At 27.3% G+C, this 54344-nt stretch carries 53 protein-coding genes, 1 tRNA gene and 2 pseudogenes; 25 read left to right on the top strand and 31 right to left on the bottom strand.

Annotated elements, in window-relative coordinates:
• Positions 1–105: 105 nt before the first annotated feature.
• Both BUA62_RS04715 and BUA62_RS11825 read right to left on the bottom strand, forming a co-directional pair.
• A complete protein-coding gene (locus tag BUA62_RS04715; RefSeq protein ID WP_159429495.1) occupies positions 106–390 on the bottom strand; it encodes a YkvA family protein in 285 nt (94 codons plus the stop codon).
• Between the two features lie 100 nt (positions 391–490).
• Entirely contained in the window at positions 491–625 is a 135-nt protein-coding gene (locus tag BUA62_RS11825) for a hypothetical protein (RefSeq protein ID WP_268776004.1), read from the bottom strand.
• A gap of 194 nt (positions 626–819) precedes the next feature.
• On the opposite strand from BUA62_RS11825, the gene BUA62_RS04710 reads away from it, so the two are divergent.
• The 7 genes from BUA62_RS04710 (at position 820) to BUA62_RS04680 (ending at position 7215) form a co-directional block, all read left to right on the top strand.
• Positions 820–2412, top strand: a complete 1593-nt coding sequence (locus tag BUA62_RS04710) for a bifunctional aspartate carbamoyltransferase catalytic subunit/aspartate carbamoyltransferase regulatory subunit (RefSeq protein WP_072863965.1) — start codon at positions 820–822, stop codon at positions 2410–2412.
• Between the two features lie 8 nt (positions 2413–2420).
• Positions 2421–3614, top strand: coding sequence for a dihydroorotase (locus BUA62_RS04705; RefSeq protein WP_072863963.1), 1194 nt, complete (start codon positions 2421–2423; stop codon positions 3612–3614).
• A complete protein-coding gene (locus tag BUA62_RS04700) occupies positions 3611–4315 on the top strand; it encodes an iron-sulfur cluster-binding protein (RefSeq protein WP_072863961.1) in 705 nt (234 codons plus the stop codon). Before BUA62_RS04705 ends, BUA62_RS04700 begins: the two co-directional genes overlap by 4 nt.
• Positions 4309–5208: a dihydroorotate dehydrogenase gene (locus BUA62_RS04695; RefSeq protein ID WP_072863959.1), complete on the top strand. Its 900-nt coding sequence runs from the start codon at positions 4309–4311 to the stop codon at positions 5206–5208. The genes BUA62_RS04700 and BUA62_RS04695 overlap by 7 nt, the downstream gene beginning before the upstream one ends.
• A complete protein-coding gene (gene pyrF / locus BUA62_RS04690; RefSeq protein WP_072863957.1) occupies positions 5201–5956 on the top strand; it encodes an orotidine-5'-phosphate decarboxylase in 756 nt (251 codons plus the stop codon). The genes BUA62_RS04695 and pyrF overlap by 8 nt, the downstream gene beginning before the upstream one ends.
• A 1-nt stretch (position 5957) precedes the next feature.
• Positions 5958–6518, top strand: coding sequence for an orotate phosphoribosyltransferase (gene pyrE, locus BUA62_RS04685; RefSeq protein WP_072863955.1), 561 nt, complete (start codon positions 5958–5960; stop codon positions 6516–6518).
• A 358-nt stretch (positions 6519–6876) separates the two neighbouring features.
• Positions 6877–7215 carry a chorismate mutase gene (locus BUA62_RS04680; RefSeq protein WP_072863952.1) on the top strand — a complete coding sequence of 113 codons (339 nt, stop codon included), beginning with the start codon at positions 6877–6879 and terminating at the stop codon, positions 7213–7215.
• Position 7216: 1 nt separating this feature from the next.
• Here BUA62_RS04680 and BUA62_RS04675 read toward each other — a convergent pair whose 3' ends face one another.
• The 6 genes from BUA62_RS04675 to BUA62_RS04650 form a co-directional block, all read right to left on the bottom strand.
• Entirely contained in the window at positions 7217–8200 is a 984-nt protein-coding gene (locus tag BUA62_RS04675) for a LacI family DNA-binding transcriptional regulator (RefSeq protein WP_084670701.1), read from the bottom strand.
• 47 nt (positions 8201–8247) lie between these two features.
• The gene (locus tag BUA62_RS04670; protein WP_407656626.1) at positions 8248–9084 is read right to left on the bottom strand and encodes a D-ribose ABC transporter substrate-binding protein; all 837 of its coding nucleotides are present in this window, start codon (positions 9082–9084) and stop codon (positions 8248–8250) included.
• 47 nt (positions 9085–9131) lie between these two features.
• Positions 9132–10058 carry an ABC transporter permease gene (locus BUA62_RS04665; protein WP_072863946.1) on the bottom strand — a complete coding sequence of 309 codons (927 nt, stop codon included), beginning with the start codon at positions 10056–10058 and terminating at the stop codon, positions 9132–9134.
• On the bottom strand, positions 10058–11536 hold the full coding sequence (locus tag BUA62_RS04660; protein WP_072863944.1) for a sugar ABC transporter ATP-binding protein: 1479 nt from the start codon (positions 11534–11536) through the stop codon (positions 10058–10060). Before BUA62_RS04660 ends, BUA62_RS04665 begins: the two co-directional genes overlap by 1 nt.
• A complete protein-coding gene (rbsD, locus tag BUA62_RS04655; RefSeq protein WP_072863941.1) occupies positions 11536–11916 on the bottom strand; it encodes a D-ribose pyranase in 381 nt (126 codons plus the stop codon). The genes BUA62_RS04660 and rbsD overlap by 1 nt, the downstream gene beginning before the upstream one ends.
• Positions 11917–12083: 167 nt before the next feature.
• Positions 12084–13025, bottom strand: a complete 942-nt coding sequence (locus tag BUA62_RS04650; protein WP_072863940.1) for a PD-(D/E)XK nuclease family protein — start codon at positions 13023–13025, stop codon at positions 12084–12086.
• A gap of 122 nt (positions 13026–13147) precedes the next feature.
• Here BUA62_RS04650 and BUA62_RS04645 point away from each other — a divergent pair, with 122 nt between their 5' ends.
• The 10 genes from BUA62_RS04645 (at position 13148) to BUA62_RS04600 (ending at position 21953) form a co-directional block, all read left to right on the top strand.
• Positions 13148–15106: an IGHMBP2 family helicase gene (locus BUA62_RS04645; protein WP_072863938.1), complete on the top strand. Its 1959-nt coding sequence runs from the start codon at positions 13148–13150 to the stop codon at positions 15104–15106.
• Positions 15107–15191: 85 nt separating this feature from the next.
• Entirely contained in the window at positions 15192–15548 is a 357-nt protein-coding gene (queD, locus tag BUA62_RS04640; RefSeq protein ID WP_072863936.1) for a 6-carboxytetrahydropterin synthase QueD, read from the top strand.
• 1 nt (position 15549) lies between these two features.
• The gene (folE2, locus tag BUA62_RS04635) at positions 15550–16296 is read left to right on the top strand and encodes a GTP cyclohydrolase FolE2 (protein ID WP_072863934.1); all 747 of its coding nucleotides are present in this window, start codon (positions 15550–15552) and stop codon (positions 16294–16296) included.
• The gene (gene folP / locus BUA62_RS04630; RefSeq protein ID WP_143148327.1) at positions 16290–17486 is read left to right on the top strand and encodes a dihydropteroate synthase; all 1197 of its coding nucleotides are present in this window, start codon (positions 16290–16292) and stop codon (positions 17484–17486) included. Before folE2 ends, folP begins: the two co-directional genes overlap by 7 nt.
• A complete protein-coding gene (gene folK / locus BUA62_RS04625) occupies positions 17480–17962 on the top strand; it encodes a 2-amino-4-hydroxy-6-hydroxymethyldihydropteridine diphosphokinase (protein ID WP_072863932.1) in 483 nt (160 codons plus the stop codon). Before folP ends, folK begins: the two co-directional genes overlap by 7 nt.
• A 98-nt stretch (positions 17963–18060) precedes the next feature.
• A complete protein-coding gene (locus BUA62_RS04620) occupies positions 18061–18936 on the top strand; it encodes a metal ABC transporter substrate-binding protein (RefSeq protein ID WP_072863930.1) in 876 nt (291 codons plus the stop codon).
• A gap of 4 nt (positions 18937–18940) precedes the next feature.
• The gene (locus BUA62_RS04615) at positions 18941–19324 is read left to right on the top strand and encodes a Fur family transcriptional regulator (RefSeq protein WP_072863928.1); all 384 of its coding nucleotides are present in this window, start codon (positions 18941–18943) and stop codon (positions 19322–19324) included.
• Positions 19317–20057, top strand: a complete 741-nt coding sequence (locus tag BUA62_RS04610; RefSeq protein ID WP_072863926.1) for a metal ABC transporter ATP-binding protein — start codon at positions 19317–19319, stop codon at positions 20055–20057. Before BUA62_RS04615 ends, BUA62_RS04610 begins: the two co-directional genes overlap by 8 nt.
• Positions 20050–20871: a metal ABC transporter permease gene (locus tag BUA62_RS04605; protein ID WP_072863924.1), complete on the top strand. Its 822-nt coding sequence runs from the start codon at positions 20050–20052 to the stop codon at positions 20869–20871. Before BUA62_RS04610 ends, BUA62_RS04605 begins: the two co-directional genes overlap by 8 nt.
• 155 nt (positions 20872–21026) lie before the next feature.
• On the top strand, positions 21027–21953 hold the full coding sequence (locus BUA62_RS04600; protein WP_072863922.1) for a magnesium transporter CorA family protein: 927 nt from the start codon (positions 21027–21029) through the stop codon (positions 21951–21953).
• A gap of 33 nt (positions 21954–21986) precedes the next feature.
• Here BUA62_RS04600 and BUA62_RS04595 read toward each other — a convergent pair whose 3' ends face one another.
• The 8 genes from BUA62_RS04595 to BUA62_RS04560 form a co-directional block, all read right to left on the bottom strand.
• The gene (locus BUA62_RS04595; RefSeq protein ID WP_072863920.1) at positions 21987–23342 is read right to left on the bottom strand and encodes a GlmL-related ornithine degradation protein; all 1356 of its coding nucleotides are present in this window, start codon (positions 23340–23342) and stop codon (positions 21987–21989) included.
• Positions 23342–24487 (bottom strand): aspartate aminotransferase, encoded by a 1146-nt coding sequence (gene aspC / locus BUA62_RS04590; protein WP_200782327.1) that lies wholly within the window; start codon positions 24485–24487, stop codon positions 23342–23344. Before aspC ends, BUA62_RS04595 begins: the two co-directional genes overlap by 1 nt.
• Positions 24488–24652: 165 nt before the next feature.
• Positions 24653–25915 (bottom strand): UDP-N-acetylglucosamine 1-carboxyvinyltransferase, encoded by a 1263-nt coding sequence (gene murA / locus BUA62_RS04585; protein WP_072863979.1) that lies wholly within the window; start codon positions 25913–25915, stop codon positions 24653–24655.
• A 48-nt stretch (positions 25916–25963) separates the two neighbouring features.
• The gene (locus BUA62_RS04580; RefSeq protein WP_072863916.1) at positions 25964–26563 is read right to left on the bottom strand and encodes a diguanylate cyclase domain-containing protein; all 600 of its coding nucleotides are present in this window, start codon (positions 26561–26563) and stop codon (positions 25964–25966) included.
• A 20-nt stretch (positions 26564–26583) separates the two neighbouring features.
• On the bottom strand, positions 26584–27402 hold the full coding sequence (locus tag BUA62_RS04575; protein WP_072863914.1) for a hypothetical protein: 819 nt from the start codon (positions 27400–27402) through the stop codon (positions 26584–26586).
• A complete protein-coding gene (locus BUA62_RS04570; RefSeq protein WP_072863912.1) occupies positions 27362–28183 on the bottom strand; it encodes a Cof-type HAD-IIB family hydrolase in 822 nt (273 codons plus the stop codon). Before BUA62_RS04570 ends, BUA62_RS04575 begins: the two co-directional genes overlap by 41 nt.
• A 66-nt stretch (positions 28184–28249) precedes the next feature.
• A tRNA-Ala gene (locus BUA62_RS04565) sits at positions 28250–28325 on the bottom strand.
• A 49-nt stretch (positions 28326–28374) separates the two neighbouring features.
• Positions 28375–29487, bottom strand: coding sequence for a metallophosphoesterase family protein (locus BUA62_RS04560; RefSeq protein ID WP_072863910.1), 1113 nt, complete (start codon positions 29485–29487; stop codon positions 28375–28377).
• A 34-nt stretch (positions 29488–29521) separates the two neighbouring features.
• Between BUA62_RS04560 and BUA62_RS04555 the strand changes: the two genes are divergently transcribed.
• Genes BUA62_RS04555 through thrS form a run of 4 tightly spaced genes read left to right on the top strand, consistent with a single transcriptional unit; the run spans position 29522 to position 34954 of the window.
• On the top strand, positions 29522–31066 hold the full coding sequence (locus BUA62_RS04555; RefSeq protein ID WP_072863908.1) for an ABC transporter permease: 1545 nt from the start codon (positions 29522–29524) through the stop codon (positions 31064–31066).
• Between the two features lie 58 nt (positions 31067–31124).
• Positions 31125–32195, top strand: coding sequence for a peptide chain release factor 1 (prfA, locus tag BUA62_RS04550; protein WP_072863906.1), 1071 nt, complete (start codon positions 31125–31127; stop codon positions 32193–32195).
• Between the two features lie 15 nt (positions 32196–32210).
• Positions 32211–33008, top strand: coding sequence for a RidA family protein (locus tag BUA62_RS11675; RefSeq protein ID WP_200782325.1), 798 nt, complete (start codon positions 32211–32213; stop codon positions 33006–33008).
• A gap of 29 nt (positions 33009–33037) precedes the next feature.
• The gene (gene thrS, locus BUA62_RS04540; protein WP_072863975.1) at positions 33038–34954 is read left to right on the top strand and encodes a threonine--tRNA ligase; all 1917 of its coding nucleotides are present in this window, start codon (positions 33038–33040) and stop codon (positions 34952–34954) included.
• 40 nt (positions 34955–34994) lie between these two features.
• Here thrS and BUA62_RS11670 read toward each other — a convergent pair whose 3' ends face one another.
• The 10 genes and pseudogenes from BUA62_RS11670 to BUA62_RS11470 form a co-directional block, all read right to left on the bottom strand.
• Positions 34995–35168: a hypothetical protein gene (locus BUA62_RS11670; RefSeq protein WP_200782324.1), complete on the bottom strand. Its 174-nt coding sequence runs from the start codon at positions 35166–35168 to the stop codon at positions 34995–34997.
• An 87-nt stretch (positions 35169–35255) separates the two neighbouring features.
• The gene (locus BUA62_RS04535) at positions 35256–36518 is read right to left on the bottom strand and encodes an MFS transporter (protein ID WP_072863903.1); all 1263 of its coding nucleotides are present in this window, start codon (positions 36516–36518) and stop codon (positions 35256–35258) included.
• 514 nt (positions 36519–37032) lie between these two features.
• Positions 37033–37179: pseudogene (locus BUA62_RS04530) on the bottom strand (PD-(D/E)XK nuclease domain-containing protein); the annotation flags it as partial.
• 138 nt (positions 37180–37317) lie between these two features.
• Complete coding sequence (locus tag BUA62_RS04525) at positions 37318–37521, bottom strand: hypothetical protein (RefSeq protein WP_072863901.1); 204 nt, start codon at positions 37519–37521, stop codon at positions 37318–37320.
• Positions 37522–38094: 573 nt separating this feature from the next.
• A complete protein-coding gene (locus BUA62_RS04520) occupies positions 38095–39303 on the bottom strand; it encodes an ATP-binding protein (RefSeq protein ID WP_072863899.1) in 1209 nt (402 codons plus the stop codon).
• Positions 39304–39701: 398 nt separating this feature from the next.
• A complete protein-coding gene (gene gcvPB, locus BUA62_RS04515; RefSeq protein WP_072863897.1) occupies positions 39702–41129 on the bottom strand; it encodes an aminomethyl-transferring glycine dehydrogenase subunit GcvPB in 1428 nt (475 codons plus the stop codon).
• The gene (gcvPA, locus tag BUA62_RS04510) at positions 41113–42471 is read right to left on the bottom strand and encodes an aminomethyl-transferring glycine dehydrogenase subunit GcvPA (RefSeq protein ID WP_072863895.1); all 1359 of its coding nucleotides are present in this window, start codon (positions 42469–42471) and stop codon (positions 41113–41115) included. The genes gcvPB and gcvPA overlap by 17 nt, the downstream gene beginning before the upstream one ends.
• Before the next feature lie 52 nt (positions 42472–42523).
• The gene (gcvH, locus tag BUA62_RS04505; protein WP_407656619.1) at positions 42524–42889 is read right to left on the bottom strand and encodes a glycine cleavage system protein GcvH; all 366 of its coding nucleotides are present in this window, start codon (positions 42887–42889) and stop codon (positions 42524–42526) included.
• An 11-nt stretch (positions 42890–42900) separates the two neighbouring features.
• On the bottom strand, positions 42901–44007 hold the full coding sequence (gene gcvT, locus BUA62_RS04500; protein ID WP_072863891.1) for a glycine cleavage system aminomethyltransferase GcvT: 1107 nt from the start codon (positions 44005–44007) through the stop codon (positions 42901–42903).
• Positions 44007–44222, bottom strand: a complete 216-nt coding sequence (locus BUA62_RS11470; RefSeq protein WP_072863890.1) for a putative signal transducing protein — start codon at positions 44220–44222, stop codon at positions 44007–44009. Before BUA62_RS11470 ends, gcvT begins: the two co-directional genes overlap by 1 nt.
• 172 nt (positions 44223–44394) lie before the next feature.
• On the opposite strand from BUA62_RS11470, the gene pfkA reads away from it, so the two are divergent.
• Both pfkA and pyk read left to right on the top strand, forming a co-directional pair.
• A complete protein-coding gene (gene pfkA, locus BUA62_RS04490; protein WP_072863973.1) occupies positions 44395–45354 on the top strand; it encodes a 6-phosphofructokinase in 960 nt (319 codons plus the stop codon).
• A gap of 11 nt (positions 45355–45365) precedes the next feature.
• On the top strand, positions 45366–46784 hold the full coding sequence (gene pyk, locus BUA62_RS04485; protein ID WP_072863888.1) for a pyruvate kinase: 1419 nt from the start codon (positions 45366–45368) through the stop codon (positions 46782–46784).
• Positions 46785–46821: 37 nt separating this feature from the next.
• On the opposite strand, the gene BUA62_RS04480 is transcribed toward pyk, so the two are convergent.
• From BUA62_RS04480 to BUA62_RS04460, 5 genes and pseudogenes are all read right to left on the bottom strand, one after another.
• Positions 46822–47028 (bottom strand): heavy-metal-associated domain-containing protein, encoded by a 207-nt coding sequence (locus BUA62_RS04480; RefSeq protein ID WP_072863886.1) that lies wholly within the window; start codon positions 47026–47028, stop codon positions 46822–46824.
• Positions 47025–49181, bottom strand: a complete 2157-nt coding sequence (locus BUA62_RS04475; RefSeq protein ID WP_084670696.1) for a heavy metal translocating P-type ATPase — start codon at positions 49179–49181, stop codon at positions 47025–47027. Before BUA62_RS04475 ends, BUA62_RS04480 begins: the two co-directional genes overlap by 4 nt.
• 10 nt (positions 49182–49191) lie before the next feature.
• Positions 49192–49545: a carboxymuconolactone decarboxylase family protein gene (locus BUA62_RS04470; RefSeq protein WP_072863884.1), complete on the bottom strand. Its 354-nt coding sequence runs from the start codon at positions 49543–49545 to the stop codon at positions 49192–49194.
• Between the two features lie 359 nt (positions 49546–49904).
• Positions 49905–51737 (bottom strand): alpha-amylase, encoded by a 1833-nt coding sequence (locus tag BUA62_RS04465; protein WP_234970283.1) that lies wholly within the window; start codon positions 51735–51737, stop codon positions 49905–49907.
• Positions 51738–51949: 212 nt separating this feature from the next.
• A pseudogene (locus BUA62_RS04460) lies at positions 51950–52117 on the bottom strand (hypothetical protein); the annotation flags it as partial.
• Positions 52118–52594: 477 nt separating this feature from the next.
• Here BUA62_RS04460 and BUA62_RS04455 point away from each other — a divergent pair.
• Entirely contained in the window at positions 52595–54034 is a 1440-nt protein-coding gene (locus tag BUA62_RS04455; protein ID WP_072863882.1) for an AMP-binding protein, read from the top strand.
• A 109-nt stretch (positions 54035–54143) separates the two neighbouring features.
• A partial coding sequence (locus BUA62_RS04450; protein ID WP_143148322.1) for a hypothetical protein occupies positions 54144–54344 on the top strand: 201 nt, incomplete at its 3' end.

Here is a 54344-nt window from a genome sequence, read left to right as displayed (position 1 = left end):
AGTCGGTAGAGCACTGGACTGAAAATCCAGGTGTCGACAGTTCGATTCTGTCCCTGGCCACCACGAAAAATCCCCGATTCTTTCGGGGATTTTTTTGTTTTATTATTATTTATTATATTTTCCTTTTAAAATTTTTGAAATCAATTTAGATATATTTTTAGAATTTAATTTTTCATAATTACTTTTTAAAAATTCTATTATTTCAGAAATATTATTTAATGTTTTTATATCTCCTTTCCAATAAGCATATATTTTTTCTTTAGGTAATTCATTTAATATTATGTTTAAAAAATACAAACCTATATATAGGTCGTCTATATATCCAATAGGGCCAAGCAATGCTTCTGGAATTATGTCTAATGGCAGTATAATATAAGATAAAATTAACATGATTTTTCCTTTATATGTTATATCAATTTCATTATCTTTCATTAAATTTATAAACAAATAAAACAAGTTTGGTAATAAAAGCAAATATTCTTTAAATTTATTATCCTTTCCATCCTTTTTTGTCCATTGAATTATTTTTTTTTAATTTTATATAAAATTTTTCTTTTTCTTCGATATTTGAGTTTTCTATATTTTCTTTAATAAACTTACTTTCATCAAATTTATATTCTTCCATTTTTCTCACCTTTTTTGTTTTTTATAATTATACTTTTTCTTTTTAAATTTGTCAAATATATCTAAATATACTAATGTACTGCAATTTCACTCTATATATTGTGTTGTTAAAAATATTGTTACTTTTTCTTAATTGATTTTCTTTTAATTTTTGTGTATGATTCTCGAGAATGAATTTTTTGGGAGGTGGGTAAATTGGAAAATTTAGTATCTACAAAAAATGATTTTTTAGGTCGTTCGCTTAGTGTTATTAACGATTTTAGTGTTGATGAACAATTATTTTTATACAATCATACTAAGCGTTTGAAATTGAAATGGTTAAACAAAGAAGATTTATCTGAATTTAAGATTAATAAAAATGTTAGTATTTATATTGTTTTTATTGAGCCAAGTACAAGAACTAAAGAATCCTTCATTAATGCTGCAAAATTCCACGAAAAAGCTAAAGTTACTATCTTCGATTCTAATCACTCCTCGTTTAACAAGAAAGAAAGTTATGTTGATACATTTAATATGCTTACTGGTTATAGCGACTACTCCATTTTTATTGTAAGATCTAAACTTGAAGGAACATGTAAACTACTTTCTGAATCTGTTGGAAAATTTGCTGTTAGAAACAACCTTCCTATTCCCTCTTTTATCAACGCTGGTGACGGTAAACACGAACACCCTACACAAGAACTCCTTGACGAATTTACTTTCCTTGAAAAAAATAATTTTGATAATTCTTTCATTCATATTGCTCTTGTTGGTGATTTATTACACGGCAGAACTGTTCATTCAAAGGTTAATGGTTTAAAAATTTTTAAAAATGTCAAGGTTGATCTTATAGCTCCTGAAGAAATATCTTTGCCTTCTTATTATGTTGAAAAAATGAAAAATAATGGATTTGAAGTTAGATTATTTAGTTCTATTGAAAATTATTTAAAACAAAAAGATATAGCAAAAATATGGTATTTCACACGACTTCAATTAGAAAGAATGGGTGAAGATATTTTAGAAAAAGAATTTATTTTAAGAAAAGCTGTCACCTTCAAAAAAGACTTCCTTCAATTACTTCCACAAGATATTAAATTCTATCATCCTCTTCCAAGGCACAAAATTTATCCTACTATTCCTACATTTTTAGACAATCTACCTTTAAACGGATGGGAGAAACAAGCTATTAATGGTTATTGGACAAGAATCATTTTATTATCAATGTTTGGTGGTGCTTTAAATGCTGATTTTGATATCAATAATCTAAAACATGAAGAAAAAAATGAATTTGTTATCAATGCACCTATAATCAATGGAACAAAAGGAGTACAAAAAGAAGGAAAAAGAGGAATTAAACCAATAGAAAATGGAACAGTTATAGATCATATTGCTAAAGGTAAAACTTCGGATGAAATTTATTCTACTATTATGAAAATAAGAAAAATAATGAAATTGTACGATATAGATAGTGCAGACGGAATTTTTAAATCAGAAGATGGGAATTTAAAAGGATACATAAGCTTACCTGATAGATATCTTTCAAAAAAGGAAATTAAAAAACTTTCTGCAATCTCCCCTAATATAACTGTAAATATTATTAAAAATTCAAGAGTTACTGAAAAGTATAGAATTAAACTCCCACCAAAAGTATATGGTTTTGAAGAACTAAGATGCAAAAATGAAAATTGTATTACCAATCCTATCCATGGTGAAAACGTTAAGGGTTCTTTTATTAAAAATGAATATGGACAGCTTGTATGTGAATATTGCGAAACACCTCATAATTATGATGAAATCTGGAATATTTAGGTGAGAATATGAGTATATTAATAAAAAACGCAAATGTCATTTCGCATTCTACAAAAGGTACATACAATGTATACATCAAAGATAATATTATATATGAGATTTCAAGAAATAAAAAAAAGGCAGATATTATTATTGACGCTAATGGATTAACATTAATTCCGGGAATTATCGATATGCACACACATTTAAGAGAACCTGGTTTTGAGTATAAAGAAGCAATAAAAACAGGGTTAAGCGCCGCTGTCCATGGCGGCGTTACTACAATAGGAGTTATGCCAAATACTAATCCAGCAATGGATAATTTAGAAATAATAAAATTTGTTGAAAATAAAGCAAAAAAAGTGAAATTAGGAAAGGTAATTCCTATTCCAACTATCACAAAAAAAAGAAAAGGCGAAGAGTTAAATAATTTAATGTTTTTTTTTAATAACGGTTATAGATTTTTCTCAGATGATGGAAATCCTGTATGGAATGATGAGTTAATGCTAAATGCACTGAATATTGTAAAAAAATTTAATGGAGTTATTATTAATCACTGTGAAGATAAACGTTTTTTAAATATTCCTCTTTTTGAATCACTTATGGTTGCAAGAGATATGGAAATATCAAAATTTACAAAAGGGCATGTTCATATCGCTCATATTTCAACGGGCAATAGTATTGATTTGATAAAATATGCAAAAATTAATAATTTAAATGTGAGTTGTGAGATTACATTTCATCACTTACTTTTAAACAATTATGAAAAAGACCCTTTTAAAAAAATTAATCCTCCATTACCTGATGTTGAAACACAAAGATATTTAATTGAAAATATTGATTATATAGATATGATAGTTAGCGATCATGCCCCTCATTCACTAGATGAAAAAAATAAATCTTTTGATGAAGCGTTAAATGGGATATCTGGATTGGATATATTTTTTCCGGCAATAGTTGAAATTCATAATAAGTATAGAATAGATTTAGATTATTTAATAGAAAAAATTACATACAATTCTGCAAAAGTTTTTTCATTAAAAAATATTGGGGACATTAAAGAAGGGTATAATGCTGATCTTGTTTTGGTTGATACTGAAAAAAAATGGAATGGAAAAATTTTTTCAAAAGGAAAAAATTTACCCTATAAAGATTTACAAGGAAGAGTTTTTTATACTATTGTTGATGGTGAAATTAAATATAGTGAGGTGAAGTTATTATGAAAGCTGTAGTGAAAAATATAGAAACCACAAAGAATTATATTTTATTAACTGTTGAAACGGAAAAGGAATTAAAAATAGAACCTGGTCAGTTCGTCATGTTAAAATTAAAACATTATGATTTTGGAAAACCTTTTTCCGTGACTTATCAAGAAGGAAAAATTATAAAATTTTTAATTGCAGTTGTAGGTGAAATGACAAAAGAAATGTTGAAATTGAAAACAAATGAGGAAATTGCTATTAGGGGTGCTTATGGAATTCCGTTTATAGAAAAAATTGATCAAAATAAAAAATATGTATTACTTGGTGGAGACTGTGGTTCAGCACCTTTAATTCATTTCTCAGAAAAATATCCACATCTTGTTAAAGAAAAAATATACGGATTTGCAACTTCAGAAATTAAGAAAATACTTAATGTAGAAGGGTTACATATAGATAAAGAAAGCAACATGAATTTATTAGAGAAAGCTAATACTATAAATATTAGTAGTGATGATGCTTTCTTAATATGTGGCAGTATGGATATGATTAAAACAGTAAAAAATTATTTTAAAAACAATAAAATTTATGCTTCGTTAGAAGCAAGAATGGCATGTGGTATTGGAATTTGTAAGGGTTGCCCCATAAAAACCACAGAAGGAATTAAAATGATATGTAAAGATGGTCCTATTTTCGATTTAAGTGAGGTGGAATTAGAATGGTAGAGGTATGTGGTGTTAAATTTAAAAATCCTATTATTATTGCATCTGGACCAGGTGGAAATGGTAAGGAGTTAGCAAAATATATTGATTTAAATAAACTTGGTGGATTCACTGCAAAAACTGTTACTCCTGATGAAAAAGAAGGAAATCCTCCACCAAGAATTGTTAATGTAAAATCCGGAATAATTAATTCTATAGGATTACAAAATCCGGGAATAGAGAAATTTATTAAAAATGATTTACCTTTTTTAGAAAATTTAGACACTAATGTTATTTTAAGTATTGGAGGAGATAAAAAATCTGATTATATAAAATTAATTGAAAGCCTTAATAATTCATCGGCTGCTTTTTTTGAATTAAATCTTTCATGTCCAAATGTAGGAAAAAATGGAATCCCGCTTGGAATTGATGAAATTGCAATTCTTGATCTGGTAAAAGAAGCAAAGAAAATATCGAAAAAACCTATTTTTATAAAACTTGGAGTTGAAACTTTTCTAGAAGATTTAGTTGAAGCTGCTGTAAAAGGTGGTGCAGACGGTGTAACTTTAATTAATTCACCAAAAGGTTTGAAAATAGATATAAATAAAAAGAAACCTATTTTAAAAAAGGGGGTTGGTGGTTTTAGCGGTCCTGCTATAAAACCCATTGCACTTGCAACAATATTCAGAATAAGAAAAAAATTTAAAAAATTGACTATTATTGGTATGGGTGGTGTATTTAGCTATGAAGATGCTATTGAGTTTATAATGGCTGGAGCTAATCTTGTTGGGGTTGGGTCAGGAGTTATGGCTGATCCTGAGATACCCATAAAAATTATTGATGACTTAGATAAATATTTTAAAAGAGTAAATTATGAAGATATTTTATCTTGCGCTGTGGAGGGTTTTTATGTTTGATAAATATATTGAAAGAAAAAATGATGTGAATTCAGTATTATTAGTAGGTCTTGATAGTGATATTAATAGAATTGATGGTGATATTTTAGATTTTAATAAAAAAATTATAGATGAAACTTTTGATCTTGTTTGTGGTTATAAGATAAATATTGCCTTTTATGAAAAATTGGGTCCAAAAGGATTAGAAATTCTTGAAAAAACTATAGAATATATTAAATATAATCCAGATATTCCTATTATATTAGATGCTAAAAGAGGAGATATTGGAAATACTGCAAAAGCTTATGCTGAATATTATTTTGAAAAATTAAAAATTGATTCTTTAACTATAAATCCGCTTATGGGAATAGACACTTTAGAACCATATTTGGAATATAATAATTCCCATGTGTTTGCTCTTGCTTTGACATCTAATAAAGGGGCTTATGATTTTGAAATTCCTGGAGAATTGTATTTGAAAATTGCAAAAAAAATGAATGAATTAAATAAAAAACATAGAAATAAAATAGGTATAGTTGTTGGTGCAACAAATGCTAAATTCATTAAAGAAATAACTGCTGTTACAGATAATATGCTATTTTTAATCCCTGGTATAGGTTCACAAGGTGGAAGCATTGAAGCGTTATTTAATAATCTCAATGGATATGATAATATTGTTATTAATGTTTCAAGAGCTATTATTTTTGATGAAAATCCTAGAAAAAAGGTTATAGAATTTAATAACGTTATTAACAAATGGAGGGAATGATATGGACATAGAAAATCTTTTAAAGAAAACTAAAGCTATTTTAAACGGTCATTTTTTATTATCTTCTGGTCTTCATTCTGATACTTATATCCAATGTGCTCAAGTATTAAAATATCCAAAATATGCTGAAATTTTAGGCAATTTGTTATCAGAAAAATTCAATGAAAAACCTGATTATATTGTTTCTCCTGCACTTGGTGGATTAATTATAGGATACGAGGTTGCAAGAGCATTTAATGTTCCTTTCTTATTTACAGAAAGAAATAAAGAAGGTAAAATGGAATTAAGAAGAAATTTTTATATTGAAGAAAATAAAAAAGTTATAATTATTGAAGATGTGATAACTACTGGAAAATCAACCCTGGAAGTGGTTGAATCTATTAAAGATTTTAAACCAAATATTTTAGGATTTGGTTGTATTGTTAATAGAAGCAAAAAAGAATTTTTAAATGAATATCCTATTAAATCATTAATTGAAATAAATGCTAAAACTTTTACATCTAATGAATGCCCTATGTGCAAAAACAATATAAAACTCGTAAAACCTGGAAGTAGAAAATAAAACAAACATCTAATTTTTAGTTTTATTCAAAAAAATTATTTACACAAACTTTTACACATTACCAATAAAAAAGCTCCCTATTAATTATGGGAGCTTTTTGAAATCATAGAAAGTATTCCCATATTGGTAATTTTTTCATTAGGTTACCTCCAAATTTTTCTCTTGACTTAATTATAGCATATATAAAGCATCTACAATCCATTCTCCTTCTGAAATTGAAAATGTTAAAATTGAAAAAATTAAAAATATAAATACCATTTGGATTTTTTTCATAAATATCCCTCCCATCATCATGATTTAATTCCTCTTATATGCTATAATATTACTATATAATAAATATTCATATTAGAGGTGGAATATGTTAGGCATTAGAGGGGCAACTTCAATAGAAAAAAATGAAATAGAACATATAAAAAAACGCTCTATTGAATTATATAATAAAATTTTGGAAAAAAATGATATTCAAAATATTGTTACAATACTTTGCTCTGTAACTCCGGATATAACCGCATATAATCCTATTACCGCTATCAGAGAAGAATTCAAATTAGATAAGCTTCCTTTAATGACTTTTCAGGAAGCTATGTTTGAAGGTTCAAAAAAAGGAATTATTAGATTTTTGATTCTATGCGAAAGCAAAACACAAAATTTTGTGTTCTTACATGATGCAAAAAGCTTGAGAGAAGATTTATATTAATTTATTTTGTAGATTCTCTTATTATTAATTCTGGTTTTAATACTATTCCTTTTATTTTCTTTTGTTTCCCATTAATTATTTTTAACATTAATTCAGCAGCTTTGTATCCCATTTCATAAATAGGTTGTTTTACTGTTGTTAATGATGGTTTATAATGTTTGCTAAAAAGAATATCATCAAATCCTGTTACACTAACATCTTCTGGGATTTTTATTTTTCTTTCTTGAAGAGAATCTATAATACCATATGCAATCAAATCATTACCTCCAATTATAACTTCAGGTAATGATTTTATATTTTTTCCAAACTTATATCCTGCTTCGTAAGAAAAGTTTGTATATATATGATTATATTTTTTTATCTTTTTTTCTTTCATGAATTCTAAAAATGTTTCATATCTTATTCTAGCACTAAATGTATTTTGATTCCCATTTACAAAGTAAAAACTTCTTTTTCCACTATTATATAAATAATTTAACAATTCTAGAATTCCTGATTTGTTGTCACATATTACATAAGATGCATTTATTCCTTCTAAAATTCTATCAAGAAATACTATTTTAATGCCTTTTTCTATCAACTTTTCTAATACTGGATTATATGAACCTGTACCAGTAAAGATTATGCCATCTATATGTTTAGATATAAATGTGTTTATTATTTTTGTTTCCATTTCTAAATCTTGATCAGAATTACTTAACAAAAGGGTATACCCTTCTTTTTTTAGGTAGTCCTCAACTCCTTTTACAATATTCGGAAAAAAAGGATTTGTTATATCAGGTATTACAAATCCTATTGTTTTTGTTTTACCTTTTCTTAAGCTTTGGGCTATTATGTTAGGCTTATAATTTAATTTTTTGATAGCCTGTTCAACTTTGATTTTTAATTCTTCATTGACATAAGAACTGTTATTAATCACTCTTGATACAGTTGAAATAGAAACACCTGCTTCTTTAGCAACATCTCGAATACTAGCTCTTTTCATGATATTACTCCTTTCAAGAAAAATGGGGGAATATCCCCCATTACATATTATTTTACCACAAGTTTTAAATTTACAGGTATATAAATTGTCTGTGTTTCTAAATATTCAACAGCTTTTTTTACTGCCAATTCGCCCATTAATGATGGTTGCTGTGCAACTGTTGCAGCCATTTCCCCATTTTTAACAGCATTTACTGCATCAGGAATTGCATCGAACCCTACAACAACTATTTTTCCTAATTTCCCTTCTGATTTAATTGCTTCTATTGCACCTAAAGCCATTTCATCATTTTGTGCAAAAACTGCATCAATTTCAGGATATGCCTGTAATAAATTTTCCATTACTGATAACCCTTCAGCTCTATTAAAGTTTGCTGTTTGTTTTGCTATAAGTTTTAAACCTGGATATTTCTTTAATTCAGTTTCAAACCCTAAGCCTCTATCTCTTGCTGCTGATGTTCCAGGAATTCCTACTAATTCTACTACGTTTCCTTTACCGTTTAAAAGATCTGCGATATATTTTGCGGCCATTGCTCCACCTGCAACATTATCAGATGCAATGTGTAAAATAACTTTTCCGCCATTTGCAGCTCTATCTACTGTAATTACTGGTATTCCTGCATTGTTTGCTTCTTCAACAGCTGCGACTATGGCATCACTATCAGTTGGGTTAATGATAATTAAATCAACTCTTTGTTGTACAAGGTCTTCGATATCATTTAATTGTTTATATGGTTTATCTTGTGCATCAACAACAACTATATCTACACCCTGGTTAACTGCTTCTTGTAATGCACCATTTCTTAGTTCAACAAAAAATGGGTTGTTCAATGTTGAAAGAGATAACCCAATCTTAATACTAAACACGGATAAAGATAAAATCATAATAAATACTACCAACCATACTGCTCTTTTCATAACTACACCCCCTATTAATCTTCCCTTTCCAACAAAACTGCAATAAGAATTACTATACCTTTTACAGCTTGTTGATAAAAGGGAGATACATTTAATAAATTAAGACCATTATTTATTATTCCCATTATTAATGCTCCAAATATAGTACCAACAACACTTCCTTTTCCACCTGATAAACTTGCACCACCTAATACTACAGCAGCAATAGCATCTAATTCGTATCCAGTACCAAATGTTGGTTGGGCGCTATTAAGTCTTGCTGTTAAAAGCATGGCACTTACAGCTGATAAAACACCACTAATCATATATATAATTATCTTGTATTTTACAACTTTAACACCACTAAGTTTTGCAGCAGTTTCATTTCCGCCAATTGCATACGTATACAACCCCAACTTAGTATTTGAAGATATGAACCATATTAAAGCGAATGTTCCTAGCATTATTAGTATTGGGTATGGCATTCCAAATAAATATCCTCTTCCTATAATTCTAAATGTTGATGGAAATCCTGTAATCGGCATTCCTTGAGTATATACTAATGTTAAACTTCTTCCTATGGCCATAGTAGCCAATGTAACAATAAATGGTTGAATCCTTCCTTTTGCTATAATAAAGCCATTAACAAATCCCATTAATGCACCTACAACTAATGCTATAACAATTCCCAAAAACACAGAACCTGTTTTTAAAACAGAAGCCATTATAACTGCAGATAATGCAAAAATAGAACCAACGGATAAATCTATACCACCAGAAATTATAACCATTGTCATTCCAAAAGCCATTACTGCCTGAATTGACACCTGTCTAAAAACATTAATTATATTAGATACTGTAAGAAACCTATCGCTTAGAATGGAGAACAAAATAGAAATGCCTATGAATCCTACAATAGCTGGATATTCTTTCATCTTCTTTAAAATAATTTTTTTATCCATCAAATATCAACTCCAGTAGCTAATTTTAAAATATTTTCTTGTGTTATTTCATCACCTTCCAATATTCCCATATTTTTGCCTCTGTGCATAACTAAAACTCTATCGCATAAACTTACTATCTCAGGTAATTCTGAAGATACAAAAATTACTCCATTGCCATTATTTGCTAATCTATTAACAATGTTATATACTTCAACTTTTGCACCAACATCTATCCCTCTTGTAGGTTCTACTAAAAACACAACCTTAGGATCTCTTTTTAAAACTTTTGAAATAACGACCTTTTGTTGATTCCCACCTGATAAGTTACCTGTTTTTTGCTTATATGATGTTGCTTTTATTGAGTATTTTTTTATCTCTTCTTCTGCTATTTTATTTGCATTCTTCCAAAAAAGAATACCGTATTTTTCTACTAATTTTATATTTTGTAGAATAATATTTCTTACAATATCTAAATCTAAAACTAAACCCATACTTTTTCTATCTTCTGGAACTAATGCTATACCATAATCTAAAGCCTTATTTGGGTCTTTTATTTTTTTAATCTCTCTATTATTTATAATTAATTCATCCCACTTTGCTGGCATATAACCATATATCCCTAAAGGAATTTCAGATTTTCCTGATCCTACTAAACCTGCAATTCCAAATATCTCACCTTTTTTTACTTCAAAAGAAACATTCTTCACCAATTTTCCTATATTTAAATTTTTTATAGAAAATACTACTTCATCTTTAGTTTCATTATATTTTGGGAACATCTCTTTTATATTTCTTCCAACCATCATATTAATCAAATCTTCTTGAGAAAAATCTTTTACCAATCCACTCCCAATATACTTACCATCTCTTAAAACAGTGACTTTATCTGCTATTTCAAATACTTCTTCTAATCTATGCGAGATAAATATAATACCTATCCCTTGATTTTTTAACTCTTTTACAATTCTAAATAAATTATGGGTTTCATGTTCTGTAATAGAGGCGGTCGGTTCATCCATTATAATTATTTTTGATTTTAGGGATAATGATTTAGCTATCGCCACTAATTGCTTTTCTGAGGTATTTAATTCTTTTACTAATGATTCTGCTTTAATATTAAAATTATTTTTTGACAATATTTCCTGTGCTTTTTTTATTAATTGCTTTTTATTTATCAATGATTTTTGAATATTTCCAACGTATATATTCTCTGCAACTGTTAAATCTTCAAACAAATTTAATTCTTGATGTATTGTAGCAATGCCATTATTTATAGCCTCAGAAGGAGATGAAAAATTTATTTCTTTTCCATTATAATAAATTTTACCCTCATCTGCTTTATAGACTCCACCTATTATTTTTATCAAGGTACTTTTTCCTGCACCATTTTCTCCTAACAATGCATGAACTTCTCCAAAATCAAGTTCAAGATTAACTTTATCTAAAGCAAGTACTCCTGGAAATCGTTTTGTTATATTTTGTAATTTCAATAACATTAAAATATCACTCCTGAAACAAAAATAGCATTAAAATAAGGTTTTACTTCACCTGTTCTAACAACTGCTTTACTATTATTAGCAATTTTTTTAAGTTCTTCGTGAGATACTATTTCAATATTTTTATTTATTTTTTTCATCATAGATATGAATTCTTCACTTGATTCCTTGGCAATTATAATTTTTTCAATTGATAATTCTTTTAATATGCTTTTTACAACTTCTTCCAAGCTAGGAATTCCTTTGTCAACTACTAAATCAATTTTTTTTACGTTATTAGAAATTGGAAAACCCATATCTACAACTGCAATTTTATCCGTATGACCCATAGATGCAACAATTGAAGATATTTCGGAATTAAAAATACCTGTTTTTTTCATTTTAATTCACTCCCTTCAGAAAACGTTTTCGAAAACGTTTTCTGAAATAAGAATAACATATTTTACATATTATTCAAAATATGATAAACAATAGTTATAAATAATTAAAGAAGATTATTTTCATTTATACAAAAAATTTTCGTTATAGCCAATAAAACATTTATTAATCAAATATTTGTATTTATGAAACTTTCACTGTATTCTGGGCAGATTTCTTTAAAATTGCACCATTTGCAGTTATATTTTGAAGTTTTTGCAGGAAAGAATGCTTCTGATTTGGGGATATTTTTTTCTTTATCATCTAAATATTCTTCCATGACGGTTATTTTTTCTTCTATAAATTTTTCTACTTCTAATAATTCATTTTTGCCATATTTCCTTTTTTCAAATGTTCCTTCATATAAATATTCGTTAATAAGTGTAATCTTATTTAAATCAATATTATAATTTTTATATGCATATAATGCATATAATTTTAATTGAAATTCATCATCAGATGATTTTTTACCAGTTTTCCAATCAATAATATATATTTCATTGTTTTTTTCATACATTAAATCTACTATAGAATATATTTTATAATCTCTTATGAAAAAAGAAGGATAATTTTTTTCTTTATCTATTTCGATAATTTTTATTCCATTTTGCAAGTCTTTTAATGTATTAGAATTAAAGTAATTGTTAAGTAAGACGTTTGTTTTTTCTTTTATTTCTTTTCCTAACTTATCTTCAAATAGATTTCTGTTTTTATAGTAAACTGAATAAAACATGGTATAATTTTTAGGATCTAATTCCCATTCTTTTCTCAATTTGTATGAAGAATATACAGCTTTATTAAATTCTTTTCCTATATAATTAATAGCACTTTTTATATCTTTTATTTTTAAAGCTGTTATATTATTTGCTATATATTTGTGTATTAATGCTCCTAAAAATTGTTCTATTGTCGTTAGTTTGGTTAGCCTATATGCTTTTCTTGACCTTTCTGAAGCAGTTCTTTCCCAACCACCCCACATTAAAAATTTCGAATAATAATAAGCTCTTGGACATTTCATTAATGTTTTATATTTAGAAAATGACCATGATTTTTCCGGATATTTAGAAATCATAATTTCTCCTTTCAATACATTTTATATTTTAAATTATATACTATCAAAAGTCAAAATTCAAGAGTTGATTATATTATGAAAATGCTGTAAAATAAAAAAAGAAAGAGAATGAGGAGGTTACTATGAATTTTTTAGAAATTTTATATGAGGCCATTGAATTAGAAAAAGAAGCTGAAATAAAAGCCATGATTAATGAAATAAAGCAATATGGAAAAAATAGGGAAAAGATCGGTCGAGCTATAAATAACTTAAATGGCAAATATATTGTAAAAGAAATGGGAAGGCTTCATTTAATTAAATTTGGAAGGAAAGAATCTTTTAAAACCGATATATCAGTTGGAGATATTGTTTTAGTAAGCAAAGGAAACCCATTAAAAAGCGAGTTAACCGGTTCTGTTACGGAAATTGGAAATAAATATATTATAATAGCATTTTCAAATAATCCTCCTATATGGGTTCAAAAATCAAAAAATATAAGAATAGATTTATATTTAAATGAAATTACTTTCAAAAGAATGCAAAATGCTATTTTAAAATTACATTACGCTGAAGGTAAATTAAAAATATTAAAATCCATTATTTTAGGAAATAAAAAGCCAAAAATACCTAAAAAAATGAATTTAACCTTTTTTGATACAGCATTAAATAATTCTCAAAAAGAAGCTGTCAAAAAAGCATCAGGAAGTGAAGATGTTTTTTTAATTCATGGTCCACCAGGTACAGGAAAAACCAGAACATTAACTGAAGTAATATTACAGGAAATAAAATTAGGTAAAAAAGTTTTGGCGACAGCAGACTCAAATACTGCAACAGACAATTTGTTGTTTAATCTTGTTAAATATTCTCATATTAAAGTGTGCAGACTGGGGCATCCGACACGAATAGATACAAAATTAAAACAACATTCATTATTTTATCTCGTTGAAAATCACCATGAATATAAAAAGATTAATGAAATTAGAGAAAAAGCTATGAAATTATCTGAAGAAAGAGATAATTATATTAAACCCACACCACAATTTAGACGAGGATTAACTGATTCTCAAATAGAAAAATATGCTTTAAAAGAAAGAGGAACCAGAGGGATATTTCCAAAAGCTATGAAATCAATGTATAACTGGATCAAATTAAATAACGAAGTACAAGAATTATATAATAAAGCAAGAAGATTGGAAAACGATTTAATAAAAAAAATTATTTCGGAAAGTGATGTTATAGTTAGCACAAATAGTTCCGCTGGAATCGAGGAATTAGAAGAAATTAAATTTGATACAATTGTTATTGATGAAGGATCGCAAGCAACAGAGCCTTCATGTTATATTCCAATAGTTCACGGTAAAAAAATCATTATGGGTGGAGATCATAAACAGTTGCCTCCAACAATATTAAATAATAAAGCAAAGAAAGTTTTATCAAGAACCTTATTTGAAAAATTAATAAATCTATATCCGGAAAATTCATCTATATTAACAATTCAATATAGAATGAATGAGGCTATAATGCAATTTTCTAATAATAAGTTTTATAATGGTATATTGAAAAGTCATAAAACGGTAAAAAATAAAACTTTAAATATAAAAGCAAATTATTTTGAATATCCTTATAATGAAATTTTAGATAAAACACCTATCGTATTTGTTGATACTTCTTTAGTTCCTGAAAAATTTGAAGTAATGAAAAAAGGATCAACTTCAAAGTATAACCCTTTTGAAGCTAAAATTATTATAAGAATTGCAAATATATTAAATAATGAAAAGATTGATTTTGGAGTTATTTCACCATATAACGATCAGGTAAAATTTTTAAAAGAGAAAATCGAAGGAACTGTAAATACTGTTGATGGATTTCAAGGCAAAGAAAAAGATGTAATAATCTTTTCATTAACGAGAAGCAATGAAGAAGGTTTAATTGGTTTTTTAACTGATGAAAGGAGATTAAATGTTGCTATAACAAGAGCAAAAAGAAAATTAATAATAATTGGAAATATCAAAACTATTGAAAAATATACATTATTCAAAGAGTTTATTGAATATATTAAAACAAATGGAAAAATTATCACATTAATTAATTTGGACCATTAAAGTTATAATTTTTGAAATGAAATTGAAAAAGTTAATTTGTGCTCTTGTGATATAATAATTTAAAAATGATGAAAAGAGGTGTATTATGTTAGTTAAAAGGGTTTTTAATTTTGCTGCTGCACATAATTTAATAAAATATCATGGAAAGTGTGAATCTTTACATGGACATAATTATAGATTAGAGGTTACTGTAAAAGGAACAACAAACGATGAGGGTATGGTTATTGATTTTTTGGAATTAAAAAAAATTGTGAAAGAAGAAGTTTTAAATATACTTGATCATTCATATCTCAATGATATTATAGAACAACCTACTGCAGAAAACATTTCTATGTGGATTTGGAATAAACTAGAAAAAAAATTAAAAAGAAAAAATTGCAATTTATATGAGATTGCTTTATATGAAACAGAAAATAATATTGTATACTACAGGGGTGAATGAATTGAAAGATGTTCAATCCGAATTAGATAGTAGAGGGATATATATCCATGGTGTTGGAATTTCTGATCTTGAATATCCTATAATTTTTAATGGTAATCATACAATTGGTAGTTTTACTATGCTTGTTGATTTAGATGAAAATGTTAGAGGAACCCATATGAGTAGATTTGTAGAAGTTTTAAATAAATATTATGATAATTTATCTGAAAAAAAATTATTAGATATGAGTGAAGAATTAAAAAATGTGTTAGAAGCAAAAAAAGCTTATATTAAAGTTTCTTTTCCTTATTTTTCTTTAAAAAAAGCTCCTATTACAAAATTAGAAAGTTATACTAAATGTGACGTTACTTACGAAGTTATTGATGATGAAATTAAATTATATTTAGCTATACCTATAATTACATTGTGCCCATGTTCGAAGGCTATTTCTAACTATGGTGCCCATAATCAAAGAGCTCTAGTTGAAATAGGATTAAAATTAAATGATGAAATCAAATTAGAAGAAATAGCTAAATATGTTGAAAAATCTTCTAGTGGTATGGTTTTTTCATTATTAAAAAGAGAAGATGAAAAATATGTCACTGAACATATGTATGATAATCCACACTTTGTTGAAGATGTCGTTAGAGATTTAAGTGTGTTTTTAGAAAATGATAATCGAATTGGAGGATATAAAATTAAAGTAATTAGTTATGAAAGTATACACAATCACAATGCTTTTTCTGAAAGAGAGGGAAAAGCATGGTAAGAATTAGAATGTTTGAGGATATTGATTTAGAAAAAGAGATTCATGTTGATCCTAACAGTATTCCAATATTTAAATCAAAAATGGAACATTATTATATTCTAATAGAAGAAATTGATGTCACAAGTGCAAATATCATCAAACAAGAAATGTTATCTCGTGGTGGAGATGTTGCTATTCATAAATATGCTATTAATCATAAAATTGATAAAACTAATATTCTTTTAATAGGAACAAAAAAACAATACGATTTATTAATAAAAAAATTATCTACAATGAATTATTGGGATATACCAAAGGTTAAAGAGTCTTTAGATAAGGTATTTAAAAATATAAAAAAAAGAAAGTGGGAGTATACAATAAATAATAACAGAAATCTTTCTCTTGGTGAAAATTCCAAAATTATGGGTATTTTAAATATAACTCCTGATTCTTTTCACGCTCCAAGTAGAATTAAAAGTGTTGAACAGGCTATTGAACAAGCTAAAAAAATGATCAAAGAAGGCGCTGAAATACTTGATATTGGTGCAGAATCTACAAGACCAGGTTCAGAAAGTGTTGAATTAAAAGAAGAAATAGAAAGAGTTATACCTGTAATAAAAGAATTAAGAAGTGAATTTAGTGATATTGTTTTAAGCGTTGATACTTATAAATCAGAAGTTGCTAAACTCGCTATTGAAAATGGCGCTGATATTATTAATGATATTTCTGGAATGCGCTTTGATAAAAATATGGTAAATGTTGTTGCTGAAGCTAAATTACCTATTGTTATTATGCATATTAAAGGCACACCAAAAAATATGCAAAAGAATCCATATTATGAAAATTGTATAAGTGAATTGATGGAATATTTTGAGGAAAGAATAGAATATGCCAATAAACATGGTATAGATCAAATTATTATTGATCCTGGTTTCGGTTTTGGAAAAAGAGTACAGGATAATCTTAATTTAAGTTTTAACATCTCTGAATTTAGGGCTTTAGGTTATCCTATATTGATGGGACATTCAAGAAAAAGTACAATTGGAAATATTCTAAACCTTCCTGATACTAAAGATAGATTAGAAGGAACTTTAGCTTTAACTTCTTATTATGCTTTAAAGAATATTGAGATAATAAGAGTTCATGATGTTCAAGAGAATTATAGGGTTGTAAAAACAATAGAAGCACTAAGGGGGTATAAAAAATATTAAGTGCAATTGCTTTAGGTTCTAATGTTGGAAATAAACTGAAAAATATTGAGAAAGCTATAGAATTATTGTCTAAAAAAACTAAAATCATAAAAGTTTCTGATATATATGAAACGGAACCATGGGGATTCAAAGATCAGGATATTTTCTTGAACGCCTGTGTGTTGATAGACACAGAACTAACGCCTGAAGAACTTTTAAAATTATGTAAAAATATAGAAAAAACTTTAAAAAGAAAACACAGATTCAAATGGGGTCCGAGAGAAATTGATCTTGATATTTTATATTATGAAGATATCATCTTAGAAAAAGAGAATTTAAATATACCTCATAAACATATGTTTGATAGAGATTTTGTCATCGTTCCTCTTAATGATATCTCACCTAATTGGAAACATCCTATTTTTAAAAAAACCGTTGAAGAAAGATTCAATGAAATAAATAAAGACACTATAAAAAAATATGAAATGGAGCTTTAAAGCTCCATTTTTCTTTTATTCATATACAATTAATATTATAATATTATAATTGCAAATGGTTTGCATTTGCAAATGATTTTTATTTGGAGGTGATGTTTATGAAAAAATACATGTTATTATTGTTTTTAATTATCGGTGTTATTAGTTATTCAATTAATATTTCTGTCTCTATCTATCCATATTACTTGATATTAAAAGATATTGTGGATGTTAATGATAACATTAATGTTATTGTTCCCGCAGGAAAAAGCCCTCACACTTATTCTATTTCCTCAAAAGATCTTATTAAAATTTATAAAAGCGACTTAATAATTTTCAATGGGTTAAATTCAGAAATATTTATAAAAAACATTATTTCTAACTTAAAAAATAAAAATATACCTTTTCTCTATATTTCCGAATTAATCCCGAAAAATGAATTAATATTGAATGACAATGATGAACATTATAATTCTGGCAACGATGAACGTGTTTATTACAACCCCCATATATGGCTAAATCCACATTTAACTTACACTTATATTATACCTGGTATTGTTAATGAACTAATCAAAATAAATCCTGAAAAAAAAGAGATTTATGAAACAAATGCTGAAATATTAAAAGATAAACTAAAATTTTTGGATGCATATTTATTAATAAAATCACACGAAATCGATGGAAGTATCATTACTTTTCATAATTCATTTCCTTATTTTACAAAGAGATACAATATTAATATTGCTGGTGTAATTGAGAATTCTCCCGGAGTTGAACCATCTATTTCTGAAATAAAAAGACTTTCTGATTTAGCTAAAAAGAATAAGGTTAAAGCTCTATTTTCAGAACCACAATTAAATAAAAAATTAGCGGAAAAGTTAGCTAAAATATTAAGAATTAATTTAGGCGAATTAGACCCTTTAGGATCAAATTATAATTCTATTGATGAGCTTTATTTGATGAATTTTTTAAATATATTAAATGCTGTAAGGTGATATTATGAAGTTAACGAAACCTCGAAGAGACATTTTAGATTTATATAAAAAGATAGATTATCCTTTAAACGCTGAAGAAATTTATAATCTTTTAAATAATGAATATGATTTATCTACTATATATAGAAATTTAAATCTTTTTGAAAAAGAAAATATTTTAAAATCTATTGTTTTTTCTGATAAGATAACTTATTATTATAAGCCTAAAGGACATTTTCACTTTATATATTGTACAAAATGCAAAAAGTTTGAACGTCTGGATTTATGTTTTGAAAAGCAATTTAAAGACTATATAGAAAATAATATTCAATTTGAAATAACAGATCACATTTTATATTTTGAAGGTATATGTAAGGATTGTCAAAGAGAAGGTGAAAAAAATGCGTGAAAAAATTATTTCAGTTAAAGATTTGAGCTATAATGTGGAAAATACTGAAATTTTAAAATTTATTAATTTTGATATTTATAAAAATGATTTTGTAGGAATAATAGGACCAAATGGTGCTGGAAAATCAACTTTAATAAAAATATTAGTTGGTGAAATAAAAAATTATATTGGCAGTGTGAATATCAATGGGAAAATAGGGTATGTTCCACAAAAAGACGAATTCGACAGAACATTCCCTATCAGAGCTTTTGAAGTCGCTTTAATGGGTATGTATAATGAAGTTGGTGTTTTTAAAAGGTATAAGAAAAAACATTATGAAAAGGTTAGAAATATTATGAAAATGCTTGATATTGAATATTTATATAATAGAAATGTAGGAAAGCTTTCAGGTGGAGAGTATCAAAGATTAAGTTTAGCCAGGGCATTAGTAAGTGATCCTGATATTTTAATATTGGATGAACCAGAAGCTGGTGTAGATAGTAATGCTCAAAAAATAATATATTCTATTTTGGAAGATCTTAATAAAAAAGGTATGACTATAATTTTAGTAAGTCATGATATTTCTATGGTTTTAAAAAAAGTTAATACTGTTATGTGCCTAAACAAAACTTTACATTGTCATAAAAACTCAATTGATATGACTTCAGATGACTTGAAAAAGATATATTCAGAAGAATTAGAATTACTCGTTCATATTGATAAGCCATTGAAAGTGGTGAGTAGAAATGATTGAATTATTTTCTTATGATTTTATAATATACGCAATTTTAGCTGCTATTTTATCCAGTTTTAGCGCTTCTATTCTGTCAAATTATATTGTTTTAAAAAAGATGGAATTCATTGGTGAGGGCGCTGCACATACTGCTTTTGGTGGTATTGCTTTAGCTGTGCTATTTGATTTTAACATTGATATTATTAGTATTATTACAGCTATCCTATTCGGAACAGCTATTTATTTCATAGGCAAAAAAGAAAAGATAAGTGAAAATAGTGTTATAGGCATGCTACTATCTTTTTCAATGGCTTTAGGTGTAATCTTTTTATATCTTAAACCTGGATATACACCAGAAATTTCAAGTTATTTGTTTGGCGATATCTTAATGGTTAATAGTCAAGATGTGAAAATACTTGGTATTGTATCTTTTATTATATTATTCCTTGTCATTGCGTTTAATAAAGAATTAAAATATTACGCATATAATTCAAGAATGGCAAAAAATTTCGGCGTACCTATAAATTTGATAAATTATATTTTCTTAATCATTGTCTCTATAGTGGTGGTAACTTCTGTCAAAATCATTGGTATTATTTTAGTTACTTCTTTACTTATTACACCTGGTGTAATAGCTAAATTATTTGCAAAGTCTTTAAATCAAATGATTGTTATTTCCAGTTTTATAGGTATATTATCTGGGTTTTTAGGAATTGTTATTGCATATTTTATCGATATTCCACCTGGCCCCTCTATTGTGGTTACACTATTTTCTTTGTTTCTAATTTCTTATTCAATTAACTATTTAAAAAACAAGACTTTTGTTAACAAATAAGATAAATTCCATTATAATTATGAAAAACTGAAAATAATTATGGTATAATTATTTTATATCAAACTAAAAGAGAGGTGAATTTTATGGATTATTTTAGTTGTAGCGAAGATCCTTTGTCTAGACCCCCATAAAATATATATAAAGGAGGAATTAATATGGTAAAATTTTATAGCAGAATTGAACACAGGTTAGTGGAGACAAAAAGCTTTTCTCAAGATGCATTAATTAAAGTTGTGAACCCTTCACAGGATGAAGTTCATATGTTATCAAGCTTGTTAAATTTTGATCCGGATTTTATCAGCGATTCGCTTGATGAAGATGAAAGAGCACGTATTGAAATTGATGAAGATACAATTTTATTAATTCTAAAAGTTCCCATGAGAAATGAAGAAAATGAAAAAATTCCTTACAAAACTGTTTCTTTGGGTATTATAATTGGCAAAAATTACATCTTATTATCAATGAGGCAGGAGATAGATTTTATTGATAAGATGATCGGAACAGGTCTTTTAAATCCACATAAAAAAAGTAAAATGATCTTTCAAATATTTTATAAAAATGCCAAATTATTTTTGGATTACTTAAAAGAAATAAATAAAACTATTGATTTAGTTGAGGAAGAATTACATAGATCCATGAAAAACTATGAACTTGAAACATTGATGTATCTTGAGAAAAGTTTAGTGTACTTCACCACATCATTAAGGTCAAATGAAATAATGATGGAAAAACTTTTAAAAGGAAAGATACTTCCATTATATGAAGATGATCAAGATTTATTAGAAGATACATTAATAGAAAATAGACAAGCTATTGAGGTTACTAATATATACAGTAATATTTTATCTGGAATGATGGATGCTTATGCATCAGTTATATCTAATAATTTAAATATTGTGATGAAAATTTTGACTGTTGTAACTATATTGCTTCAGGTACCTACTATTTTAACAAGTTTTTATGGAATGAATGTAAGACTTCCATTTCAGGAAAATCCTTTGGTTTATATAAATATAATTATTTCATCAATTATAATTATGTTTATGACGTTTTTATGGTTTAAAGGGAAAAAGTGGTTATAATAAAAGGATTCTCTAACGAGAATCCTTTTTTGTTTATTCGAAGAATTCCAAATCTTCTTTCAATATGTTCATTGCAATTTCTTTATCTATTGTTGAAATTACCCCAATTGGTGCAAAAATATAATTTTTATCATATCCGACCTTTTTAATATTCTTTGGTAATAATTCATCTGGATGTTTTCTATGTTGCCCATGAATAGATGTTAGTATTTTTTGATTAAATCTAGATCTCGTTAAAACCCCACCAGTTCCAAATATATATTTTATAGCTGTTAAATCCTTCCCTTGTGCTATTGTCTTTCTTCCTAATGGTGTATAAATATGTTTTTTCTTTCCTGCATGTCTTCTAATACCCTCAATAAAACAATATTCAGCAAGCTCTGACATAAACTTTTCATTTTCTTCTTTTTTAGGATATGGTGATATTTCTTTTACTAATTCGTCAAAACTAGAAAATTTCCCTCTCAAGATTTTTTCTCCTATTAATTCTATTACTGTATGCGCATTAACAAAAACACCCATATCTCCTTCAACTGTACGTTTAGCAATTGGTTCTGGACTTATCATAATACTTTGAATTTCAGGATCTCCTTCAGTCACAGAATCAACATCAGTAGTAGCACCACCAATATCAACTGTTAAAACATGTTCATACATTTCACTTAATAATTGTGTTGTTCTCATTACTGCAGCTGGCGTTGGAATTATTTTTTCATCAACGTATTCTTCTATTTTTTCCATTCCAGGTGCATGAATAATATGCTCAGAAAAAACTTCTTGTATAACTTTTCTTGCTGGTTCTACGTTTAATTGATCAACTTTTGGATATACATTTTCTGTTATATATAACTTTTTATTAGATAAAATTTCTTTAATTTCATCTACTACTGCAATATTACCAGCATATATTATTGGAACTTTTATAGGTAAATCTTTGAGCAATTCTGCATTGTGTAAGACTGTTTCTTCTTCTCCATAATCAACTCCACCTGCTAAAAAGATAAGATTAGGTTTTATTTCCAGAATTTTTTTTATATGCGATTTTCTCATTTTTCCAGCAGTAACGTATTTTATAACTCCACCTGCGCCTAACGCTGCTTCTCGAGAAGCTTTTACTGTCATATCATATACTAAGCCGTGAACAGTCATTTTAAGTCCACCTGCAGCAGAAGAAGTTGCAAGAAATTTATTCCATGATACTTTTTCACCTAATTTATTTTCTATTATTTTTAAAGCTTTTTCTATACCAATAGTTATATCTCCCTCATTAATTGTGGTATAGTATTCACCTTGAGCTAAAATTAAAGGCTTTTTAGAATCTATTTTATCAAAAGCTGTTACAATAGTAGTTGTACTACCTATTTCAGCCGTTAATAAATCTACTTTCATTATTTCACCTCATCTATATATTCAAATAATCTATTCAGCCCCTTTTCTAATGTTTCTATGGAATTAGCATATGATATTCTTATGAATCCTTTTGCTCCAAATCCACTACCAGGAATTACTGCTAATTTTTTTGTTTTTAATAATTGATTTGCAAAATTAAAATCATCATTATCATATTTGGAAATATTTATAAATAAATAAAATGCACCATGTGGATGTACATATTCAAGATCAACTTCTTTCATCTTTTCCATTACAAATTTTCTTCTTTCATTAAACTTGTCTATATAGTAATCAATATCAACATCAAAAGCTGCAAGTGCTCCATATTGTGCAGGAGTATTTATATTTGAAGATATATGACTTTGTATCTTTTTTATTTCTCTTGATATTTCGATAGGAGCTACAGAATAACCAACTCTCCAACCTGTCATTGACCATGTTTTTGAAAATGCATTTATAATTATTGTTTTTTCTCTTAATTCTGAAATTTGAGTTGGAGAATAAAATTCACCTTCAAATACTAATTTTTCATATACTTCATCACTAATTAAATATATATTTTTGTTCTTAATCAAATTGTATATTTCGAAAAATGTTTCTTCTGGATATACTGCACCTGTTGGATTATTTGGTGAATTTATTATAATTGCTTTTGTTTTTTCACTTAAATATGGTTCTATATCAACTGCTCGTGGAATAAAATTATTTTTAAATTTTAATGGAACATGTATGGGAATACCTCTTGCTAATTTTATTTGAGCTTCATAACTTACCCACGACGGGTCTAATACAATTACTTCATCACCAGGATTTAATAAAGCCAGTAATGTATTGTATAACGCTTGTTTTCCTCCATTTGAAACTACAATGTTTTCTGCAGTATATTCTGTTTTTCTCGATGAATTTATAAATTTAGCAATTTTTTTTCTTAATTCTAATACTCCAGCTGAGTTTGTATATTTTGTCTTTCCTTCAATCATAGCTTTATATGCATTTTCGATAATTTCTTTAGGGGTAATAAAATCTGGCTCACCTGCAGTTAACTTTACCACATCATAACCTGCTTTTTCCATTTCAATTGCTTTAGCATTTAATTCTAAAGTTATTGATGGTTGAATACTTTTAACAATCTTTGATATCAAGATTATCCCTCCAATTTATTTTAGTCAATCTTATTTTACTCTCTTATGAAAAAATTTTCAATATCGATTATGATTTATTTTTGTTAAAATTTAAACAAAAAAACAAAAAAGCTCTTTTTTACTTACTTAATAACAAAAAATGAGCAATATCAATTGCTCATTTCATTATTCACTATATTCAATTTTTAAATTCATTTTTTCAAGCTTTTCAAACAATTTTTCATAACCTCTAAAAATATGATCCACATTATTTATTATGGTTTCACCATCAGCAATTAAAGATGCAATTAAAAGAGCTGCCGATGCTCTTAAGTCTGTTGCTTCTAATGGTGCCCCAGATAGTTTAGTTACGCCAGTAATAATTGCTGTGTTACCTTCAACAAATATTTTAGCTCCCATACGATTAAGTTCATCAACATGGTTAAATCTCGTTTTAAAAACATTTTCTGTTATTGAAGATCTTCCTGGTATTAAACTCAAAAGGGCCATCAATTGTGGTTGTAAATCTGTTGGAAACCCAGGAAAAGTCGCTGTTTCAACATCAACTGGTGACAATTCTAGTCTTGAAATCCCTTCAATTGTTAAAGTGTTTTTTTCCATCTTATAATTTACACCCATTTTTTCAAATATATCTAACAATGAAAAAATATGATCTTCAATAACATTATTCAAAATTATTTTTTCACCTAAAACCGCGCCTAATATTGCATAAGTTCCTGCTTCTATTCTGTCTGGAATAATTTTGTATTCTGTTCCATACAACTTTTCCACACCATAAATTTTAATATTTGATGTACCATGCCCTTCTATCCTAGCTCCCATTGATATTAAAAAATTACACAAATCAACTATTTCAGGTTCTTGTGCACAATTGGTTATTATTGTTTCTGTATTTTCTAATAACACTGCTGTTGTTATAAGATGTTCTGTTGCACCAACACTAGGAAATGGTAGCGAAACATGTACTTTTTCCGGAGTTCTTGTGTATTTCGAGTGTGTAAAACCGTGTTCTATTTTTGATTCTATCCCTAATTTTTTTAAGCCTTCAAGATGAAAATTTACAGGTCTAACCCCTATAGAACAACCTCCAGGTAAGGCTACTTTTGCATATCCGTTTCTTATAGTTAATGGGCCCAAAACATTAAAAGATGCTCTCATCCTTCTTACTGGACCATATGGCAAAACAGAATTTATATTTGAATGCGCTTTTATAATCAAAGATGATTCTTCCCATGAAACTTTTTTACCTGCATTTTCTAATATTTCAATCATTGTATTCACATCAGCCAAATTAGGTATATTATGAAGAATTATTTCTTCATCAGTTAGTAATGTTGCAGCCAATATGGGTAAAGCTGAGTTTTTCGAACCTGATATAGTTATTTCACCATATGCTTTTTGAGGTCCTACAACCTTTATTTTACCCATAGTTTCAATCTCCAATCTATGTTCCATTTTTTATCCTCCAATCTTGAACTAATCAAAATATTTTAATATCTCCTCTGTAGATGTCAAATCTTTTGGCAAATAGAAAGAATAAAATTCTAACGTTTCTGGTGATTTTGTAAAATTTTTTAATTGATATTTTATTCTATCTGTTACTTTAAATAATACTTCTTCATCAATATCTGGTATTATTATTGAAAATACAGTCTTAGAGTATCTCATAACAAGATCTAAAGGTAATCTAACATTATTTCTTAAAATTCTTCCTATTTCCATCTCAGGTCCTTTATAATATTCACCTTTATAATTTAAATTCTCTAATTCTGGAATCTTTACAATTATTAAACCATAATTATTATTTTTTTCAAAAGCTGTTTCAAGAAGTAAAAAGAATATCTTATCAAAAAACTCTCTTGAATATACTCTTGTTGATGGATCTATGAATTTTCTCTCGACAAATCCCTCTACAAAATCACTATATGCATCTATCTCTTCTTTAGAAAAATTATTATACTCTTCTAATAAATTGTTTATATTTTCTAATTCTTCTTTAATATCTTTTATTTCTTTTCTCAATTTATCATTCTCTATTTCCAGTTCATTTACCTTTTTTTCATAATTTTTATTCATAATCTCCCCCCTTATCCATTTTACCAATTCCAATTTTTCTTTGCGGAATATATGGTTATATTTTTTTCTAAAAATTCATTAATCTTTTTTTCGATTTTTTTCGAAAAATATATTATGCTTTTTTCCTTACTATTTTTTGGTAGTTCTCTGTAATAAACTTTGTAATTATTTCCCAACCAACCTGTTATTATTATGGAATTTTCAAAAATATTTAATATTACATCTTCTAAATTATATTCGTTTGATAAATCCCAACTTAATTCTGGCATATATTCTTTATTTAAATATACTTTCTTTTCTATTTTATCATAAAACATATAATTTTGGTTATCGAAATCCGAAAAATAACTTATTTTACCTGCTTTATTATCCAAAGAATTTTTAACTTCTTGATTATAATCTTTTCCATAATAAATTATAGGAAAAATTCCGGCTGTTTCAAACCCTCTAATCATAGTATATAAAACCTGTGAAACTATAAAAGGAGAACTCGCTATATAATCTAAAAAATTTTCTGATCCTTTTTCTAATGCTTTTAGATTTCCAAAAATTATAAAATCATACCCTTTTTCTAATAAATAACTCCCTAATTCCTTACTGAACTCATATATAGTATCATATGAATTTAATGTACCTAAAATAAAATAATTTAATTCTTTATCTATTTCCATTAAATTCAACCAATAACCATTTAAAATCTCTTCGTTTAATGAATCTTCAAGAGATGTATTTATATAACCTATAAATTTTTCATTCTTATATACTGGAATTTTCATTGAAAATGAGATAATAAAGATATTAATAATGAGAAATATCAGACAATATTTTTTCAATAACAATGGCGACACCCTCTTCATCATTTGATGGTGCAATATTTTTTGCCTCACTTTTTACATGTTCACTTGCATTTTTCATAGCATATGAATTTTTTGATAATTTTAACATCGAAATATCATTTTCACTATCCCCAAAGATATAAGCTTTTGATAAATCGAAATCGTAAATTTCTGAAAGCTTTTTCAGTGCTATTCCTTTTGAAGAATCTTTATTTAAAAAATCGAGATATATATTAAAAGATCTTACAATGTTTAATTTATTATTATATTTAGATACCATATTTTTTTGGAAATCATCAAGTTTTTCTTTATTGGCAATTACTAATACTTTAGTAGGACTTTTTTTGTTTAAAATATATTCCTCTAAACTTTTTACTATTTTATATTCAACACCAGAATGTTTTGAATATCCTCTTATTTCTTCATTATCTTTTTCACCTATCAACTCATCATCTAAATAAATTTGAACATGTATATTTTCATTCTTTGCTTCTTTTATAATTTCTATTGCATCATTTTTAGGAATATCTGATTCGAAAATAACTTCCCCAGTGTGAGATATTACATAAGCGCCGTTATAGGAAATAATTGGTATTTTCTTTAAAAAAGGGAAATATTTTTCTATTATCATTTTTGTTGATTTGTACATTCTCCCACTTGCTATAATAATAAAATATCCTTTTTCAAAAATAGCTTTCATGGCATTTATTGTTCTTAATGTTACTTCTTGTTTTGAATTTAGTAATGTTCCATCTAAATCAAAAACAAATACTTTTTTCTCCATTATTTTCCCTCCATTAAATTATAGCATAAAAAATGAAAAAATGGGGAAGTAATTTCCCCATTTTTTTGGTGGAGTCGATGGGACTTGAACCCACGACCTCTACCGTGCCATGGTAGCGCGCTCCCAGCTGCGCCACGACCCCACAATTCATCTATTATTATATAACATACTTTGTTAAAAGTCAATATAATTTATTTTAATTCTATAAAATCTATGAGTTTGTCTATTGGTTTGACATTATACATACTATAATTTTTTGATTCTCCAACAGCTTTGACTATTATTTTTATACTTTTGTCATTAATTTCTACAATTACATATTCTAATGTTCCATATACAACTTTTTTTGTATTTGGAACAAATTCTTTTCTTGTACCTTTATCAAATGGTGCTCCACCGCCTCCTGTTGTAATATAAACTATTCCATTTTTTTCAAATCTTTCGTATCCATGAACATGACCATTAAAAACTAATTTAACATTATACTTTTCAAATATTGGTCTCCATTTTTCTTCTAATTTTGTATTCTGTTTTCTCCAGACTTGCGCAGAATTATTCCAAAATGGATAATGATAAAATACTATTATATTTTTATCTTTATTATTTTCAAGATCTTTTATTAACCATTTGGTTTGTTTTTCAAATAAATCAGAACTTATACTAATAATGGAATCTAACACAACAAAATGTGCATTTTTGTATGAAAAACTATACCATCTTTTATTGTATTCTCCTCCTCCTACTGGTAAGTCAAAGGCTTCATAATAAATTTTTGAATTTCTTTCATGATTTCCCAGTACAGGATAATAAAAAGCATTTAATCCTTTTATTACATTAAAGAAATTATTCCAATATCTTATTTCATTTCCGTTTTCAACCATATCTCCAACATTAAAAACAAATTCTGGATTTTCTTTAATAATCTTTTCAATTATCATTCTATGTAGTTTGTCATAATATCTTGTATCTCCATATACTATAAATCTTAATCTTTTTTTATCATCATTCTTTGTGTTAAAATATCCTTTATAATAATCATCGTTTGTTATTATTTCATATGTATATTTTGTATTTGGCCTTAATTTTTCTAGTTTTAAATGAACTAATCCGTTTTTTATTTTATCGTATTTCTTAATTAAAACATTTTCTTCATATAATTTTACTTGAATATTTTCATCTAATGTTTTAAAATTAATAGTAGCATATGTCTCACCTTGATTTGTTAAATATGGAGGCCATATAAATTTTGCAAATGCAAAAGTTGAAATTACAATAATTAAAATTAATAATATGTTTTTATTCATCTTTTCACCACCATTCTTTTTTTAGGAGGATCTTATGAAAAAAAATTTATATATTCTTATTATTATTTTTTCACTTTTATGGTTATTCCCAATAGGAAATTTAATAATTAATTTTTTTGACTTTGAAAATTTTTTATCAACTATAATGAAGAGCAGAACAATTAGAATTCTAAAATTTACTTTAATTCAATCTTCTTTATCTGTTTTTTTTTCTTTTTTTATAGGTATTTTTCCAGCTTTTTATGTTGCTAATAATAAAAATTTATTGAGTAAATTATTAGATGATTCTTTTTTTATACCATTCTTTTTTCCACCAATACCGACAATAATAGCTTTTTCCTTGCTATATGGGTCTAATGGTATTTTTTATCATCTTTTTAAAATAAATATTTTATATACCTTAACAGCTATTATTATGGCTCATTCTTTCTATAATTCACCTATTTTCGTAAAATATATATCAGATTCATTAAAATCTATTCCGAAAAATTTTGTTGAAAACGCTATTATAGATGGTGCAAATAAATCAACTATTTTTAATAAAATCATTTTACCTATTATTTTACCAGCTATATTAAAGGCTGCTTTTTTGGTATTTACTTATTCTTTTGTTAGTTTTGCCATTGTGCTTTCACTTGGAGGCATTAAATATTCAACATTTGAAGTAGCTATATTTACGACATTAAGAAGTTCTCTTGATTTTTCAAAAGCCCTTACGTATGCATTGATTCAATTTTTTGTTTTATTAACATTAAATTATATCATATCTATACCGAAAATTTATGAATTAAATGTTGAAGAAAATTATACGTATAAAAATAATATTTTTATTACTGTATTTTCTATATTTTATTTAATTTATGAATATTCTATAGTTTTAACAGGGACCTTATCAGGCTTTTTTGACTTTATTAATAAAAAATTCACCATTAAAGGGTTTTCGAATCTTTTTTCAAAGGATTTGAATTTATATTATCCAATTCTAAAAGCTTTTTACAATACATTTTTTATTTCATTTATTGTTAGTATTTTAGTAATATTTTTTACCTATATCATTTTAAGAAATATAAAAACTCATAAACAAATGTTATTTTCTAATATTTTTATTATTTCATCTTTAGGTATATCTTCAGCTTTTTTAGCTATGGGTCTCTTAAGTTTAAATATTAATTTTTCAATTTCTTATCCTATTCTTTTAGGTATTGGTTATTTAATTATAAGTGTTCCTCTCGCTTATACTTTTATGCAACAACGAATTTTATCTTTTGATTATTCAATAATCGAGGCATCAAAAATTGATGGAGCTAATACTGTAAAAACCTTTCTTTTTATAGAACTTCCAATATTAAAAAATACGTTGCTATCTGTTTTTTTACAGATTTTTGCTATTATTTTTGGAGAATTTACAATTTCATATACTATGCAATCTGTTGATTATTTCCCTTTAATATCTAATATTAATTACAAACTTTCAAATGCAAGGTATTATTTGGAAAGTCAAACTTTAGCTTCTATAACAATAGTATTTATTTTTATAATCTTTAATATTTCAATTTTTTTAAACAAAGAAAAACAATAATTTTTTGAAGTATATTGAAAATATGATATAATACAAAAAAAGAATAAGGAGTGTTTGTATGGATATATTATCTTTTAAAGATAAGGTTCTTGAAAAATTAAATGACGTAGAAAAAAAGTTATCAGATACAAATGTAACATCCGATCTTGAACAATTACAACATTTAGGAAAAGAACATAATAGACTTTCATCTTTAAAGGAATTATTTGAAAAATTAGAAAATGCTATTGAAGATAGAAAGGCTTTAGAAGAATTAAAACAAACTAATGAAATCGATGAAGAAGAATATAATATGATGATTGAAGAAACTGAAAAAAATATCAAAAAATATAATATTGAAGTTTTAAGCTTGTTAATCCCTGGTAGAGAGATTAATGAAAGAAATATTATTATGGAAATTAGAGCAGGAACTGGCGGAGAAGAAGCTGCGCTTTTTGCTTCTGATTTAATGAGGATGTATTTGCGATATGCAGAAAACAACGGCTGGAAACATGAAATTATTGAATTAAGTGATACCGGTATAGGTGGAACAAAAAATGCTGTTATAAAAATAAAAGGTAAAGGTGTTTTTGGAAGATTAAAATATGAGAGTGGAGTTCACAGAGTTCAAAGAATTCCTGTAACTGAATCTGGAGGAAGAATTCACACTTCAACTGCCACTGTAGCTGTCTTACCAGAAGCTACTGATGTTGACGTTAAGATAGATGATAAGGACTTAAGAATAGATACTTATCGTGCTGGTGGTGCAGGAGGGCAACATGTGAATAAAACAGAATCCGCTGTAAGAATTGTTCATATACCAACTGGAATTGTTGTAACCTGTCAAAATGAACGATCACAACATCAAAACAAAGAAGCTGCTATGTCAATTTTAAGAGCAAAATTATATGAAGAAGCTTTAAGAAAACAACAAGAGCAATTAACTTCGCAAAGAAGATCTCAAATCGGAACAGGTGAAAGAAGTGAGAAGATTAGAACATATAATTTCCCACAAAACAGAGTAACTGATCATAGAATAGGGTTTACATCATATAGGTTAAATTACATTTTAGAGGGAGATTTAGACGAAATAATTGATAAATTGATGGAATGGGATTTAACCAAAAAATTGGAAAATCTTAAAATTTAAAAAAGGGGGAATTTTATGAAGATTTATCTCGATATATTTTACAAACTTTCATGGATGTTAACTGTTATTACAGGATTTTCATCAGTAATATCTGCTTCAAGAGTTAATGGATTTTTCCTTTTTTTCTTTACTCTAACAACTTTAACCCTATTATTTGGAACATATTTGTTTTCTAAAGAAAAAGACGGGCTAAAAATATTCGCACATTATTTTAGTATCGTAATAATATCAATGGCGTTTTTAATATCTATCTCTTTGATAAAGTTGAATATATATGTATTTATTTTATATTTTATAGGTTATAATCTAATGTTATCTTTTATTTTAAATAATTATTTTAAATATTTTGAAGATAAAAATAACTTTTCAAAACTATTTAGAACTCTAAATTTAAATTATTTTGACTTTTTTGATACACAAATACATATAAAACTTTTTAATAATAAAAAAGGGATAACACCTGATGGCGTTTCTGCTGTAGGACCTTATTCTCCTGCTCTTTTAAAGGACAATGAATTATATGTATCAGGACAAATCCCTATAAATTTTGAAACGAATGAAATCCCTGAATCTTTTGTAGAACAATCAAAACAAGCTATGGAAAATCTTAAAGATGTTTTAAATGCTGCAGGCTTTACATTTAAAGATGTTGTTCAAGTAAGTGTTTTCATAACTGATATGTCTAAATTCGGTGAATTTAACGCTATTTATGAAACATATTTTAAAAAACCTTATCCTTCAAGATATGTTGTTGAAGTTTCAAAACTTCCTAAAGGAGTAGATGTTGAAATTGCATGTATTGCAAAAAAATAATAACACAAGAGAGGTGATTATATATGGATATGATTAAGATTATACTTCCTGATGGTTCAGAAAATGAATATGAAAAAGGAATTTCTGCTGCTGATATTGCAAAAAAAATTTCTGAAGGCTTATACAGAAAAGCTTTAGGTGCACTTGTTAATGGTGAGTTATATGATTTAACCAGACCTATTGAAAAAGACTCTACTGTAAAAATAATTACTGATAGAGATTCAGAAGCTCCAGTTATATTCAGACATACTATTGCTCATATTATGGCTCAAGCAGTTTTAAGGCTATATGGTAAAGATGTAAAGTTAGCTATAGGTCCTGTTATAGAAAATGGGTTTTATTATGATTTTGATTTAGAAGAAAAGATTTCTGAAGATGATTTGCCAAAAATAGAAGCGGAAATGAAAAAAATAATAAAAGAAAATTTACCTATAGAAAGATTTGAAATTTCAAAAGAAGAAGCTAAAAAATTATTTAAAGACCAACCATATAAATTAGAACTATTAGAAGATATTGAAGACGAAACAGTTACATATTATAAACAAGGTGAATTTTTTGATCTATGTAGAGGACCTCATCTACCTTCTACTGGAAAAATTAAACATATTAAATTATTATCTGTATCTGGAGCTTATTGGCGCGGAAATGAAAAAAATAAGATGTTACAAAGAATTTATGGTACCGCATTTGCAAAAAAAGATCAATTAGATGAATATTTAAAAATGTTAGAAGAAGCTAGAAAAAGAGATCATAGAAAAATAGGTCCAAAATTAGATTTATTCATGTTTGAAAACGAATTAGCTCCTGCTATGCCTTTCTTTTTACCAAGAGGTGCAAAAGTTATAAATGGATTATTAGAGTTTTCCAGAGAATTGCATAAAAAATATGGTTATGAAGAGGTAATTACACCTTTAATTATGAACATTAAATTATGGCATCAATCTGGACATTGGGATCATTATAAAGAAAATATGTATTTTACAGAAAAAGATGAATCTCAATATGCAGTAAAACCCATGAATTGTCCAGGACATATATTAATTTATAAATCAAAAGTATATAGTTATAAAGATTTACCTGTAAGAATGTCTGAATTCGGTAAGGTTCATAGATATGAACGAAGTGGCGTTGTTCATGGGTTGTTCAGAGTAAGATCGTTCACTCAAGACGATGCGCATATTTATTGTACAAAAGATCAAATAGAAGACGAAATTATACAGGTTATGAACTTTACAAATGAATTATACAGCGCTTTTGGATTTGAATATGAAGCAGACTTAAGTACTATGCCAGAAGATCATATGGGTGATGAAAAAACATGGGAAATTGCAACAACAGCTTTAAAAAATGCATTAGAAAGATCTGGGATTAAATACAAAATCAATGAAGGTGATGGTGCGTTTTACGGACCAAAAATTGATTTTCATATAAAAGATTCAATTGGAAGAAAATGGCAATGTGCAACAATTCAACTTGATTTCCAGATGCCAGAAAGATTTGACATTCACTATGTTGATAGTAATAATGAATTACAAAGACCCGTTATGATTCATAGGGCAATATATGGTTCTATAGAAAGATTCTTTGGAATTTTAATAGAAAACTTTGCTGGTGCATTTCCTACTTGGTTATCTCCTGAACAAGTTGCTGTAATTCCCGTTTCAGATAAATACATTGATGCCGCTAAAGAACTATATGAAAAATTAGATTCTGAAGGATTTAGAGTAACAGTTGACACATCAAATGCAACAGTTGGTTACAAGATTAGAAATGCTCAAATGTTAAAAATACCATATATGATTGTTATAGGTGAAAAAGAATTAGAAACAAAGAAATATAACGTAAGAACAAGAGAGGGAAATACTGTTGAGAATTTGGAACTTGATGATTTTATAAAAGTAATAAAGAAAGAGATTAAAAATAGAAGTTTAAAATTAAGCTATTGATATATTATTTCCCCACAATTCAAAGAATTGTGGGGATTTTTTATGCCATCCTACTTTGACCCACACCCAAAATTTTATGACAATGAGGGCAAAAATATATTGCATTTTTTCCTGTTATAAGCCCTACTCCCTTTGTTTTAACATAAATTTCATCTAACTCTTTTTCACAATAAGGACATATAGGTCTTATTTCCTCTTGTTTTGTAATTTTCATTTTGAAACCTCCTTACATAAAAATTTTATTATAATTATACCATATTTTTAATTTTTTTAAAGCAGCGGTAATTCGCCGCTGCTTTAGTTATTCTGTTTCAAGGGAAGGAGTAAAATCCATTTGCTCTATTTTTTTAGAAAAAACTATAACATCCAGTATTATCAACAAACTTATAGCTAAAAATATCCAATGCACTTCAACTCTATCTACAAGTATTCCAATCACAAGCATTCCAAGTGGCGTTGCAGCTTGAAATATTACCCCTAATGCTGAAAATATTTTTGATCTGTTTTCATTAGGTATAATTCGTTGAAAATATACACTTATAGGTGTATTTACAAAAGCATTTGTTATACCCATTAACATTAGCAACGCACCAACCACGAAAAATATACTCCATATACCATTAAATTTACTTAAAATCTGTGGAATCAAAACCACGGCTATTAGTAAATTTAAAAATACCATACCATAAATTCCATTTCTAAATAATTTTTTGCTTTCTCTTTTTGAAAAAAATACTGCCAGTAATATATTACCTACTAAAATACCCAGAGTCCACATCATTTCAAGAAGCCCATATTGTTGGGGTGAGAATCCTATCACTTCTCTAAATGTATAAGGGAACAATACAGCAAACATTGGATTAAACAATAAATTCAAAAAAATTGCCATAAGAATTAAATTTTTTAAAACATAATTATTGAAAATATAGCTTATTGATTCTTTAATATCATTAAATATTATTTTTGCATTTATTTCTGCAGTTAAAGTGCTTGTTTTCCTATATTTTATGAACATTTCACTAAATGCTGATAATATAAAAGAAATCCCATTTAAAATAAAAACCCATTGCATTCCAAAAAGACCATAAATAACCCCGCCTAAAACAGGACCCATTATCATTGAAGCACTACTAATACTTTCTGTTACAGAATTAGCTTTCATTAAATCTGATTTAGAAACAAGGTCAGGAAGCATTGCGCTTGTAGCCGCTCCAAAAAAACTATCAAGAATAGATATTAAAACCTGCGTGATAAATAATACAATTAAATTTATTTTTCCAATATATGTCATATATGCAAGAAATAATATAATTATTCCCCTGACATAATCCATTGAAACCATAATATTTTTTCTGTTATATCTATCGCCAAGTACTCCGGCAAATGGGGCAATTATTAAAGCTGGTATCATGCTTATCATTGCAAATAATCCCATTTTAGTTCCAGAACCTGTTAAATCCAATATAAATAAAGGCATTGCTACCATTTGAATACCACTACCAACTAAGGATACCATTCTTCCAACAACATAAAGTAAAAAATTTCTTTTTTGTATTTTATTCATAAATAATCACATCCTTAAAATTGACATCTTTTTAATTCAATTAATATTTCTTTTAAATTCTCCATTTCTTCAAATCCTTCATAATATGATTTCATTTTTCTTTTTCTATTCTTCAATTCTCTCTTTTCAAACATAAATTCACCTCCTAAAATTGATATCTTTTCATTTCAATTAAAACTTTTTCTAAATTCACCATTTCATTAAATCCTTCATAATACGATTTTGTTTTTTTTGTTTTTTTAAATTTCATATAATCACCCCCGAAAAATTTTTATTCTTGTTCTACTTTTTAAAAATTTTAAAGTATAACTTTAATTTTCAAATATATTATATCAAAAAAATTCAATGTTGTCAAGTATGATTTTAATTTTTTTGATTTGAAGATGTATAATTCACAAAAATATTGTATATGAATTCAATATATTTAATTTTAAACTTAATAATTTCAAAACACATGGGCTTTTATTGATTTTTTTTATTATAAAATAATAAAAAACTCCAGCAAAAGCTGGAGTCATATTTTTTCAATTATATAATCATCAATATTTCTTTTTTCAGAATTGATATTTACTCCTATTAAATAGATTTCATTTGCATTATCTATGTATTTTTCATAATACTTCTTTTCTTTTATTTGAGATATTGCGTCAAGTGAACGGTGGTTCTTTCTGAAATTACTTGAAGCTTTTTGGAAAAAACTTTATTATTACTCCATTTAAATCAAAATGATTTATTATTACTTGGTATTTATTGAAATTCATATGGTATGGATATTATATTCGTTTTTTATCAAGTAAAATCAGAAAGAATCATTTTGTGCCTTTAAATCAATATTTTCAATTATGTTTCCAAAAATATTCACTTCATCTTTATTGAGAATTACTAATTCATTCGTTTGAAGCCTAAGCTCATTCCTTTTTTCGATCTTTTCAAGAATTTTCTCAGCTTCTACTTTTCCTTCTTTTACAATTTCTGGCAATTCTTCTATTAGTGATAGTGGCATAACCTTTTTTCCCCTTTCTTTTAAACTTTATTTAATTACAGAAATATTTATTTTTATACTTTCTCCAACTTTATTGACTTTATTATCAAATATCATTTGCTCATTCAAAAGAAACACCTCTTTTAAATATATAAACTAATTTTATAAACTTTCAAAGTATTTTCTAAGCCTTCTTGCCATTAATTTTCTTCTTTCTTTTAAAAATTCATAATAATTCATTTTCCAGAATTTTTTTGGAAAATCATATTCTTTGTAAATTTGATTTATTTCTGCTACAGTGAGTTCTTTAGTTAAAATTTCTGATATTCCTCAGGAGATTTATCACCTATATTAATGTTATTTTTATAATCCAAATATATGTAAAAACAATCGTAGAATTATTCATATATTCAACAATTCTTTTTTAATTAATGTTTTTTGTATTTCAATTTTAAACTTAGACTATATTTTTTAATATCTAACCGATACTATTTTACATAAAATTTTAACATTTACTATATTTAAATTATATCATTTTATTTTAAAAAATCAAAACTTTTTATATACTAAATAAAATGTATTTGAAATTTTTTATTAATATAGAAACCCAAAAAGATATAACGGAATTATTCCTTTTTCTCCATATAATATATCATCCTTTATAATAAAAGAAATTTCTATTTTATCTTTTATCTGTTTTTTTCCTTTGTTTTTTCCTCCGACTTCAAAATAATAACCATTAACTTTAAAATCTCCTATTTCTTTACTATATCTTATATTCTGATTGCTATTTTTAATTTGGTTAATGAAAATAATCTCTCTTAAATTTCCTATATTAAGATTATTTCTAATTTCTTCATTTATCGCATTATATAGCGTTCCATTTTCTATATATATCTTTTCGGGGCTTCTTACTAAAGTTCCACCTACTCCTTTTTTTGGTAATAGATTTAACAATCCCGCATCTTCTAATTTTGAAACAAAATGAATAATAGTTTTATTATCTTTTTTTAAGTTTTTACTCAAATTGTTTATATTAATTTTCCCAGGCTGCATAGTTGCAATGAAATATATAAGTTTTTTTAAAACAATTAGATTTTCAGTATTTAAGTTTGCCACTTCAACAATATCCTCATATATAACTTTTTCATACATATTTATTATTTTAGAAATTATAGATTTATTATTTTCAAAATATATAGGATAATATCCATACTTGTAATATTCCTGAAAATCCAGAAGGATTTTACTATTTTCGGCTATATTAAAGGCTATATCTCGATAATTCTCTATTAATTCCTGAAAGTCGTAAGGTTTATACTTTTCACCATATTTAATATTTAAAAATTCTCTAAAAGATAATCCATTTAGAATATATGTAACACATCTTCTTGAAAGATCATATTTAGCTTGTTTAATATTAATACTTGAACTGCCGGAAAAAATAATTTTAATATCATCGTAAAAGTCATAGATATTTTTGATTTCCTGTTCCCAATTTTTATACTTATGTATTTCATCTAAAAAAAAATTTTTTATTCCATACCGTGTATAAAGACTTTCAATAACATTAATTAAATTATTTTCTAAAAAGAATATATGATCTAAACTCATATATATAGTTTCTGACAAATCATACTTTTCTTTAATTAATTGTAACATAAGAGTCGTTTTTCCAGTACCCCTAGCGCCTAATATTCCTATTAATCTATTGTTGATATCTATTTTATCATATAAGTATCTTTTAGTTATTATATTAATGTTTTCTACTTTCTTTCTTGATAATTTTATTAAAAATTCCAAATAAATCACCCCATTGTTTTGACTTTATTCCTTATATCATATATAATAATAACATATTTCTGGAATAAATTCAATTTTTATAATGAAAAAATATGATTATACTCCACAAAAACCACGAAAAAAATGTTCTAATTATTATTCAATAGTTTTTTCACTAAATCGCCTCCATATACCTATATGCATCTATTCTAATCATACTTTGGCTTTCTTTTTTATTATAGCATAAATTTAACTAATATTTATTTTATAGTTCTTTTTACATTACTAATTATATATTAATTTAATATAAATAATTACATTCTTAAATGCATGAGCTTTTATTAATTTTTATTATAAATCAATAAAAAAAACGCCATTCCAATCATAGAATGGCGTACTAAATTATTTTCTCTAATATATTATCCTCTAAGTTTCAATTGTTTATTAGCAACAGTTTCGTTTAATCTTCTAACTGGTGTATTATACGGTGCTTCTTTTAATATTTCAGGATCTGTTTTAGCTTCTTCTAATATTTTATACATAACTTCCACAAAGTGATCCAACTCTTCTTTTGACTCTGTTTCAGTAGGTTCAATCATCATCGCCTCATGTACAATTAAAGGGAAATAAATTGTTGGTGGATGTATACCGTAATCTAATAATCTTTTTGCAAAATCTAAAGTTTTAACTCCATATTCTTTTAAAAATGTTCCATCAATTACAAATTCGTGTTTACATACATCATCAAATGCTATTTTAAAATCCTTCTCTAATTTTTTTCTTAAATAATTAGCATTTAAAACAGCCATTTCACTTGCAAATTTCAATCCTTCTTTTCCCATCATTAAAATATAAGTATATGCTCTAACCATTACTCCAAAATTTCCATAAAATGTTCTTAATCTACCACAACTTTTCGGAATATCATAATTAAAGAAATATTTCCCATCTTCATTTATATCTACAATAGGCTTTGGTAAGTAATTCTTAAGCTTTTCTTTCACACCTACAGGGCCACTTCCAGGACCACCCATTCCGTGTGGAGTTGAAAATGTTTTATGTAAATTTAAATGAACTATATCAAATCCCATATCTCCTGGTCTTACTTTACCCATAATAGCATTTAAATTAGCTCCGTCATAATATAATAAAGCGTGATGCTCATGAGCTAATTTTGCAATTTCTAATATATCTTTTTCAAATAAACCAAGTGTATTTGGATTTGTTAACATTATCGCAGCAACACTATCATCCATAACTTTTTTAAATTCTTCTAAATCTACTCTTCCATCTGGTCCTGATTTTACTTCTAAAACATCAAATCCTGCCATTTTTGCAGAAGCTGGATTAGTTCCATGAGCTGAATCGGGTAAAATAACTTTTGTTTTATTTGTATAACCATTATCTTCTATATATTTTCTTACAATAAGCATTCCTGTTAATTCACCATGAGCTCCAGCAGCGGGTTGTAAAGTTATCGCATCCATACCCGTTATTTCTCCCAGGTGTTTTTGAAGATTATACATCAACTCAAGAGCTCCTTGAATATGTTCTTCATCTAAATATGGATGTATATTATTAAACATTCCTGCCATTTCTTCATTTAACATCGGATTATATTTCATTGTACACGATCCCAAAGGATAAAATCCGCTGTCTACAGAATGGTTTTTTCTTTCTAATTCGTTATAATGCCTAACAATTTCTAATTCATGTACTTGAGGCAATCCCGGATCTTCTTTTCTTAATAATTCTTCTTCTAATTCAATTTTTGTTTCAGGAACATCTAATTTCGGTAGAGAAAACGCAGTTCTTCCATATTTATCCTTTTCAAAGATTAATTTCATCTACTTCACCTACCTTAGAAATCAAATAATCAATTTCTTCTTTTGTATTTAACTCAGTAACACAGAATAAAGCAGTATTATTAATTTCTTTATAAAAATTACCCAAATTAATAGGACCTATAAACTTCTCCTCAAATAAAATATCATTAAATTTGTTCAAATCAAATAGAGGTTTAATAACAAATTCATTAAAAAATTCACCTTCAAATACTGGTTCAAATTTTTCTGATTCAATTAATTTTCTTGCTAAATAATGCGCTTTCTGATAATTTTGATATGCTATTTCTTTTAATCCTTCTCTTCCAATTATACTCAAATATACTGAAGAAATCACTGCCATTAATGCATGATTAGAACAAATATTTGATGTAGCTCTTGCTCTTCTAATATGTTGTTCTCTAGTCTGTAATACCATTACAAAACCTCTTTTTCCTTCTGCATCAACTGTTTCACCAATAATTCTTCCAGGCATTTGTCTTATATATTTCTTTTTTGATGCAAAAAATCCAAATGTTGGACCTCCAAACGACATATAGTTTCCTAATGATTGTCCTTCACCAACAACTATATCTGCACCTAAATTCCCTGGCGCTTCTAATAATCCTAATGCAATTGGATATGCATTTACTATTAACAATACTTTTTCAGGTAATATTTCTTTTATCTGTTTAATATTTTCAATAATTCCAAAGAAATTTGGATATGAAATTACAACAGAACTCGTATTATCATCTATTTTAGATTTCAAATCATCTAAATCTATTCTTCCTGTTTTTTTATCATAATTTACTAATTCAATTTCTATATTTTGAGATTCTGTATATGTTTTTGATACTTCAATGTACTCTGGATGTAATGTTTTCGCTACCAATGCTTTATATTTTTTATTCACTCTTGATGCCATTAATATAGCTTCAGCAACAGCCGTCCCACCATCATACATAGAAGAATTAGCAACTTCCATACCTGTTAATTCACAAATAGCTGTTTGAAATTCGTATAATGCTTGTAAAGTTCCTTGAGAAACTTCTGCTTGATATGGTGTATATGCTGTTAAAAAATTCCTTTTAGTTGCTAATTGATAGACAGCTGAAGGAATATAATGCTTATATATACCCGCTCCTCTAAACATAGCATAATCTTCTAAATTAATATTTCTTTTTGACAATTCTTGTAATTCTCTTTTTACTTCAATTTCTGATTTTGATGATGGTAAATTTAGTTCTCCTTCAAATAATTTCGGTACATCTTTATATAATTCTTTTATATCATTAATACCTATTACTTTCATCATTTCTTTAATATCTTCTTCTGTATGTGGTATATATGGAAAATTTTTCACCTATTTCACCTCACTCTTAAAATTTCAAAGACCCGGAAATCCGGGCCTAAGATTATAATGAGTTTTTATATTCTTCTTCTGTTAATAATTCATCTAATTCACTTTCATCTGAAAGTTCTATTTTTACTATCCAGCCTTTTCCTTCTGCATCATCGTTAATTATTTCAGGAGATGCGTCCAATTCTGTATTTACTTCAATAACTTTTCCTGATACAGGAGAGTAAACATCACTAGCAGATTTAACTGATTCTACAGCGCAAAGTACTTCTCCTTTTTTTATCTCTTTGCCTTCTTCTGGTAATTCAACAAAAGTTACATCACCTAATTCTTCTGCAGCATGCACTGTAATACCTATTGTAGCAATTTTACCTTCTACATCTACCCATTCGTGAGTTTTTGTAAATTTTTTCATTTTCATACCCTCCTAAGTTATTTTCTGTTTTTTACACTACCTCTATAAAATGGTGTTTTTATTACTTTTGCTTTCACTCTTTTACCTCTAATTTCTACTTCTATTTCTGTATCTTTTTTATAATATGGCTTATTTAACATAGCCAAGGCTATCGGCTTCTCCAATGTTGGAGACATTGTTCCACTTGTAATAAATCCTACTTCTTCATTTTCAACAAAAATTTTGTAACCATGTCTTGGTATACCTTTTTCTAACATTTCTATGCCCTTTAATCTTCTTCTAATTCCAACTTCTTTTTCTTTTAATAATGTTTCTTTACCAATGAAATCTTTTTCCATATCAACTGCCCATTTGAGTCCTGCTTCAAAAGGGGTAATTTCATCTGTCATATCATTTCCATATAATAAATAGGTAGCTTCCAATCTTAATGTATCCCTCGCACCTAATCCTGCCGGTTTACCATCATATTTAGACAACAATTCTATTAATTTTCTCCACATGGGAACCGCAGCTTCTTTATCCAAGTAAATTTCAAAACCGTCTTCACCTGTATAGCCAGTTCTTGAAATTAAACATTTTATTCCATTAATTCTTCCTTCAGTGAAATTATAATATGAAATTTCTTTCAAATCAACCCCTGATATTTCTTGTAACATTTCTTCAGCTTTTGGACCTTGAACAGCAATTTGTGCTGTTTCGTCTGAAATATTTGTTACATTAACTTCGAATTTTTCTGACTGTTTTAATATCCAATTATAATCTTTTTCAATATTTGAAGCATTTACAACTAATAAAACATGTGTGTCTGAATATTTATAAGCTAATAAATCATCGATTATACCACCATTTTCATTTAACATTGGCGAATAAACTATCTCACCATGTTTAATTTTTTCAACATTATTTGTTATTAGATAATTTACAAATTTTGCTGCTTCTTTTCCTTTAATATCAATTTCTCCCATATGAGACACATCAAATATTCCTACATTATTTCTTACAGCATTATGTTCTTCTTTTAAAGAAGAATACCATACAGGCATTTCCCAACCACCAAATGGAACCATTTTCGCTCCTAATCTTACATGTTCTTCAAAAAGCGGTGTCCTTTTTAAATTTCCCATCAGTCAGCCTCCTTATTTTCTAATATCTCATTTGCTTTTTCAAAATCATTTTCATCTACATATAAATTCATAATAGTTCCATTACCAAAAAATTCTCTTCCTATTCCAATTTCTCTAGGAGATTTTACTAAAACATTAACCCCCTCTGATTCTAATAATTGTTTTATAATCTGCGCTTCAAAATCATTAATGTGAGATTTTAATAATTTCCACATAAAAATCACCTCGCTTAATTGTATTATACATCTAAAATTTGTATTTATAAAGAAAAGAAATTTTATAAAAAACGTGGTATAATAACAATAAATGGCAATAAATGAAAAAAATTTCATATATTCATAGATTTTTGCGTTTAATAATATAAGGAGGGATATTTTTATGCCTGAAATTAAAAAAATTGGAATTATTACCAGCGGTGGAGATGCTCCTGGGATGAATGCTGCTGTAAGAGCCGTAACACGAACTGCCGCATCAAAAAATATAGAAGTTATAGGCTTTTACAAAGGATATGCTGGAATTTTAGATAAAGATTTTGTCGAATTAAGTTATTCATCTGTTGGTGGAATTATGGAAAAAGGTGGCACTATTTTAAGAACTGCAAGAGTCCCTGAATTTAAAAATCCAGAAATTAGAGCTGAAGCTGCAAGAAATTTAAAGGATTTAAAAGTTGATGGTTTGGTTGTTATAGGTGGTGAAGGTAGTTTAACAGGTGCTAAACTATTATTTGAAGAACATAATATTCCTGTTATTGGTATTCCAGCCTCCATAGACAACGATATTCCTGATACAGATATGGCAATAGGTGTTGATACATGTTTGAATACTGCTGTGGATGCTATGCAAAAATTAAAAGATACTGCATCTTCTCATGAAAGAGCTTTTATAGTTGAAGTTATGGGAAGGGGTTCTGGATATATTGCTTTAATGTCTGGTTTATCTGTCGGCGCTGAAGCTGTTATAATTCCAGAAGTTCCTGTTGATTATAATGAATTAACAGATCGAATTTGGCAAGAAAGAAAACGGGGAAAAATAAATTGTATTGTTGTTGTCGCTGAAGGAGCTGCCAGTGCTTATTCTGTAGCACGACATTTTGAAAATAAAATAGGTTATGAAACAAGAATAACCATTTTAGGTCATATACAAAGAGGGGGTTCTCCAACCGCATTTGATAGAATATTAGCTTCAAGAATGGGATATTCTGCAGTAAACTTTCTTTTAGAAGGAAAATTTGGAACTATGGTTGCTTTAGAAAAAGGCCAAACAGTTACTGTTCCACTTGAAAAAGTCTTAAGCGAAAAAAAGGTTTTAGATCCTAAATTAATAGACTTAGTAAACACATTATCTTAAGGAGTGATTATATGAGAAAAACAAAAATTGTTGCTACCATTGGTCCTGTAACAGAATCAGAAGAAATGATAAGAGAATTAATTAAAGCTGGAGCAGATGTTTTGAGATTAAACACTTCTCATGAAAATCCAGAAGTTCACCAAAGAAGGATCGAAACAATAAAAAAGGTGAGAAAAGAATTTGACAAACCCATTGCTATATTGCTGGATTTAGCTGGGCCAAAAATAAGAACAGGCAAATTCAACAAAGATGAAGTTACATTACAAGAAGGTCAAGAATTTATTTTGACTACAGAAGATGTTATTGGTGATGAAACAAAAGTTTCAATTAATTATAAAGGATTACCAAAAGATGTAAAACCTGGAGATTTAATACTTGTTAATGATGGGAAATTAAAATTAGAAGTTATTGAATCTGATGATTTAAATATTAAAACCAGAGTTATAAACACTTCTACTATTACACATAGAAGAGGTATAAATGCTCCTGGAGCTGATATTAAAATTCCTGCTTTAACTGAAAAAGATAAAAAATACATTGAATTTGGTATTGAAAATGAAGTTGATTATTTTGCTTTATCTTTTGTAAGAAAACCAGAAGATGTTATTGAAATGCGCGAAATTTTAAAATCGTTAAATGCTTTAGATGCTCAGATTATTAGTAAAATAGAAACCAAACAAGCCATTGATAATGATCTTGAGAAAATTATCGAATTGTCTGATGGAGTAATGGTTGCTAGAGGAGATTTAGGTGTTGAGGTTGAGGCTGAAAAAATACCCGTATTACAGAAAAAAATTATTAGTATTGCTAATAAAAAATCAAAACCTGTTATTACTGCAACTCAAATGCTTGAAACTATGATAGAAAATCCTGTACCAACAAGAGCTGAAACTACAGATATTGCAAATGCTATTTTAGATGGAACTGATGCAGTTATGTTATCTGGAGAAACATCTATAGGAAAATATCCTCTAGAAGTTGTAAAAGTCATGGATAGAGTTGCAAGAGAAACAGAACCATACCTTAATCACTATGGTGCATGGTATTTCGATTTTGATGATGACGATTCAACCACAAACGCTATATCAAAAGCCGCAAATGAAATCGCTATTTCTGCTGGAATTAAAACTATTGTTGCAGTTACAGATAAAGGTGATACTGCAAGAGCTGTTTCCAGATATAGAGAAAATGTTAATATTATAGCTGTGACTCACTCTGAAAAAACTTATAACAGATTAGCACTTGTGTGGGGCGTAAAACCTATGATTGTTAATGAATTTGTAAGTACTGATACAATGCTCTACATAGTAAAACAAACATTAAAAAATGAAGGATTAGTTCAATCAGGGGAAAAAATCATTTTCACTGCGGGTATTCCATATGGATTTTCCAGTAAAACTAATTTCTTACATATTGCAGAAATAAAATAATACTATAAACAACAGGAGAGCTAGGCTCTCCTGTTGTTTATTCCATAACTATTTCAGCAGGATAATCTATTTCTTCAAGTTTTCTCAATACTAATTCTATATCACAACTTGATGATTCTATATACACTTTTTTTTCATCCAATTTTACTTCAAATTCAGGAATATTAATTTCTTTCAATGAATTTGTTATTCTCATTACACAGTGATTACATGACATATCTGGTACTAAAAGCACAGTTTTCATAGTTTTTTATCTTCTTTTATCCTTAGTGAATTTAAAACAACAGTTATAGAACTGAATGCCATTGCTGCTTCTGCAATTGCAGGATGCAATAATCCGGACATTGCAGCGGGAATAGCAATTACATTATAGAAAAATGCCCAGAATAAATTCGATTTTATTACTGAGAATGTTTTTCTTGAAATTTCTACTGTATCAACTATTTTCGAAACACCGCCTTTTACTATAATCACATCAGCATTATCAATTGCCAAATCTGTTCCACTTCCTATAGCAACACCTATATCTGCACCTTTTAATGCTGCAGCATCGTTCATACCATCTCCTACCATAAGTGTCTTATATCCCTTTGCCTGATAATTTCTAACAACATTTAATTTATCTTCTGGTTTTATACCTGCTAAAACTTCTTCGATTCCTACTTCTTTTGCAACAGCTTTTGCAGTTTTTTCATTATCTCCTGTAGCCATAACGGGAATAATTCCCATTTTCTTAAATTCTTCTATAGCTTTTTTTGAATCTTCTCTTATCTTATCAGCAATAGCAATATATCCTAAAAAATTATTATTTTCATAAACTTCAACTACAGTATAACCTTTTTCATTTAATTTATCATATTTATTTTTTGGTTTACCAATGAAATATTCATTATTGTTATATGAACCTTTTACACCTTTTCCCGCTATTTCTTCAATGTTTTCTATATTTATCTTCTCTTTAGATAACTCAGAAATTGCTTTTGCTAATGGATGATTAGACATATTTTCTATAGAAGCAATAATTTTTATTTTTTCTTCCGGAATACTATGTTCAATAACTTGAGGTTTACCTTGAGTTATTGTTCCTGTTTTATCCATTATAACCACTTTTACATCTTTTGAGGTTTGAATAGCTTCAGCATTTCTAATTATAAGTCCTTTTTTAGCAGCTTCACCTGTACCGGCAACCAATGCCATTGGTGTAGCTAACCCAAGAGCACATGGACACGCTATAACTATAGTTGCAACAAAAACAAAAACAGAAAATGAAAGAGGATCTGTTGTATTTAATATCCATGGGAAAATACTTCTCATGTTTTGCATAAATGGTTGAAGGTTTTCAAAGTTAAAATACCAGATTAATCCACTTATTATTGCTAAAAACATTACTATTGGAACAAACCATAATGTAATTCTATCTGCCAATGCTTGAATTGGAACTTTTGCTCCTTGAACTTCTTGTATTAATTTAATCATTTGAGATAAAAATGTATCTTCTCCCACATTTGTGACCTTTATTTTTAAAGGACTTGTTAAATTTAAGGATCCACCAATTACTTTTTCTTCAACAGTTCTTTCTACTGGTATAGATTCACCTGTTATCATTGATTCGTCAATTGAAGAATTTCCTTCAATAATTTCCCCATCAATAGGAATCCTCTCACCAGGTTTTACTAAAACTACAAAGTCTTTTTTAATTGCATTTATTGGCATTAATAATTCTTCATTATCTATTAAAACCCTGGCCTCTTTAGCTTGCATGTTCATCAATGATTTTATCTCTTTTGCGGCTTTATCTCGCAAATGAGATTCAATAAATCTACCTGTAATATGAAAAGCCATTATCATTGCTCCTATTGTTCCAAAGGATGCAATTGGAAAACCAAATGAATTAAGTAATGCTGTTATCCATGAAGTTACTGAACCAAAAAGAATTAAAGTATCCATATTTGTATGAAAATGGCTTAATGCAATCCAGGCACCTTTTATTGTTTTTTTACCTGTATAGAATATTACATATCCTCCTGCAATAACTTCCATAACAGAAAATCCGGGGATTTCCTTCCAGATCATATGAATTAACATCATAATTGAAATTGGAATAGTTACAAGTAAAGCCAAAATTAGATTTTTCTTTGCTTCTTGATATCTTTTTTTCTCTAAGTCTTGACTCATATCTGTAGAAATGTCATAGCCAACTTTTTGAACAGCTTCTTTTAATTTTTCAAATGATATTTCATCTTCAGAAACAATAAATGCCGTTTCTGTAGCTAAGTTAACAGCAGAAAATTTTATACCCTCAACATTTTTCAATGCTTTTTCAACAGTTCTAGCACATGTAGCACATGTCATACCAACAACTCTAAAATTTATCTTTTTTTCTGTTTTCTCGTTCATTTTATCACCTCTAATCACAACACCCTTCTTTGTCATTATTAATTTTAGTATTTGACTCATTATCATTATTTATCTTTTTCCAATAATCATATGCAATCATAGACCACTCTTCACCAGGACATCCGCCCATTGTCATTACAACATCAAGTGTTTCGAGCAGTTCTTCTTCTGTTACGCCATTTTCATAAGCTAATTTAACATAACCTTTCACACAAGGTTCACATTTTATAATAGCTGATATAGCTAAAGCCATCAAAAGTTTATGTTTCCCTGGCAATGCACCGTCAGAGTAACTTTGTTGTCTCATTCTTACTAAAGCACCAGAAGTTTTTGCTGTTTTCTTTCTCCATTCTTTTAAATCCATTATTTTCTCCTCCTTATCCTGTGGGTGGGGGGTATAAATTCATTATAACAATTAATTATTTCAAATATATTAAAAGGTAATAATAGATTAAAGAAAAATATAATATACAAGTAAACCCTTATTATGCAAACTCACCCGATTTATACAGTCTCTAATGTGGTTCGTGTACTTCGGACCAAGATTTTGCCTCCGGCTTCCTTCAGATTCCACCTCGCGCTGGACACCCTTGCCTTTGGCTAGTGGTTGGCACGGTCAACCTCCACAGCGGACTTTCACCACCTAGCTGTTATTCATGCCCGGCACACATAAATAAACCACTCCAAAAATTTGGAGTGGTTTATTTATTTATTTATTTATTTTTATTGTTCTACCCATACTGAAACAGAACCACCATTTACCTTAAATTCTGCCCAACCATCTGAATTTGACCATATAACATCTGTTCTATTTCCTAAATAATCAATAAATTTTGCATTCTTTTTTCCAACATACATCCATTTACTTCCACCAGGACCATCTGTTAATATTACAGCCATAGCTTTTGGATGATTTTGATCTCCTAATCTTGTCCATCCAATTATATCCCAATGATCTAAATAATCGTATTGATCACCATATGCATATATCTTTCTTGCTTCAATAAGCTTTTTTATAACGTCATATTGTGCTGTTATTCCGGGAGCTCCGTACATATCTCCGTAAAAAACACATGGATATCCATCTTTTCTTAACAATATCATCGCATATGCTAATGGTTTAAACCAGTCTTGAACTGAAGAATATAACGATTGACCAGGTTGAGTATCATGATTTTCTACAAACGTTACTGCTTTTACAGGATTAGATTGTACAAGTGTTCCATTAAATATATTTCTCATATCATAATATCCACTTGCATTTGAAGCATCATGAAAATGCTGATGCAAAGGCACATCGAATAAAGACATTCTACTTCCAGTTTTTGAAATATAATTATTTAATTTATTTATATCTGTACTCCAATATTCCCCAACTGTAAATAATTCTTTTCCTGTTGTATTCCTCATATAATCCAACCAGTCATTGAAAAAATCAAACTTTATATGCTTTACTGCATCCAGCCTAAATCCATCAACATTTGTAAAATCAACATACCATTTTCCCCAATTTTTTAGTTCTTGAATAACATCTGGATGTTCCATATCTAAGTCTGCACCCATTAAATAATCATAATTTGCATTTTCAGTATCAACTTCCCAATCCCATGCTTTTCCTGTACTATTAAATCGAAAAATTGCACTTTCGTGAGTATTTTCATCCCAATCCACTCCATCAAAATGATACCATCTCCATTTGAAATCAGAATATTTATTTGCTCTTCCAGGAAAATCGAAAACGGTCCAAGCCTTTATGTCTTTATTTTCAAGAACATAATTTCTATCATTCCAGGAAACTTTATATGCATTAACCCATTCTGTGGCATCTGCTCCCATTCTATGATTAAATACTACATCAGCATAAATCTGCATATTATACAAATGTGCCGAATTTATAACATTTAAATATTGATCTTTGGTTCCATATTTTGTTGCAATACTTCCCTTTTGATTGAACTCTCCAAGATCATACATATCATATACTCCATATCCCACATCACTTTTACCGGCCTGACCTTTATAAGCAGGTGGTAACCATAATGCTGTTATTCCCATAGATGCCAGATCCGGTATTTTCTCAGAAAGTTCTACCCATAACCCTCTTTGTGTATTTTCATCATATTCTGGCAAATACCATTGAAAAGCCTGTAATATTACTCCATTTATGGGACTTGTATATTTTTTTACATCTATATAATGTGTATCATCATAAAAGGTTATCTTATATGTAGTATATGGCTGAACTTCATAATCTGTTGCAGGATAGCTTTCGCTCCAATCGCCATAATGATCTATTTTGAATCGTGGAGCCCCGTATCCATCACCATTATTAAATGTAATTATAATCTCCCATGTGTTTGGCGCAACTTTTTGCATTAATGTTGTTCCCCAATTGTTTGGAGTTCCTCTGAAATACGCTTGTGTCCATTCTCCTTTAACAACAATAGTAGAAGCAGTAATTTCTCCAGAATTTCCATCAACTTGTTTTACACACCCTGTTAATAATAATAAAGTCAATGAGATAATAACTAAAACATTCAAAAAAAAACGCTTCACTTTGTCCATACCTCCCTAAAATATAATTTAACCCCCATCCAATTACACTTCGGATTATACTATTCGTAATATATTTTTAAAAATGCAATAATCAGAAAATATATTTTGAAAATAAGAAAAAAAGAATTATATTTACTAATAATTAATTTTTTTGAACTTTAATAACAAAAAACCCCTCTGAAATTCAGAGGGGGATAATTATTTTTATTTAATTATTTATTCAAGAAAAATTCTAAATCTTCTTTAACAGTAGTAATAGGATTAATTCCAAAATTGTCAACTAATACTTTCAATACATTTGGTGAAACAAATGCTGGTAATTTCGGACCTAATTTTATTCCTTTTACTCCTAAGTATAATAATGCTAATAATACTGCTACTGGTAAGAATTTTTTTGGTTTTCTATTAAATTAAAAGTATAAATAAACCTATAAATAATAAAAAATTAACAATAAAAATATATCAAGTGATATAATAATTATGTAAATTTATCAAATTTAAGAAAAGAAAAGTTGGTTAAAAATTTACTTAAATTTTACTTTATGTTGTTGACTATTTTTTTTTTTTGCTAAAATTATTGTAAATTGAAAGGTGAGAATAATATCTTTTAATTATGAAGTAACATAATATAAAAATTATATATTCATAAAGTTTTGTCGTAACTTATAAGTTATAAAATTCACAATATTTGTCTGTAATATTATTAAACAAAGTTAATGATATTCCTGATAAAAATAATAAAAAAAATAAACCAGACTCTTTTTAAAAATAAAAAAAGAGAGAGATTATTTCCAAAAAAATAAGAAAAAACGAATATCATGGGGTTAATTGAAAATATTATTATGAGAGGTGATATTATGAATATTTATAATGATTTTATGAATAAAATAAAAAAAGATAAAGATATATCAAATAAGACATTTATTATTGATATTGAAAATAATACAAAACTAAATTATAAAAGGTATACATTTTTAGATGCTTATAATCTCGCATCTAATATAAGAAATTTGATTTGCGAATTTCACGGCAAAAGAATTGCTATTATTCTTCCAAATAGCTTTGAATTTATTAGTGCATACATTGGAACTTTAATTAGTGATAATTTTCTTGTTAGTTTATCTCCTGAAATTTTCAAAGAATATGGAGAGATTTTACTGGAAAATTATAAAATTGATATAATATTAACTACAAAAGAATTTGTAAATTTAATATCTTGCAAATATATAAAAAAATTAAATGATAATTTTTATTTACTAAAATCAAATAAAAAATTAGAAAATGATAATATAACCAAGTATGGAAGAATATTATCATTTACAAGTGGAACAACAGGAAAAATGAAAGGAGTAATTATAAATGAAAATAATATAGAATACGTTTCTTTGCAATATAAAAAAATATATAAATTATCTGAAAAATCGAAAATCTTAGGGATTTTACCTTTTTGGCATAATTATGGGATGTTTGCTTGTGTTGCATCAAGTATTTATAGTTTGTCAACTTTAGTTATAATGAAAGAATGGGATTATAAAAAGGCTTTGAGAGCAATTTCTAAATTTGGAATAACTGTTTTTCCTGGTGCCCCATATATGTATCAAAGTATCGTAAAAAATTACAAAAATGAATATAATTTAGATTCTTTGGAAATATGTGATTGTGGGGGTGAAATGCTACCTTTAGAATATTTATATAGGTTCAAAAAAATTACAAAAAAAGCAATAACTGAGGGATATGGTTTAACTGAAACAACATCTTTAACTCATTTTAATATATTTAAAAATCAAAAAAAAGCTGGTTGTATAGGAAAACCTTTAGAAAATATTGAATGTTCTTTAAGGCATCCGGAAACAAAAAAAGAAACTAAAAAAAATATTGGTATTTTATGGATAAAAGGACCAGCAGTAGCAAAATATTATTATTACAACAATAAAATTATTCCTACATGTGAAAATGGATGGTTTAATACCAAGGATCTTGCATGGCGAGATGAAAAAGATAATTATTATATAATAGGTCGTTATAACGATATAAAAAATTTAAATATTAAACCCTTTCCTAGAGAAATCGAAGAATATATTTATAAAATAGAAGAAGTAGAAAAAGCAAGTGTGATTGTCGAATATAATGAAAAAAAACATAATTTTACATATTTAATATCAGTAGTATTAAATAAAAAATTTCCCAAATACAAATTAGAAAATTTTATTATAGAAAAATTTGATAATATAAATATAAAATCCATAAATATATTAAGTAAATTTAAACTTACTTATACAAGAAAAATAAAAAAATAACTTTAATTTATAGGACGTCCAATTAGTAAGAAGCAAAAAAGGCACTCCTTGATTCAATGTAGAAACATTGAATTGAGCCAAAAAACAAAAGAAAGGAGTGCCCAATTCAATGTTAGCACAAAAAAGAATAGAAATCAATACATCTTTTGTAAAAAAAGAAATTTTATTTATTTTCAATATTATAGATATATTTTTTAACGAACCGAAATACTCATTTGGTAGAAAAAAAGAATTTTCAGATAAAGCTATTCTTAAAATTCTAATGTTGTTAAAAATGGCTAAAAAATCATATAGAAAAGTTCAAAAATTA

This window comes from Marinitoga hydrogenitolerans DSM 16785, assembly GCF_900129175.1.
GTDB lineage: Bacteria > Thermotogota > Thermotogae > Petrotogales > Petrotogaceae > Marinitoga > Marinitoga hydrogenitolerans.
The sequence above is the reverse complement of the archived record's forward strand: the minus strand, read 5'-3'. Positions and strand labels throughout refer to the sequence as shown.

What these genes read in the sequence shown, in the direction of transcription:
- BUA62_RS04715 (WP_159429495.1), bottom strand. Translation starts at nt 390, where the DNA reads ATGTTAATTTTATCTTATATTATACTGCCATTAGACATAATTCCAGAA.
- BUA62_RS11825 (WP_268776004.1), bottom strand. Translation starts at nt 625, where the DNA reads ATGGAAGAATATAAATTTGATGAAAGTAAGTTTATTAAAGAAAATATA.
- BUA62_RS04705 (WP_072863963.1), top strand. Translation starts at nt 2,421, where the DNA reads ATGAGTATATTAATAAAAAACGCAAATGTCATTTCGCATTCTACAAAA.
- BUA62_RS04700 (WP_072863961.1), top strand. Translation starts at nt 3,611, where the DNA reads ATGAAAGCTGTAGTGAAAAATATAGAAACCACAAAGAATTATATTTTA.
- BUA62_RS04695 (WP_072863959.1), top strand. Translation starts at nt 4,309, where the DNA reads ATGGTAGAGGTATGTGGTGTTAAATTTAAAAATCCTATTATTATTGCA.
- pyrF (WP_072863957.1), top strand. Translation starts at nt 5,201, where the DNA reads ATGTTTGATAAATATATTGAAAGAAAAAATGATGTGAATTCAGTATTA.
- pyrE (WP_072863955.1), top strand. Translation starts at nt 5,958, where the DNA reads ATGGACATAGAAAATCTTTTAAAGAAAACTAAAGCTATTTTAAACGGT.
- BUA62_RS04680 (WP_072863952.1), top strand. Translation starts at nt 6,877, where the DNA reads ATGTTAGGCATTAGAGGGGCAACTTCAATAGAAAAAAATGAAATAGAA.
- BUA62_RS04675 (WP_084670701.1), bottom strand. Translation starts at nt 8,200, where the DNA reads ATGAAAAGAGCTAGTATTCGAGATGTTGCTAAAGAAGCAGGTGTTTCT.
- BUA62_RS04670 (WP_407656626.1), bottom strand. Translation starts at nt 9,084, where the DNA reads ATGATTTTATCTTTATCCGTGTTTAGTATTAAGATTGGGTTATCTCTT.
- BUA62_RS04665 (WP_072863946.1), bottom strand. Translation starts at nt 10,058, where the DNA reads ATGGATAAAAAAATTATTTTAAAGAAGATGAAAGAATATCCAGCTATT.
- BUA62_RS04660 (WP_072863944.1), bottom strand. Translation starts at nt 11,536, where the DNA reads ATGTTATTGAAATTACAAAATATAACAAAACGATTTCCAGGAGTACTT.
- rbsD (WP_072863941.1), bottom strand. Translation starts at nt 11,916, where the DNA reads ATGAAAAAAACAGGTATTTTTAATTCCGAAATATCTTCAATTGTTGCA.
- BUA62_RS04650 (WP_072863940.1), bottom strand. Translation starts at nt 13,025, where the DNA reads ATGATTTCTAAATATCCGGAAAAATCATGGTCATTTTCTAAATATAAA.
- BUA62_RS04645 (WP_072863938.1), top strand. Translation starts at nt 13,148, where the DNA reads ATGAATTTTTTAGAAATTTTATATGAGGCCATTGAATTAGAAAAAGAA.
- queD (WP_072863936.1), top strand. Translation starts at nt 15,192, where the DNA reads ATGTTAGTTAAAAGGGTTTTTAATTTTGCTGCTGCACATAATTTAATA.
- folP (WP_143148327.1), top strand. Translation starts at nt 16,290, where the DNA reads ATGGTAAGAATTAGAATGTTTGAGGATATTGATTTAGAAAAAGAGATT.
- BUA62_RS04620 (WP_072863930.1), top strand. Translation starts at nt 18,061, where the DNA reads ATGAAAAAATACATGTTATTATTGTTTTTAATTATCGGTGTTATTAGT.
- BUA62_RS04615 (WP_072863928.1), top strand. Translation starts at nt 18,941, where the DNA reads ATGAAGTTAACGAAACCTCGAAGAGACATTTTAGATTTATATAAAAAG.
- BUA62_RS04610 (WP_072863926.1), top strand. Translation starts at nt 19,317, where the DNA reads ATGCGTGAAAAAATTATTTCAGTTAAAGATTTGAGCTATAATGTGGAA.
- BUA62_RS04605 (WP_072863924.1), top strand. Translation starts at nt 20,050, where the DNA reads ATGATTGAATTATTTTCTTATGATTTTATAATATACGCAATTTTAGCT.
- BUA62_RS04600 (WP_072863922.1), top strand. Translation starts at nt 21,027, where the DNA reads ATGGTAAAATTTTATAGCAGAATTGAACACAGGTTAGTGGAGACAAAA.
- BUA62_RS04595 (WP_072863920.1), bottom strand. Translation starts at nt 23,342, where the DNA reads ATGAAAGTAGATTTATTAACGGCTGAAATAGGTAGTACAACTACTATT.
- murA (WP_072863979.1), bottom strand. Translation starts at nt 25,915, where the DNA reads ATGGGTAAAATAAAGGTTGTAGGACCTCAAAAAGCATATGGTGAAATA.
- BUA62_RS04580 (WP_072863916.1), bottom strand. Translation starts at nt 26,563, where the DNA reads ATGAATAAAAATTATGAAAAAAAGGTAAATGAACTGGAAATAGAGAAT.
- BUA62_RS04570 (WP_072863912.1), bottom strand. Translation starts at nt 28,183, where the DNA reads ATGGAGAAAAAAGTATTTGTTTTTGATTTAGATGGAACATTACTAAAT.
- BUA62_RS04560 (WP_072863910.1), bottom strand. Translation starts at nt 29,487, where the DNA reads ATGAATAAAAACATATTATTAATTTTAATTATTGTAATTTCAACTTTT.
- BUA62_RS04555 (WP_072863908.1), top strand. Translation starts at nt 29,522, where the DNA reads ATGAAAAAAAATTTATATATTCTTATTATTATTTTTTCACTTTTATGG.
- prfA (WP_072863906.1), top strand. Translation starts at nt 31,125, where the DNA reads ATGGATATATTATCTTTTAAAGATAAGGTTCTTGAAAAATTAAATGAC.
- BUA62_RS11675 (WP_200782325.1), top strand. Translation starts at nt 32,211, where the DNA reads ATGAAGATTTATCTCGATATATTTTACAAACTTTCATGGATGTTAACT.
- thrS (WP_072863975.1), top strand. Translation starts at nt 33,038, where the DNA reads ATGATTAAGATTATACTTCCTGATGGTTCAGAAAATGAATATGAAAAA.
- BUA62_RS11670 (WP_200782324.1), bottom strand. Translation starts at nt 35,168, where the DNA reads ATGAAAATTACAAAACAAGAGGAAATAAGACCTATATGTCCTTATTGT.
- BUA62_RS04535 (WP_072863903.1), bottom strand. Translation starts at nt 36,518, where the DNA reads ATGAATAAAATACAAAAAAGAAATTTTTTACTTTATGTTGTTGGAAGA.
- BUA62_RS04525 (WP_072863901.1), bottom strand. Translation starts at nt 37,521, where the DNA reads ATGCCACTATCACTAATAGAAGAATTGCCAGAAATTGTAAAAGAAGGA.
- gcvPB (WP_072863897.1), bottom strand. Translation starts at nt 41,129, where the DNA reads ATGAAATTAATCTTTGAAAAGGATAAATATGGAAGAACTGCGTTTTCT.
- gcvH (WP_407656619.1), bottom strand. Translation starts at nt 42,889, where the DNA reads ATGAAAATGAAAAAATTTACAAAAACTCACGAATGGGTAGATGTAGAA.
- gcvT (WP_072863891.1), bottom strand. Translation starts at nt 44,007, where the DNA reads ATGGGAAATTTAAAAAGGACACCGCTTTTTGAAGAACATGTAAGATTA.
- BUA62_RS11470 (WP_072863890.1), bottom strand. Translation starts at nt 44,222, where the DNA reads ATGTGGAAATTATTAAAATCTCACATTAATGATTTTGAAGCGCAGATT.
- pyk (WP_072863888.1), top strand. Translation starts at nt 45,366, where the DNA reads ATGAGAAAAACAAAAATTGTTGCTACCATTGGTCCTGTAACAGAATCA.
- BUA62_RS04480 (WP_072863886.1), bottom strand. Translation starts at nt 47,028, where the DNA reads ATGAAAACTGTGCTTTTAGTACCAGATATGTCATGTAATCACTGTGTA.
- BUA62_RS04475 (WP_084670696.1), bottom strand. Translation starts at nt 49,181, where the DNA reads ATGAACGAGAAAACAGAAAAAAAGATAAATTTTAGAGTTGTTGGTATG.
- BUA62_RS04470 (WP_072863884.1), bottom strand. Translation starts at nt 49,545, where the DNA reads ATGGATTTAAAAGAATGGAGAAAGAAAACAGCAAAAACTTCTGGTGCT.
- BUA62_RS04455 (WP_072863882.1), top strand. Translation starts at nt 52,595, where the DNA reads ATGAATATTTATAATGATTTTATGAATAAAATAAAAAAAGATAAAGAT.